At 66.0% G+C, this 54940-nt stretch carries 57 protein-coding genes and 1 pseudogene (1 of these 58 cut by a window edge); 26 read left to right on the forward strand and 32 right to left on the reverse strand.

What is annotated here, in order from left to right; all coding sequences use genetic code 11:
* Positions 1-143: 143 nt before the first annotated feature.
* The 7 genes from NCR40_RS21990 to merT form a co-directional block, all read right to left on the reverse strand.
* Positions 144-3059 (reverse strand): Tn3-like element IS1071 family transposase, encoded by a 2916-nt coding sequence (locus NCR40_RS21990; RefSeq protein ID WP_003049965.1) that lies wholly within the window; start codon positions 3057-3059, stop codon positions 144-146.
* A 98-nt stretch (positions 3060-3157) separates the two neighbouring features.
* The gene (locus tag NCR40_RS21995) at positions 3158-3739 is read right to left on the reverse strand and encodes an EAL domain-containing protein (RefSeq protein WP_441301351.1); all 582 of its coding nucleotides are present in this window, start codon (positions 3737-3739) and stop codon (positions 3158-3160) included.
* The gene (gene merE / locus NCR40_RS22000) at positions 3736-3972 is read right to left on the reverse strand and encodes a broad-spectrum mercury transporter MerE (RefSeq protein ID WP_003132004.1); all 237 of its coding nucleotides are present in this window, start codon (positions 3970-3972) and stop codon (positions 3736-3738) included. Before merE ends, NCR40_RS21995 begins: the two co-directional genes overlap by 4 nt.
* Complete coding sequence (gene merD, locus NCR40_RS22005) at positions 3969-4334, reverse strand: mercury resistance co-regulator MerD (protein ID WP_000995360.1); 366 nt, start codon at positions 4332-4334, stop codon at positions 3969-3971. The genes merE and merD overlap by 4 nt, the downstream gene beginning before the upstream one ends.
* Positions 4335-4351: 17 nt before the next feature.
* Positions 4352-6037: a mercury(II) reductase gene (merA, locus tag NCR40_RS22010; RefSeq protein ID WP_003158917.1), complete on the reverse strand. Its 1686-nt coding sequence runs from the start codon at positions 6035-6037 to the stop codon at positions 4352-4354.
* 71 nt (positions 6038-6108) lie between these two features.
* Entirely contained in the window at positions 6109-6384 is a 276-nt protein-coding gene (gene merP, locus NCR40_RS22015; RefSeq protein WP_003131987.1) for a mercury resistance system periplasmic binding protein MerP, read from the reverse strand.
* A gap of 12 nt (positions 6385-6396) precedes the next feature.
* A complete protein-coding gene (merT, locus tag NCR40_RS22020; RefSeq protein ID WP_003131974.1) occupies positions 6397-6747 on the reverse strand; it encodes a mercuric ion transporter MerT in 351 nt (116 codons plus the stop codon).
* A gap of 71 nt (positions 6748-6818) precedes the next feature.
* Between merT and merR the strand changes: the two genes are divergently transcribed.
* The gene (gene merR / locus NCR40_RS22025) at positions 6819-7253 is read left to right on the forward strand and encodes a mercury resistance transcriptional regulator MerR (protein WP_003131969.1); all 435 of its coding nucleotides are present in this window, start codon (positions 6819-6821) and stop codon (positions 7251-7253) included.
* Between the two features lie 112 nt (positions 7254-7365).
* Here merR and trfA read toward each other — a convergent pair whose 3' ends face one another.
* Both trfA and NCR40_RS22035 read right to left on the reverse strand, forming a co-directional pair.
* The gene (gene trfA, locus NCR40_RS22030) at positions 7366-8586 is read right to left on the reverse strand and encodes a plasmid replication initiator TrfA (RefSeq protein WP_011114072.1); all 1221 of its coding nucleotides are present in this window, start codon (positions 8584-8586) and stop codon (positions 7366-7368) included.
* 46 nt (positions 8587-8632) lie between these two features.
* Positions 8633-8974, reverse strand: a complete 342-nt coding sequence (locus NCR40_RS22035; protein WP_000019167.1) for a single-stranded DNA-binding protein — start codon at positions 8972-8974, stop codon at positions 8633-8635.
* Positions 8975-9087: 113 nt separating this feature from the next.
* On the opposite strand from NCR40_RS22035, the gene NCR40_RS22040 reads away from it, so the two are divergent.
* The 18 genes from NCR40_RS22040 to NCR40_RS22125 all read left to right on the forward strand — a co-directional run bounded on the left by NCR40_RS22040 (position 9088) and on the right by NCR40_RS22125 (position 23960).
* Positions 9088-9450, forward strand: coding sequence for a transcriptional regulator (locus tag NCR40_RS22040; RefSeq protein ID WP_011114045.1), 363 nt, complete (start codon positions 9088-9090; stop codon positions 9448-9450).
* A gap of 309 nt (positions 9451-9759) precedes the next feature.
* Positions 9760-10722, forward strand: a complete 963-nt coding sequence (trbB, locus tag NCR40_RS22045; RefSeq protein WP_000132020.1) for a P-type conjugative transfer ATPase TrbB — start codon at positions 9760-9762, stop codon at positions 10720-10722.
* A 16-nt stretch (positions 10723-10738) separates the two neighbouring features.
* On the forward strand, positions 10739-11203 hold the full coding sequence (trbC, locus tag NCR40_RS22050; RefSeq protein ID WP_011114046.1) for a conjugal transfer system pilin TrbC: 465 nt from the start codon (positions 10739-10741) through the stop codon (positions 11201-11203).
* 3 nt (positions 11204-11206) lie between these two features.
* Complete coding sequence (locus NCR40_RS22055; protein WP_001207961.1) at positions 11207-11518, forward strand: conjugal transfer protein TrbD; 312 nt, start codon at positions 11207-11209, stop codon at positions 11516-11518.
* Positions 11515-14073 carry a VirB4 family type IV secretion/conjugal transfer ATPase gene (locus NCR40_RS22060; protein WP_011114047.1) on the forward strand — a complete coding sequence of 853 codons (2559 nt, stop codon included), beginning with the start codon at positions 11515-11517 and terminating at the stop codon, positions 14071-14073. The genes NCR40_RS22055 and NCR40_RS22060 overlap by 4 nt, the downstream gene beginning before the upstream one ends.
* The gene (locus NCR40_RS22065; RefSeq protein ID WP_011114048.1) at positions 14070-14852 is read left to right on the forward strand and encodes a conjugal transfer protein TrbF; all 783 of its coding nucleotides are present in this window, start codon (positions 14070-14072) and stop codon (positions 14850-14852) included. The genes NCR40_RS22060 and NCR40_RS22065 overlap by 4 nt, the downstream gene beginning before the upstream one ends.
* Positions 14853-14869: 17 nt before the next feature.
* On the forward strand, positions 14870-15769 hold the full coding sequence (gene trbG / locus NCR40_RS22070; RefSeq protein ID WP_006122480.1) for a P-type conjugative transfer protein TrbG: 900 nt from the start codon (positions 14870-14872) through the stop codon (positions 15767-15769).
* A 2-nt stretch (positions 15770-15771) separates the two neighbouring features.
* On the forward strand, positions 15772-16260 hold the full coding sequence (locus NCR40_RS22075) for a conjugal transfer lipoprotein TrbH (protein ID WP_006122479.1): 489 nt from the start codon (positions 15772-15774) through the stop codon (positions 16258-16260).
* 4 nt (positions 16261-16264) lie between these two features.
* The gene (locus tag NCR40_RS22080) at positions 16265-17686 is read left to right on the forward strand and encodes a TrbI/VirB10 family protein (RefSeq protein WP_011114050.1); all 1422 of its coding nucleotides are present in this window, start codon (positions 16265-16267) and stop codon (positions 17684-17686) included.
* A gap of 20 nt (positions 17687-17706) precedes the next feature.
* Complete coding sequence (gene trbJ, locus NCR40_RS22085) at positions 17707-18471, forward strand: P-type conjugative transfer protein TrbJ (RefSeq protein ID WP_010890135.1); 765 nt, start codon at positions 17707-17709, stop codon at positions 18469-18471.
* A gap of 9 nt (positions 18472-18480) precedes the next feature.
* Positions 18481-18708 (forward strand): entry exclusion lipoprotein TrbK, encoded by a 228-nt coding sequence (gene trbK / locus NCR40_RS22090; protein WP_000644148.1) that lies wholly within the window; start codon positions 18481-18483, stop codon positions 18706-18708.
* Positions 18709-18724: 16 nt separating this feature from the next.
* Positions 18725-20437 (forward strand): P-type conjugative transfer protein TrbL, encoded by a 1713-nt coding sequence (gene trbL / locus NCR40_RS22095; protein ID WP_015586029.1) that lies wholly within the window; start codon positions 18725-18727, stop codon positions 20435-20437.
* 17 nt (positions 20438-20454) lie between these two features.
* Positions 20455-21042, forward strand: a complete 588-nt coding sequence (locus NCR40_RS22100) for a TrbM/KikA/MpfK family conjugal transfer protein (RefSeq protein WP_010890138.1) — start codon at positions 20455-20457, stop codon at positions 21040-21042.
* A gap of 13 nt (positions 21043-21055) precedes the next feature.
* Positions 21056-21691: a transglycosylase SLT domain-containing protein gene (locus NCR40_RS22105; protein WP_011114052.1), complete on the forward strand. Its 636-nt coding sequence runs from the start codon at positions 21056-21058 to the stop codon at positions 21689-21691.
* Positions 21692-21719: 28 nt separating this feature from the next.
* The gene (locus tag NCR40_RS22110; protein WP_010890140.1) at positions 21720-21986 is read left to right on the forward strand and encodes a hypothetical protein; all 267 of its coding nucleotides are present in this window, start codon (positions 21720-21722) and stop codon (positions 21984-21986) included.
* Entirely contained in the window at positions 21986-22684 is a 699-nt protein-coding gene (locus NCR40_RS22115) for a TraX family protein (protein WP_011114053.1), read from the forward strand. The genes NCR40_RS22110 and NCR40_RS22115 overlap by 1 nt, the downstream gene beginning before the upstream one ends.
* Before the next feature lie 15 nt (positions 22685-22699).
* Positions 22700-23131 (forward strand): OmpA family protein, encoded by a 432-nt coding sequence (locus tag NCR40_RS22120; RefSeq protein WP_001665065.1) that lies wholly within the window; start codon positions 22700-22702, stop codon positions 23129-23131.
* Between the two features lie 154 nt (positions 23132-23285).
* A complete protein-coding gene (locus NCR40_RS22125) occupies positions 23286-23960 on the forward strand; it encodes a DNA adenine methylase (protein ID WP_011178411.1) in 675 nt (224 codons plus the stop codon).
* 1 nt (position 23961) lies between these two features.
* Here the strand turns inward: NCR40_RS22125 and NCR40_RS22130 are convergent, their stop codons facing one another.
* The 8 genes from NCR40_RS22130 to traJ form a co-directional block, all read right to left on the reverse strand.
* Complete coding sequence (locus tag NCR40_RS22130) at positions 23962-24813, reverse strand: recombinase family protein (protein ID WP_011296189.1); 852 nt, start codon at positions 24811-24813, stop codon at positions 23962-23964.
* Positions 24814-25301: 488 nt separating this feature from the next.
* Positions 25302-29648, reverse strand: coding sequence for a zincin-like metallopeptidase domain-containing protein (locus tag NCR40_RS22135; protein WP_011114055.1), 4347 nt, complete (start codon positions 29646-29648; stop codon positions 25302-25304).
* A gap of 3 nt (positions 29649-29651) precedes the next feature.
* Positions 29652-30041, reverse strand: a complete 390-nt coding sequence (locus NCR40_RS22140; RefSeq protein ID WP_006122510.1) for a protein TraD — start codon at positions 30039-30041, stop codon at positions 29652-29654.
* Positions 30042-30062: 21 nt separating this feature from the next.
* The gene (locus tag NCR40_RS22145; RefSeq protein ID WP_011114056.1) at positions 30063-32126 is read right to left on the reverse strand and encodes a DNA topoisomerase III; all 2064 of its coding nucleotides are present in this window, start codon (positions 32124-32126) and stop codon (positions 30063-30065) included.
* Between the two features lie 11 nt (positions 32127-32137).
* A complete protein-coding gene (gene traF, locus NCR40_RS22150) occupies positions 32138-32674 on the reverse strand; it encodes a conjugative transfer signal peptidase TraF (RefSeq protein WP_006122512.1) in 537 nt (178 codons plus the stop codon).
* Positions 32671-34584: a type IV secretory system conjugative DNA transfer family protein gene (locus tag NCR40_RS22155; RefSeq protein ID WP_000694765.1), complete on the reverse strand. Its 1914-nt coding sequence runs from the start codon at positions 34582-34584 to the stop codon at positions 32671-32673. The genes traF and NCR40_RS22155 overlap by 4 nt, the downstream gene beginning before the upstream one ends.
* Complete coding sequence (gene traI, locus NCR40_RS22160; RefSeq protein ID WP_011114057.1) at positions 34581-36821, reverse strand: TraI/MobA(P) family conjugative relaxase; 2241 nt, start codon at positions 36819-36821, stop codon at positions 34581-34583. Before traI ends, NCR40_RS22155 begins: the two co-directional genes overlap by 4 nt.
* 34 nt (positions 36822-36855) lie before the next feature.
* Positions 36856-37230: a conjugal transfer transcriptional regulator TraJ gene (gene traJ, locus NCR40_RS22165; protein WP_000426567.1), complete on the reverse strand. Its 375-nt coding sequence runs from the start codon at positions 37228-37230 to the stop codon at positions 36856-36858.
* 373 nt (positions 37231-37603) lie between these two features.
* Here traJ and NCR40_RS22170 point away from each other — a divergent pair, with 373 nt between their 5' ends.
* The 3 genes from NCR40_RS22170 to NCR40_RS22180 are packed head-to-tail and all read left to right on the forward strand — an operon-like array spanning position 37604 to position 39167.
* A complete protein-coding gene (locus NCR40_RS22170; RefSeq protein WP_001127128.1) occupies positions 37604-38002 on the forward strand; it encodes a TraK family protein in 399 nt (132 codons plus the stop codon).
* The gene (locus tag NCR40_RS22175; RefSeq protein WP_011114058.1) at positions 38002-38727 is read left to right on the forward strand and encodes a PRK13886 family protein; all 726 of its coding nucleotides are present in this window, start codon (positions 38002-38004) and stop codon (positions 38725-38727) included. The genes NCR40_RS22170 and NCR40_RS22175 overlap by 1 nt, the downstream gene beginning before the upstream one ends.
* The gene (locus NCR40_RS22180) at positions 38727-39167 is read left to right on the forward strand and encodes a conjugal transfer protein TraM (RefSeq protein ID WP_000718516.1); all 441 of its coding nucleotides are present in this window, start codon (positions 38727-38729) and stop codon (positions 39165-39167) included. Before NCR40_RS22175 ends, NCR40_RS22180 begins: the two co-directional genes overlap by 1 nt.
* 202 nt (positions 39168-39369) lie before the next feature.
* Here NCR40_RS22180 and kfrC read toward each other — a convergent pair whose 3' ends face one another.
* The 13 genes from kfrC to NCR40_RS22245 all read right to left on the reverse strand — a co-directional run bounded on the left by kfrC (position 39370) and on the right by NCR40_RS22245 (position 47447).
* Entirely contained in the window at positions 39370-40023 is a 654-nt protein-coding gene (gene kfrC, locus NCR40_RS22185; RefSeq protein WP_000826922.1) for an IncP plasmid survival protein KfrC, read from the reverse strand.
* Positions 40024-40051: 28 nt separating this feature from the next.
* The gene (kfrB, locus tag NCR40_RS22190; RefSeq protein ID WP_000664557.1) at positions 40052-40399 is read right to left on the reverse strand and encodes an IncP plasmid survival protein KfrB; all 348 of its coding nucleotides are present in this window, start codon (positions 40397-40399) and stop codon (positions 40052-40054) included.
* A 170-nt stretch (positions 40400-40569) separates the two neighbouring features.
* A complete protein-coding gene (locus tag NCR40_RS22195; RefSeq protein WP_011114059.1) occupies positions 40570-41601 on the reverse strand; it encodes a DNA-binding protein in 1032 nt (343 codons plus the stop codon).
* 178 nt (positions 41602-41779) lie between these two features.
* Complete coding sequence (locus NCR40_RS22200) at positions 41780-42829, reverse strand: transcriptional repressor gene korB (RefSeq protein ID WP_011114060.1); 1050 nt, start codon at positions 42827-42829, stop codon at positions 41780-41782.
* Positions 42826-43590, reverse strand: coding sequence for a ParA family protein (locus tag NCR40_RS22205; protein WP_011114061.1), 765 nt, complete (start codon positions 43588-43590; stop codon positions 42826-42828). The genes NCR40_RS22200 and NCR40_RS22205 overlap by 4 nt, the downstream gene beginning before the upstream one ends.
* On the reverse strand, positions 43587-43895 hold the full coding sequence (locus NCR40_RS22210) for a transcriptional regulator KorA (protein ID WP_011114062.1): 309 nt from the start codon (positions 43893-43895) through the stop codon (positions 43587-43589). The genes NCR40_RS22205 and NCR40_RS22210 overlap by 4 nt, the downstream gene beginning before the upstream one ends.
* Before the next feature lie 106 nt (positions 43896-44001).
* The gene (locus tag NCR40_RS22215) at positions 44002-44331 is read right to left on the reverse strand and encodes a DUF2761 domain-containing protein (protein ID WP_011114064.1); all 330 of its coding nucleotides are present in this window, start codon (positions 44329-44331) and stop codon (positions 44002-44004) included.
* 1 nt (position 44332) lies between these two features.
* The gene (gene kleE, locus NCR40_RS22220) at positions 44333-44659 is read right to left on the reverse strand and encodes a KleE stable inheritance protein (RefSeq protein WP_011114065.1); all 327 of its coding nucleotides are present in this window, start codon (positions 44657-44659) and stop codon (positions 44333-44335) included.
* Between the two features lie 208 nt (positions 44660-44867).
* Positions 44868-45104, reverse strand: a complete 237-nt coding sequence (kleA, locus tag NCR40_RS22225) for a stable inheritance protein KleA (RefSeq protein ID WP_011114066.1) — start codon at positions 45102-45104, stop codon at positions 44868-44870.
* 157 nt (positions 45105-45261) lie between these two features.
* Entirely contained in the window at positions 45262-45519 is a 258-nt protein-coding gene (gene korC, locus NCR40_RS22230; RefSeq protein WP_011114067.1) for a transcriptional repressor KorC, read from the reverse strand.
* A 16-nt stretch (positions 45520-45535) separates the two neighbouring features.
* Entirely contained in the window at positions 45536-46744 is a 1209-nt protein-coding gene (locus NCR40_RS22235; protein WP_011114068.1) for a hypothetical protein, read from the reverse strand.
* A gap of 11 nt (positions 46745-46755) precedes the next feature.
* Entirely contained in the window at positions 46756-46974 is a 219-nt protein-coding gene (locus NCR40_RS22240) for a hypothetical protein (protein WP_012478187.1), read from the reverse strand.
* A 44-nt stretch (positions 46975-47018) separates the two neighbouring features.
* Positions 47019-47447 (reverse strand): antirestriction protein, encoded by a 429-nt coding sequence (locus NCR40_RS22245; protein WP_011114069.1) that lies wholly within the window; start codon positions 47445-47447, stop codon positions 47019-47021.
* Between the two features lie 172 nt (positions 47448-47619).
* On the opposite strand from NCR40_RS22245, the gene NCR40_RS22250 reads away from it, so the two are divergent.
* Positions 47620-47883 (forward strand): type II toxin-antitoxin system RelB/DinJ family antitoxin, encoded by a 264-nt coding sequence (locus NCR40_RS22250; RefSeq protein ID WP_011114070.1) that lies wholly within the window; start codon positions 47620-47622, stop codon positions 47881-47883.
* Complete coding sequence (locus tag NCR40_RS22255; protein WP_011114071.1) at positions 47870-48151, forward strand: type II toxin-antitoxin system YafQ family toxin; 282 nt, start codon at positions 47870-47872, stop codon at positions 48149-48151. Before NCR40_RS22250 ends, NCR40_RS22255 begins: the two co-directional genes overlap by 14 nt.
* A 1121-nt stretch (positions 48152-49272) precedes the next feature.
* On the opposite strand, the pseudogene NCR40_RS22260 reads toward NCR40_RS22255, so the two are convergent.
* Positions 49273-49944: pseudogene (locus tag NCR40_RS22260) on the reverse strand (Tn3 family transposase); the annotation flags it as partial.
* 67 nt (positions 49945-50011) lie between these two features.
* Here NCR40_RS22260 and NCR40_RS22265 point away from each other — a divergent pair.
* Together NCR40_RS22265 and NCR40_RS22270 are read left to right on the forward strand one after the other, a co-directional pair.
* Positions 50012-52216: a putative bifunctional diguanylate cyclase/phosphodiesterase gene (locus tag NCR40_RS22265; protein WP_047748384.1), complete on the forward strand. Its 2205-nt coding sequence runs from the start codon at positions 50012-50014 to the stop codon at positions 52214-52216.
* 75 nt (positions 52217-52291) lie between these two features.
* Entirely contained in the window at positions 52292-53617 is a 1326-nt protein-coding gene (locus tag NCR40_RS22270) for an NAD(P)/FAD-dependent oxidoreductase (protein ID WP_047748383.1), read from the forward strand.
* Between the two features lie 240 nt (positions 53618-53857).
* Here the strand turns inward: NCR40_RS22270 and NCR40_RS22275 are convergent, their stop codons facing one another.
* Positions 53858-54940, reverse strand: partial view of a phospholipase D family protein gene (locus NCR40_RS22275; RefSeq protein WP_186437271.1) — the 3' portion only. 270 nt of this gene lie beyond the right edge of the window; the window shows 1083 of its 1353 coding nt (coding positions 271-1353); its start codon lies off the right edge, out of view; the stop codon is at positions 53858-53860.

A 54940-nucleotide genomic window follows, 5' to 3' on the forward strand; every position in this document is an offset into this window, starting at 1 on the left:
GGGGTCTCCTCGTTTTCAGTGCAATAAGTGACGGTACGAAAAGCTAGCACTGGCGCGGAGGTGGTGTTGGTAGATCGTTGATTTCATTGACTTTCCTGTTCACTTTCAAATCTGCGATTCGTGGCGTCAAACCGTGGTCGGTTTCATCCATTGGTGCCAGTTATCGATGCATTTGGCCGCGAAGGCAGGATTTGGTCAGCATAGCGGTCAACCGGGAAGCGAAACACACCCCGCAAGTTGATGCTCTCCAGCCTGGTGGGCGCAATCTTCCCGATCAGTTCCGGTGGAATGACCTGGCGGCGGTTCGACCAGCGATCCAGGACCGCCTGCATCTGTGAGGTATTCCACGCCATCACGATGTTGGCCATCAGGCTCAACGCATCGGCCACAGCCTGCATTTCATCGACACGTTTGGCCTGCGCCGGGCTGATCCGGCCGGTATAAATGGCGCGCTTGAGGGCGTTAACAGCCTCGCCCCGATTGAGCACCCGGCGCAACTCGTTCCTGAAAGCGTCCTTGACAAAGTAGTCAGCCAAAAACGCCGTACGCAGCAACCGCCCCAATTGCACGCCAGCCTCATAGATTGGATCGCCCTGGGCGGCAGAACCGAACCGCGCAAGAGCTGCCACCGCACTGGCATGTCCGCTCATGACCGAGGCTGCCAGGTGCACCAGACTATCCCAATGCTTTTCGATCAAAGCGACGTCGACATTGGCTTCGCACACCGCAGCGATTTCTGCGGGCACTTTGGTGCCGCGTGGCACAAAGAGGTGGCGCTGTTTGAGTTCCTTCAACCGCGGGCAAAGATCAAAACCAAGCAAACGGGCATGTGACATGGCAAAGTCGGTGTAGCCATGGGTATCCACAGCAAGCTGGCTGGTCTCCAGCTTTTCTTGGCGGATGACACCTTCAATGGCCACGCCCGCCTGGCGCTCATTGAGCACAAAGGGCTGCGCATGGAAGATGCCCCACCGGTCTTTTACATGGGAGTAGATTCCAATGGAAGGTGTGTTGCGCCGAGGATCAAGCCGGGCTTGCCACACCCGTTTGGTGGTCTCCATGCTCATCATGTCAGAAGATGCCAAATCGGACCGCCCCCAGGTGGCGGCAATCGGGTGTCGCTGCATGAATTCCAGCACAGCCTGGCAGGCCTGGCTCAGACGCCGTTCGTCCCGCGCCCAGCGCATGGCCTGGCGAATGCTGGTGGCAGACAATTGCGGAATCATGCGCGCGCATTCGACCGCAGTCAGACTGGTGCCGTGGGCCATGATGCCGGCATAGACCATCAGCAGCTCGTCGGTAGAGCGCGGCTCACGTCCGAGCATGATCCAGCTAAAGCGCACCTGGGCGTCAACGGCCAGAATCACTTCCGGCAATTGAACCTCACCGATGCGGTGATCCAAAGCCGCGCGCAGCTTGGTCACTTCTGGGTCTTCGTCCTCTGCGGGCAATGGCGACAAATGGAGTTCATCATCCACGCGCAGTACGCCACTGCGGGCTGCAGCGGCCACCGCATCGACACCGGCAGTTACTCTGGCCAGCAAAGGCTTCAAGAAAGTGGCAGCCTTGCTGGGTAACGATAGACGGGCATAGTGTTTCTTGGACTCTGCCTGCCAACGCTCGTCCGTGAAGAACAAGCGCGCACGACCCCGAAAGCTCAGGCTGTGCTCAATCCAGACCGAGCCATTGCGCACCGCGCGGCGCAGGGCAAACAGGGTGGCCACCTCCAACGCCTGAAACGCCCGTTCCCGGTCTGGGCTGGAGATCGAAACCTGCCAGATCATTCCCAGACTTGGTGCCACCACTTCAACTGGCAGCTTTCTGGATCCTTTGAGATATAAAGCTTGCAGCTTGGCAAGGTACTCGATGGCAGGATGCTCGCCGGTGGCCTGCCAGGGCAGCTTTGCAATGGCGACGAGCAACGACCGCACGGGGCGAATTCCATCAATCAATCCCTCGCGGACCAGGGAGGCCCTGCTCGGTGGTTTGCGTTTCTGGGTTTCGGTGATCAAGGCTTCAAGACGGGCACGCAACTCAGCATCTGGCACCGCACCTTGCGCGCTCAAGGCAACAAGTTCGCCGAGCAGCGTTTTGTACATTGCGGCCCAATTGACGGTAGCGGGGACATCGGCGGCAGCCTGACGCCACAGATCGGCGATCCGGCGCTGCACCATAAGGATCAACTGGTCTGTGGTGGTGAACAGGCAATACCGAAGAAAGCATGCGACCTCCACGGTGCGCGCTGGCTCTTTGATCTTGGCTCCGGCTGAGGGCGGCCTGGAGACAAGTCGGCGCGCGTAGCGGCGCAAGATGAGATCGGGGATGTCTGCCAGGTGCTTATGAACGTCCAGCGTGTAAAGCAGGTCGATGCGCTCCAGTACCTCGCTGATTTGGCGGGTTGAGTGTTTCGCCGGTGCAGCCCATAGCCAACTCTGCTGGGTTTGTCCATCTGGGCGCAGCTCTGAAACTGAGGCTCGCCAGCGATCAAGTGTTGCTGGATCAACGCTGGCGGCGATGGCGGTGCCTGTTTCAACTTCAAGCTGGGCAAGTGCCGCCGCAATCAGTGTCCGAATTGCCCGCTCGTGCACGATCACCAGCTTGTTCTTGTACAGCCATTGACGCGCCCGCACGAGTAGCTGATCGCGGTCGGCGCAGCGCGCCACTTCGTCGCGCAGTTCACGTACCAGTGAGCGGCGCTGGTGCTCGCTCATCCACTGGAATCCAAGGACCGTGCAGGCTACTTGTTGGTGATCGAATAGCGTGCGCCCGCGTTCATACATGGCTCTCAGCGAGGCGACTTCTGGTGCTGCAATGCCAAGCTCGTTGCCAAGGTGGCGCCACAAGGCTACTGGAATTACCCGAAAGGCACCGAGCAAACGCCCACTCATGCGCAGGAAACCAATATGGAGCGCCAGACCAAGCTTGTGGGAATCACCTCGGCGTGCATTGATTGCGTCGCGCTCGGCACCATCGAAGGTGAAAAATGCCTTCATCTCGAAGTCGCTGATATCGCGGGGGAGCCCACGCATCCCCAAAAACGTTGTGTGCCAACCCTGCATCGTGAACCTCAAAAGTGGGAGGCCACCATACCCGTTTACAAAGCGAACAGGAAAGTCAATGAAATCAACGGTCTACCCAGACCACCCCCGCGCCAGTGCTAGCTTTGCGTACCGTCACTTATTGCACTGAAAACGAGGAGACCCCTAATCGGGCAGCACTTCAGGTGTTGCAGGCAGGAATAGCCGGTGCCGAAGTCATCGGCGGCGAAGCGCACACCGATCTGTCGCAAGGCTTCCAGGGCGGGGAAGATCGCCGGATTACCGAATGCGACCGATTCGGTCAGCTCGATTTCAAGAGACTCGGCGGGCAACTCGGCATCAGCCAGCATGTCCTTTACCCACCCGTCGAAACCCGGTCTCACTTGGCTCGCCGAAACATTGACGGCCAGCCGGAACGGTTGCCACGCCAGCTTCCGCCACTCGCGCATCTGGCGGCAGGCTGCGCCCAGCACCCAGGCACCGATTTCCGGCATCAGGCCGGACGATTCGACCACAGGCAGGAACTGGCCGGGCGGCAGCAGCCCGAGCGTCGGATGACGCCAGCGCAACAGGGCTTCCGCGCCGACAATCCCACCACTGCGCAGATCGACGACGGGCTGGTAGTGCAGTTCAAGCTGCCCGCGCTCGACCGCTTGGGCCAGTTCCGGCGTCGTCCATCCATCCGGCCGGAAAGCGCTCATTCTCTTTCCCTGAATGCCCGCAACGCCCGCGACAGGGACAGAAGGAACAGGCCGGTCAAACCGAGCGCCGCGATGACCCAATGCTCGCCGAGGAAAGCACCGGCGGTTGTGCCGGCCAGCACGACAGCGAGGATGGGCAGGTGGCAGGGGCAAGTCAGCACAGCCAGTCCGCCCCACAGGTAGCCGGTGATCGGTTTGTGCGTCTCGGACGGCAAGCGCTCGGGGTTGTTCATGGCAGACTCTCCGCGTGCTGTGCCGGCTCGGTCGGCAGGGTGGCCAACTGCACTTCCAGATCGGCCAACGCTTCGCGCCGACGCTCGACGAACTGACGCAGCAGGGCAAGCTGCGCGGCCGCTTCGTCGCCGTCCGCCGCATCCAGCGCCCGGCACAGCCGCGCCAGCGCGTCGAGGCCGATGCCCGCCTCGAAGGCCGCCCGCACGAAGCACAGCCGTTGCAAGGCGGCGTCATCGAACAAGCCGTAGCCGCCTGGTGTGCACGCCACCGGGCGCAGCAATCCGCGCAGCAGGTAGTCGCGCACGATATGCACGCTCACCCCGGCATCAAGAGCCAGCCGGGACACCGTGTAGGCGTTCATTGAACACCTCCTTTTTCTCACCCGGCGCAGCAGGAAAGCTGCTTCACATCCTTGTTGAAGGTCTGCGCCGCGAGCTTCAACCCCTCGACCATCGTCAGGTAGGGGAACAACTGGTCGGCCAGTTCCTGCACCGTCATGCGGTTGCGAATGGCCAGAGCCGCCGTCTGGATCAGTTCACCCGCTTCCGGCGCGACCGCCTGTACGCCGATCAGCCGATGGCTGCCTTCCTCGATAACCAACTTGATGAAGCCGCGTGTGTCGAAGTTGGCGAGCGCACGCGGCACGTTGTCCAAGGTCAAGGTGCGGCTGTCGGTCTCGATCCCGTCGTGGTGGGCTTCCGCCTCGCTGTAGCCCACGGTCGCCACTTGCGGATCGGTGAACACCACGGCCGGCATTGCGGTCAGGTCGAGCGCCGCATCGCCGCCGGTCATGTTGATCGCGGCACGGGTGCCGGCCGCTGCCGCCACATAGACGAACTGCGGCTGGTCGGTGCAGTCGCCGGCCGCGTAGATGTTCGGGTTGCTCGTGCGCATGCCTTGGTCGATGGCGATGGCACCTTGCGCATTGACAGTGACCCCCGCTGCGTCCAGCGCGAGGCTGCGCGTGTTCGGTGTCCGACCGGTGGCAACCAGCAGTTTGTCGGCGCGCAATTCACCGTGCGTGGTGGTCAGCACGAATTCACCGTCCATATGGGCGACCTGGCTGGCTTGCGTGTGCTCCAGCACCTCGATGCCCTCGGCACGGAAAGCGGCTGTCACCGCCTCGCCGATGGCCGGGTCTTCACGGAAGAACAAGGTATTGCGCGCCAGGACCGTGACCTTGCTGCCCAGCCGGGCAAAGGCTTGCGCCAGCTCCAGCGCCACCACCGACGAGCCGATTACGGCAAGGCGTTCGGGAATGGTGTCGCTCGCCAGGGCCTCGGTGGAAGTCCAGTAGGGTGACTCTTTCAAGCCCGGAATCGGCGGGACCGCCGGGCTGGCACCCGTGGCGACCAGGCAGCGGTCGAACATCACGACGCGCTCGCCACCCTCGTTCAAACGGACGGTAAGGCTCTGGTCGTCCTTGAAGCGCGCCTCACCGTGCACAACGGTGATGGCCGGATTACCGCCCAGGATGCCTTCGTACTTGGCGTGCCGCAGTTCGTCGACGCGGGCCTGCTGCTGGGCCAGCAGCTTACTGCGGTCAATCGTAGGCACAGTTGCCGCAATACCGCCATCGAACGGGCTTTCCCGGCGCAGATGGGCGATGTGGGCGGCGCGGATCATGATCTTGGACGGCACACAGCCGACATTGACGCAGGTGCCGCCGATGGTGCCGCGCTCGATCAGCGTGACCTGCGCGCCTTGCTCGACGGCTTTCAGCGCCGCCGCCATCGCGGCTCCACCGCTGCCAATGACCGCTACCTGCACCGGGGGCTCGTTGCCACTGTGCTTTTCGGCGGCGGCCATCCATCCCCGCACCTTGTCGAGCAGTCCGACGCGGTTGTCCGCCAGTGGCGCATCGGCTAGCGTTGCCTTGTAGCCCAGTCCGGCCACGGCGGCAGTCAGCGCGTCCGGCGATGTGCCCGGCACGATGGCGAGTTGCGCTGTGCCCTTCGGATAGGACACCAGCGCCGACTGCACGCCTGGCACTTTTTCCAGCGCTTCCTTGACGTGCGCCGCGCACGAGTCGCAAGTCATGCCGGTGATTTTTAGATGGGTCATGCAACAGATCCTTTATCGTTTGTGGCGCCAGACAATGACGTCCGTTGTGCTGCGGTGCCGTTTTCAGTGACTCACTGCTTGACGCTGGACGGATAGCCCGCGTCTGCGGTTGCCTTGGTCAGCTTCTGCACGCTGGTCTTGGCATCGTCGAAGGTGACGACCGCTTGGCGTGTCTCGAAAGTCACGTCAACTTTGCTGACGCCTTCGACCTTGGAAATCGCCTTCTTGACAGTGATCGGGCAGGCGGAGCAGGTCATGCCCGGTACGGACAGCGTGACGGTCTGGGTGGCGGCCCAGACGGGGGCAACAACGGCGGCGAGGGCGAGGGAGGCAAACAGTTTCTTCATGGTGAACTCCGATCAGTAGAAAAATGGCATGACGTAGGGAAATCCGAGCGCGACCAGAACCAGCGCGGCCACGATCCAGAAAATGAGCTTGTAAGTAGCTCGCACTTGGGGAATCGCGCAGACCTCACCCGGTTTGCAGGCCGCTGCCTGCCGGTAGATGCGCCGCCAGGCGAAGAACAACGCCACCAGCGCCACGCCGATAAAGATGGGGCGATAGGGTTCCAACACCGCCAAGTTGCCGATCCAAGCGCCGCTGAACCCCAAGGCGATCAGAACCAACGGCCCGAGGCAGCAAGCCGAGGCGAGGATGGCGGCAAGCCCTCCAGTGAAGAGCGCGCCGCGCCCGGTTTTTGGTTCAGACATGCGCTTGTCCTTTCGAATTGAAATTGGATAGCGTAACCTTACTTCCGTACTCATGTACGGAGTCAAGCGATATGGAAAACAATTTGGAGAACCTGACCATTGGCGTTTTCGCCAAGGCGGCCGGGGTCAATGTGGAGACCATCCGTTTCTATCAGCGCAAGGGCTTGTTGCTGGAGCCTGACAAGCCCTATGGCAGCATCCGCCGCTATGGCGAGGCGGATGTAACGCGGGTGCGCTTCGTGAAATCAGCCCAGCGGCTGGGCTTCAGCCTGGATGAGATCGCCGAGCTGCTGCGGCTGGAGGATGGCACCCATTGCGAGGAAGCCAGCAGTCTGGCCGAGCACAAGCTCAAGGACGTGCGCGAGAAAATGGCTGACCTGGCGCGCATGGAGGCCGTGCTGTCTGAGTTGGTGTGCGCCTGCCATGCGCGAAGGGGGAACGTTTCCTGCCCGCTGATCGCGTCACTACAGGGTGGAGCAAGCTTGGCAGGTTCGGCTATGCCTTAGCGTGCTTTATTTTCCGTTTTCTGAGACGACCCCTGCCTCGCCGGAAGTGGCGATGCTCGAGAAAAAAAGCCGCCTCGATCTCGGGCGGCTCCAGGGGAGGGCAGGGGGGCGATCACCGCTTGCAATGCACCAGGTCGTCGTTCACCCACGCACTTTCGACCAGGCCGTTTTCGCGCAGCTCGTCGCACGCTTCGCCTACCTGCTCGCGCCACTTCTTCGGCCGGGTGGAATCCGAGCCGCACATCAGCCGGAACGTCTCCAGCTTGAGCGGGTACGGCTCCTTGTGGGTGGCGAAGTAGTCGAACATGCGCCGCGCGGTGGGCGACAGCTTGCGGTACTTCTCCCACACGAATTTCGTGTAGTGGTCGCCGGCGAACAGCACCACGATTTCGGCGTCGATCTCGACCTGGCAGCGCGACGTGCGCTTGCCGCGATCCAGGACGCGGAAGCGCCGGATCAGCGACACCGATTCGAGCCGGCCGATGCGTTGGGATGAGAACTGCATGGCCGACGCCTGGAGCCGCGTCAGGCATTCCTCGGCCCTTGTGTAGTACCGACCGTTGATTGACCAGTCCAAGTCCTGGCAAAGCTCGTAGAACGTGAAGGAAACCGGCTCTCCGAGCGCGGTGCGCTTCGCGTACTCCAGCACCTGGGCGAATACCAGCTCGTCGTCGTCGGCGCGCAGCTCGATCCCGGTGTAGGTGATCTCCACGTCTTTGTTGACGTGGTAGATCGACTGGCCTTGCAGCGCGGCGCGCGGCACCTTCTTGTTGCGGACGGTGAAGATCGCCGACCGCCCGAAGTCGTTGGGCAGTGCCCGCATGTGATCCGGCCAGGGAGCCAGGTCGAACAGCGAGAGCTGCATGTCCTTGATCTGCTGCTTCGTGTGCTTGAGCAAGGCCGTCTGCTTGGCCTCGCTGACCTTCTCGGCCAGCTCACCGCCGGCCGTTCGCTTCTTGGTCGCCATCGCACTACTCCGTTTGTCCTGGGCCAGCGCGCCGATCTGCTCGGCCATCTTGTTCACGGCGGTGCGCGGTTCGGGCGGCAGGCCCATCGTGCGCGCAAGCTCGGCCGATTCCTGCGCCATGCGCTCGGATCGCTCGACGGCGGCACTTGCCGGCGTCGGTAGCTTCGGCGGCAAAGCCGCCTCGTTGTCGCCGGCCGTGGCCGGCAGCTCGAAGAGGGAACCGGCGGGGCGGAAGGCCCCGCCGGCGCTGCCCGAGTCCCTGCGAGCGGCGGCGGTACGGGCGGCAAGGTCGGTGGCGTCGGCTTCGCTAAGCCCGCCCTCGATGAGCTTGCGCCTGTATTCCTGCTCGTTGAACTCGTTCTGCATCTAATCTCCCTCCTAGCATACTGCCCGGCCGTGGCCGGGCCTGGCCTTACTGGCCGCCGCCTGGCGCTTTGGTGTCCAGGTATTCGATTTCCTCGGCGATGAAATCGAAGCCGTATTCGGTCTTGCCGTCCTTCTCGTACTTCGTCGGCTCGATGCGGCCCTGGACGAACACCTTGGAGCCTTTGCCCAGGTACTTGCCCGCGTTCTCGGCCAGGCCGCCGAACGACTTGATGCGGAAGAAGTCCGTCTGCTCCTGCTTCGCACCGGCTGCGTTGCGCCACACGCGATTGACAGCCAGGTCGAAAACGGCGCGGGCGCTGTTTTCGCTATGGCGAACGTCGGTATCGCGGGTAAGATTACCGATAAACTGGAACAGGTTGTGGCTCATTCGTCATGCTCCTTTCGCTAATGGAGTCGTCAGTTTAGCTAAACCTGCGTCCGTGGTCAAGAACTTTAGCGGCTAAAATTTTCTGCCGCCCGCACCGAGAAGGCATACGGGCCTTGTACAACTACATCTTCTTCACGAACGTGCTCCGGCTGCTCGATGAGCGGCACATGACGAAAAAGGAGCTATCGGACAGGTCGGGGGTTTCGATCTCCTTCCTGTCCGATCTCACTACTGGCAAAGCCAACCCCTCCCTAAAGGTGATGGAGGACATTGCGCAGGCCCTTGAAACTCCCCTGCCGCTCCTGCTTGAATCGACCGACCTGGACAAAGAAGCCCTTGACACCCTGGCCGGCGGCAAGGCACCCCGAAGCCTGCCGCCAGGCTTCGAGCGCGTGGCGGCCGTGCTGCCAGAACACCAGGCGTTCATCGTCAAGAAGTGGGGCGAAGCGACAAGGAAGAAACTTAGAGGGAGTTGACGCCAGGATGTGAGAAGGGAAGGGAAGCGGCGCGGAACTGAGCCACAAGAGCCAGCCAAGTTTTAGCCGCTAAAGCCCGCCGGGGTGGCTCAACCCCCGGACAACCCATAACGCAAACGCCACGGGTTCGGCGCGAGGGCGCACGGAGCATGCGCCGCGTTGTCGCCTCTTTCGCCCCTGCAATCCGCGATGCAACGTCGCGGCCGAAGTCACCCTTGTGCGCTTCGGTGTTGCGGTCGAAATTAGTTCGGTATATCGTATGAACCTGTGTAGAATGCGCGAAACGCAACGGCATACAGGGCATACGGAATGACCGACCAGAAACCAGAACACAACAGCATCAAGGAACGGGCGAAGAAGAAGCTCGAACGCGACATGGGGCCGGAGCTGCTGGCCGCCCTCAACGATCCCAAGACCGTTGAAATCATGCTCAACGCGGACGGCAAGCTCTGGCTCGAACGCCTGGGCGAGCCGATGAAGTGCATCGGCACGCTGCGCGTCGCGCAGGCGCAAGCCATCATCGAAACCATCGCGGGCTACCACGGCAAGGAAGTCACGCGCTCCAAGCCGATCCTGGAAGGCGAGCTGCCCCTTGATGGCAGTCGCTTCGCCGGCCAGCTCCCGCCGGTTGTGCCCGCACCCACCTTCGCCATTCGGAAGAAGGCCGTCGCCATCTTCACGCTCGATCAGTACGTCGAACGCGGAATCATGACCGCGCCGCAGCGCGAGGCATTGATTGCAGCGGTGCGCGCGCACCGGAACATCCTTGTGATCGGCGGCACCGGCTCGGGCAAGACCACGCTGGTGAACGCGATCATCAACGAGATGGTGATTCAAGACCCGACCGAGCGGGTTTTCATCATCGAGGACACCGGCGAAATCCAGTGCGCCGCCGAGAACTACGTCCAGTACCACACCAGCATCGACGTGAACATGACGGCGCTGCTGAAAACCACCCTCCGCATGCGCCCCGACCGAATCCTGGTCGGCGAGGTGCGCGGCCCCGAAGCCCTTGATCTGTTGATGGCCTGGAACACCGGGCACGAAGGAGGTGCTGCAACCCTGCACGCAAACAACGCCAAAGCTGGATTGGATCGGCTCGCCATGCTCATCAGCATGCACCCCGATTCCCCGAAACCCATTGAACCGCTTATCGGCGAGGCGGTTCACGTGGTTGTTCATATCGCCCGCGTCGAAGGCTCGCGGCGCATCCAGGAAATCTTGGAGGTTTCCGGGTTCGCCAACGGCCAGTACATCACCAAAACCCTCTGACTAGGAGTTACGACCAATGCAAGCAACCTTCCCGGCATTCCGCCTCAACCGCAACGCCCTGTTCTACATGGGCCTCTTCGCCCTCCTGGCGTTCTTCCTGCTGGCCCCCCAGCACGCATTCGCCTCCGAGGGCACCGGCGGCTCTCTGCCGTATGAGAGCTGGCTGACCAACCTCCGCAACTCCGTCACCGGCCCGGTGGCCTTCGCGCTGTCGATCATCGGCATCGTGGTCGCCGGCGGCATCCTGATCTTCGGCGGCGAACTCAACGGCTTCTTCCGCACGTTGATCTTCATCGTCCTGGTCATGGCCCTGCTGGTCGGCGCGCAGAACATGATGAGCACGTTCTTCGGCCGTGGCGCGGAAATCGCCGCCCTGACCGATGGCGCGCTGCACCAGGTCAAGGTCGCCGCGCTGGACGTGGCCGGCTTCCCCGGCGAAGCCGTCATGCGCTGGGCCGAGCGCGGCCACATCGCGGGGTAAGTCATGGCTCTGCGCGCGATCCCCATCCGTAGGGCCGGCAACCGAGAAAACCTGTTCATGGGCGGGGATCGTGAGCTGGTGATGTTCTCGGGCCTGCTGGCCGGCGCGCTGATTTTCAGCGCCCAAGAAGTGAGGGCAACGGTGTTCGGCATCGCCTTGTGGTTCGGCGCGCTCTTCGCGCTGCGCCTCATGGCGAAGGCCGATCCGAAGCTGCGACACGTGTACCTGCGGCACCGCCGGTACAAGCCGTACTACCCGGCTCGCAGCACGCCCTTCCGTGACAACACGCCGAGTCAAGGGAAGCAATACAAATGATCGAAGCAATCGCAATTGCCATTGCTGTGCTCGGTGCGGTTCTGTTGCTCATCCTCTTTGCCCGCATCCGGGCTGTCGATGCCGAGCTGAAGCTCAAGAAGCATCGCGCCAAGGATGCCGGCCTGGCCGATCTGCTCAATTACGCCGCCGTGGTCGATGACGGCGTGATCGTGGGCAAGAACGGCTCCTTTATGGCCGCCTGGCTGTACAAGGGTGATGACAACGCCAGCAGCACCGAGGAACAGCGGGAAATGGTGTCGTTCCGCATCAACCAGGCCCTGGCGGGCCTGGGGAACGGCTGGATGGTGCATGTCGATGCTGTGCGTCGGCCTGCGCCGAACTACTCGGAGCGGGGCGTGTCATCGTTCCCCGACTCCGTTTCCTTCGCCATTGACGAGGAACGCCGGCGCTTGTTCGAGGGCCTGGGCGCGATGTTCGAGGGCTACTTTGTCCTGACCGTCACGTGGTTCCCGCCAGTGCTGGCCCAGCGCAAGTTTGTCGAACTCATGTTCGATGACGATGCGGTGGCTCCCGACCATACGGCGCGCACTACGGGCCTGATTGCGCAGTTCAAGCGCGAGATCACCAGCCTGGAATCGCGCCTGTCCTCGGCGGTCAAGATGACGCGCCTGCGCGGCCAAAAAGTCGTGTCGGAAGAGGGCAGGGAAGTCACGCACGATGACTTCCTGAGCTGGTTGCAGTTCTGCGTGACGGGCCTCCATCACCCGGTCATGCTGCCCAGCAATCCGATGTACCTCGATGCGGTAATCGGCGGGCAAGAGCTGTGGGGCGGCGTCGTGCCCAAGATCGGGCGCAAGTTCATCCAGGTGGTCGCCATCGAAGGCTTCCCCTTGGAGTCAACGCCTGGGGTGCTCTCGGCCCTGGCCGAGCTGCCCAGCGAATACCGCTGGTCGAGCCGCTTCATCTTCATGGATCAGCACGAGTCCTTGAAGCACCTGGACAAGTTCCGCAAGAAGTGGAAGCAGAAGATTCGCGGCTTCTTCGATCAGGTGTTCAACACGAATACCGGCTCGATCAACCAGGACGCGGCCGCGATGGTCGGCGACGCCGAGGCGGCCATCGCCGAGGTCAACAGCGGCTTGGTGGCGGCCGGCTACTACACCAGCGTAGTCGTGCTGATGGACGAGGATCGGGAGCGCCTGGCGGCCTCCGCGCTCCTGGTCGAGAAGGCCGTCAACCGCCTGGCCTTCGCGGCCCGTATCGAGACGATCAACACGCTCGATGCGTACCTGGGCAGCTTGCCCGGCCACGGCGTCGAGAACGTGCGCCGGCCGCTCATCAACACGATGAACCTGGCCGACCTGCTGCCGACAAGCTCGATCTGGACGGGCAGCGCCACGGCTCCGTGCCCGATGTACCCGCCGCTGTCGCCGGCGCTCATGCACTGCGTGACGGTGGGCGCTACGCCGTTCCGCCTGAACCTGCACGTGCGCGACCTGGGCCACACCTTCATGTTCGGCCCGACCGGCGCAGGCAAATCGACGCACCTGGGCATCATCGCCGCGCAGCTCCGTCGCTACGCCGGCATGTCGATCTACGCCTTCGACAAGGGCATGTCGATGTACCCACTCGCGGCCGGCATCCGCGCGGCCACGAAGGGCAAGAGCGGCCTGCATTTCACGGTGGCCGCCGACGATGACCGCCTGGCGTTCTGCCCGCTCCAGTTCCTCGAAACGAAGGGGGATAGGGCCTGGGCGATGGAGTGGATCGACACCATCCTGGCGTTGAACGGCGTCAACACCACGCCGGCGCAGCGCAACGAGATCGGCAACGCGATCATGAGCATGCACGCCAGCGGCGCGCGCACGCTCTCCGAGTTCTCGGTGACGATTCAGGACGAGGCGATCCGCGAGGCCATCAAGCAGTACACGGTGGACGGCTCGATGGGCCACCTGCTCGACGCCGAAGAGGACGGCCTGTCGCTGTCCGACTTCACGGTGTTCGAGATCGAAGAGCTGATGAACCTGGGCGAGAAGTTCGCGCTGCCGGTGCTGCTCTACCTGTTCCGCCGCATCGAGCGCGCACTGAAAGGCCAGCCCTCCGTCATCATCCTGGACGAAGCCTGGTTGATGCTGGGCCACCCCGCGTTCCGCGCCAAGATCAGGGAATGGCTCAAGGTGCTGCGCAAGGCCAACTGCCTTGTGCTGATGGCGACGCAAAGCCTCTCCGACGCGGCCAACTCGGGCATCTTGGACGTGATCGTGGAATCGACCGCGACCAAGATTTTCCTGCCTAACGTCTACGCCAGGGATGAGGACACATCGGCGCTCTATCGCCGTATGGGCCTCAACGCGCGTCAGATCGAAATCCTGGCGACTGCCATTCCGAAGCGTCAGTACTACTACGTCTCGGAGAACGGCCGCCGTCTCTATGACCTTGCCCTGGGGCCGATGGCCCTGGCCTTCGTCGGTGCGTCCGACAAGGAATCGGTCGCCACCATCAAGAGCCTCGAAGCCAAGTTCGGCCACGAATGGGTGCATGAGTGGCTGGCCGGCCGTGGGCTGAATCTCAACGACTACCTGGAGGCCGCATGAGCATCGCCGACACCCTCAAGGGCTTGATCTTCAAGAAGCCCGCCAACTCCGCCGAGCCGCGCGATCCGCGCCGCTCGAAGGAACCGCTCGCCGGCGGCCGCCGTGCGGGCGAGGCCGAGAACCCCTACCTGGCCGCGCGCCGCACCTGGAACGATCACGTGGGCAGCGTCGTCTCGCAGCGCCAAACCTGGCAGGTGATAGGCATCCTGTCGCTGTTGATCGCGCTGGCCGGCGTGGGTGGCGTGATCCACATCGGCAGCCAGTCGAAGTTCATCCCCTACGTGGTCGAGGTGGACAAGCTGGGCCAGACGGTGGCCGCCGGCCCGGTGCAGGCCGCAGGGAAGGCCGATCCGCGTGTCATCCACGCCGCCGTTGCGGACTGGATGAGCTGCGCGCGCATGGTGTCGCCTGACGTGGCCTTGCAGCGCAAGTGCGTGTTCAAGGCGTACTCGATGCTCGCCCCCAACGATCCGGCGACGCCAAAGATGAACGAGTGGTTGAACGGCACGCCCGATTCCAGCCCGTTCAAGCGCGCCGAGAAGGAAATGGTCAGCGTCGAGATCAAGACCGTCATCCCGCAAACGCCCGACACCTGGCAAGTCGAGTGGGTGGAAACCACGCGCGACCGCCAAGGCACGCTGAAAGGTCAGCCCGTCACCTGGCGCGCGCTCGTGACTACCTACATCGCCGAGGTCACGCCCAACACCACCGATGAGCAACTGCGGAACAACCCGTTGAGCATCTACGTGCGTGATTACTCCTGGTCCCGCATCCAATGAATTCGAGGTCATCCACCATGAAGAAAACCCTCTCCGCTTTGATCGTGGGCGCTGCTGTGGCGGTGCCCTCCCTGGCTCTGGCCGCCCCTGGCGACGACATTGCCGACAAGTATTTCAACAAGACCAACCCGACGCTGACCGCTCAAGAGCGCGCGGCGCTCGCCATCGCCAAACGGTGGGAAGCGGGGTCGGCGACCGGCATCAAGCCGGTGGCCGGCTCGGGCGGTGCCATCAAGTTCGTGTACGGCGCGCAGCAGCCGAGCATCGTTTGCGCGGTGCTCCAGGTGTGCGACGTGGCCTTGCAGCCCGGCGAACAAGTGAACTCGATCAACCTGGGCGACACGGCCAGGTGGACGGTGGAACCGGCCATCACCGGCAGCGGCGCGACCGAGGTTCAGCACCTCATCATCAAGCCGATGGACGTGGGCCTCGAAACCAGCCTGGTTGTGACCACGAACCGCCGCAGCTACCACTTCCGCCTGCGCTCGCATCGCACCGAGTACATGCCGCAAGTCTCGTTCACGTACCCCGAGGAAGCGCAAGCCAAGTGGGACGCGATCCAGCGCCGCGAGAAGCAGGAACGCACCGACAACACCCTGCCGGCGACGGGCGAGTACCTGGGCGATCTCTCGTTCGACTATGAGCTGTCCGGGTCGGCGAGCTGGAAGCCTGTGCGCGTCTACAACGATGGCCGCAAGACCATCATCGAAATGCCCGGCACGATGCAGCAGACCGAAGCGCCGACGCTCCTGGTCGTGCGCAAAGAGGGCGGCTTGTTCACCGACGACGAAACGGTGCTGGTCAATTACCGCGTGCAGGGCAATCGCTACATCGTGGACACGGTGTTTGACCGCGCGATCCTGATTGCCGGTGTTGGCAGTAGCCAAGACCGCGTGACCATCAGCCGGAGGAAGTGACCATGCGCAAGATCGTCTCTCTCGCGCTGCTCGCCCTCGCCCTGGGCCTCGGCGGCTGCGCAACCACCAGCCAGTACGGCAACTTCGTCCAGTCGGCCGCGCTCGATCAGCAGAAGCTCGCCACCGACGCGGTGCAGCAGCTCGCCACGCTGTACGCGCCGGCGCGCACGCGCCTGGAGCTGCAACAGCCGACGCCCGATCCGTTCGGCCAGGCGCTCGTCAAGTCGCTGCGCGACAAGGGCTATGCCCTCCTGGAGTACGCCCCGGCCGGCGCTTCCACGCAGGCCCCGGCCTCGGCGGCATCGCAGGCGAGCGCACCGGCCACCACGGCCGCGTCGGGCGGCCTGCCGTTGCGCTACGTGCTCGACCAGGCTGGCGACTCGAACCTGTACCGCCTGACCTTGATGGTCGGCAATCAATCCATCACCCGCCCTTACCTGGCGCAAAACGGCACGTTCGCGCCGGCCGGGTACTGGGTGCGCAAGGAGTGACGCCATGACAGAAAACGCCGATCAGATGGCACCTGACGCTTCGCCTGGCGAAGTGTCCAAGAAGGCGGGCGTCCGTCGCGTCAACAACATGCCCATGTACATCCTCGGCGGCGTCCTGCTGTCGTTCGTGCTGGTCATGGCCCTGGTCGCGGCGGATCGCGCGGCCAAGCAGAACGCGCCGGCGGACGGCCCCAAGGAGAAGGCCGGCAACACGTCGATGTTCGCCAAGGAGATCGCAGGCGACAAGACCGGCGGCTTGATCGAGCCGGCAAGCCCGCTCAAGGTGCCCGACATGCCGACCGGCCCGGCGTCGGCTCCGCTGGAGATCGCGCGGCCGTCCAACCCGGACGCGCCGCCGGCCCCGCCGGCCAACCCCGGCAACCCGGGCCAGCCGGTGAACGACGACGAGGCCCAGCGCATCCGCATGGCGAAGATGCAGATGTTCGGCGAAGCCGTGAAGGCCAAGACCACCGTGCGCGTGGATGCCCCGCGTAGCAACGGCTCCGCGCCGGGTGGCCCGAGCACCTACACCGGCACGCCGCAGACGCGCGATGAAATGCTGAACCGCATCGCAGCGGTGCAGCAGCAAATCGACGCGCAGCGCAGCAACGATCCGACCGCCGCCTATCAAGCACGCCTGGCGCAGATTCGCGGCATGGGCGTCGGTGGTGGCGGCGCGGCTCCGGCCGCCGGCGGCATGGGCGCGGGCGGTGCGCCGCAGCTCCTGCAAACCTCGACCAGCGGCGGCGGGCGCAACAGCATGGCGCAGTTCGGCCAAGGTGGGCAGGGCGACCGCTGGAAGCTGGATTCGCAGCCGGAAGCGCCGCGCACACCGTTCGAGCTGCGCGCGGGCTTCGTCGTGCCGGCCACGCTCATTTCGGGCATCAACTCCGATCTGCCGGGCCAAATCATGGCCCAGGTCGCGCAGGACGTGTACGACACACCGACCGGCAAGCACCTGTTGATCCCGCAGGGATCGCGCCTCGTCGGCTCGTATTCGAGCGACGTGGCCTACGGCCAAGCGCGCGTGCTGGTTGCGTGGCAACGCATCGTGTTCCCCGATGGCAAGGCGATGGACATTGGCGCGATGCCAGGCGCGGACAGCGCGGGATACGCGGGCTTCCACGACCAGGTGAACAACCACTATGTGCGCCTGTTCGGCTCGGCCTTCCTCATGTCCGGCGTGACAGCAGGCATCACCTACAGCCAACGCCAGAACCAGGCCACAAACACCTATGGCGCACCGAGCGCCAGCAGTGCCCTAAGCGAAGCCCTCGGCCAGCAGCTCGGCCAGGTTACGGCGCAACTCATCGCCAAGAACCTGAGCATTTCGCCGACGCTGGAAATTCGGCCGGGGTATCGCTTCAACGTCGTGGTCACGAAGGACATGACGTTTTCCAAGCCGTACCGTTCCTTCGATTACTAACGCCATAGGAGAAAAGCACCATGAAGCCGAAGTTTTTAGCCGCTAAATTGGCCCTCGTCATTGCTGTTTCGAGCACGCTGGCGGTCACACCTGTGCAGGCTGGCATCCCCGTCATCGACGGCACCAACCTGTCGCAGAACATCATGACGGCCATCGAATCGGTGGCCCAGACGCTCAAGCAAATTGAGCAGTACAGCACCCAGCTCCAGCAGTATCAAAACCAACTCCAGAACACGATGGCCCCGGCCGCGTATATCTGGGATCAGGCGCAATCGACCATCAACGGGTTGATGAACGCGGTCAACACGCTGGATTACTACAAGACCCAACTCGGCAGCCTGGACAGCTACATCGGCAAGTTCCAGGACGTGAACTACTACAAGAACTCGCCGTGCTTTACGGCGGCAGGGTGCTCCGACGCGGAACGCGCAGCACTTCGGAATGTGGCCCAGCTCGCGAGCGAGTCGCAGAAGAAGGCCAACGATGCCTTGTTCAAGGGCCTCGATAGGCAGCAAACGAATCTCACGGCCGATGCAGCGACGTTGCAGCGTCTTCAATCGGCAGCGCAGGGCGCGCAGGGCCAAATGCAGGCCATCGGCTACGCCAACCAGCTCGCCAGCCAGCAGGCCAACCAGCTCTTGCAGATTCGTGGCCTGCTGATCGCGCAGCAGAACGCGATGGCAACCAAGATGCAGGCCGACGCCGACAAGGAAGCCCAGCAGGCGGCAGCGGCCGCACAACTGCGCCAGGGCAGCTACCGGGCCAGCCCGGCGCGCACCTGGTAAGGGGGATTCATGAAAGCAATCAAGGCTCTGTCCTTGGCCTCGGCCGCCCTCGTGGCGGCCTTGGTCGCCGGCTGCGACAACAAGCCGGCCACGGCCCCCATGCCGGAAGTGAACGACGAGAACTGCAAGCCCGAGAACATCGCCAAGATCGAGGACAAGGGCGTCCAGCAGGCTTTTTCGTCGCTGTGCTTGCGTCGTGGTGGGGATTTCAAGCCCAGCCCGAAACGCGAATGGTGAGGTGCTGACGATGAGAATGCCAGCCAATCTAAAAACCCTCGCCCTGCCGCTGTTCGTCTGGCTGGCGTTCTTCGCGGTCGATGCCCACGCGGCCATCGACAACGCCGGCGTGTTCGATAGCGTGCTGGATCGCTACCAGGCCGCCGCGAGCGGCTGGGCCGGTGTCATCACCACGGCCGCAACCTGGCTCTTCTGGACGCTGGTTGTGATCTCGATGGTCTGGACGTTCGGCATGATGGCCTTGCGCAAGGCCGACATTGGCGAGTTCTTCGCGGAGTTCGTCCGCTTCACGATCTTTACCGGCTTCTTCTGGTGGGCGCTAACCAACGGCCCTAACTTCGCCTCGTCCATCTATGCGTCGTTGCGGCAGCTCGCCGGCAACGCGACGGGCCTGGGCAATGCTCTGTCGCCCTCGGGCATCGTGGACGTGGGCTTTGCGATCTTCGACAAGGTGATGGATCAGTCCTCGGTGTGGTCGCCGGTGGACAGCATGGCCGGCATCCTCATGGCCGTGGCGATCCTGGTCATCCTGGCCCTGGTCGGTGTGAATATGCTTCTGCTGCTCGCGTCGGGCTGGGTGCTCGCCTACGGCGGCGTGTTCTTCCTCGGCTTCGGTGGTTCGCGCTGGACTTCCGACATGGCGATCAACTACTACAAGGTCGTCCTGGGCGTGGCCGCGCAGCTCTTCGCAATGGTGCTCCTGGTGGGCATCGGCAAGACCTTCCTCGATGACTACTACTCGCGCATGAGCGCCGGCATCAGCCTCAAGGAAATGGGCGTGATGCTGATCGTCGTCATCATCCTCTTGGCGTTGGTCAACAAGATTCCGCCGCTCATCGCCGGGATCATCACCGGCGCGAGCGTGGGCGGTGCCGGCATCGGCCAGTTCGGTGCAGGTGCTGCGTTGGGTGCCGCAGGCATGGCAGCAGCAGCGGCCGCGACCGGCGGCGCCGCTCTGGCCGCCGGCGCAGCCTCGGCCGCCGGTGGTGCCTCTGCCGTCATGGCCGCCTTCTCGAAGGCCAATGAGAACGTGTCGGCAGGCACGGACGTTATGTCGGCCTTCTCGGGCGGCGGCAGCTCGGGCGGCGGTGCGGGCGGCGGCGGCGACGCCGGCACCGGCAGCACGCCCTTCGCTCAGGCTGCGGGCTTTAGCGGCAGCTCCGGCGGTGGCTCTTCGTCGGGTGGCGGCAGCCCCTCGACCGGCAGCAGCTCGGGCAGCTCGAAGGGCGGCGATAAGGGCGGCGGCAAAGCCGACGCCGGCGGCCAGGGCAGCAGCTCGACGGCCAGCACCGGCAGCAGTGCCGACAAGGCCGCCAAGAACGAACCCAAGCCCGCCGGCGGGGCAGGGCAAGGGCAGCAGGCCGCACCGGGCAGCACCGGCCCCGGCTTGCTCGCATCGGCCGCATCGGCCCTCGGCACGGCCGGCCGCATCGCCGCCGACGCCGGCGCGAACTTGGCGAAGGGAACCGCCGATGTTGCCAAGGCCAAAGCCGCGAGCCTGCGCGAAGCCGCAGCCGAGCGGATCGCCGACACCACTGGCGGAAAGATCGCCGCCGCGATCAAGGCGCAAGGAAGCGGCACGGCCGAGAACATCGACGTGCCCGACCAGCAGCCCGCGCCGAGCTTCGGCGACAACAGCCTGGCAGGCGGCCCTGCCGATGCCGATCCCGAGTCCGAAGTAGCTGCGTTCGCCAACCGCGAGCAAGGCCGCGACGGCACAACTGCGTAACCAAGGAGAGTCCAACCATGAAGAAGAAACTGTTTGCCCTGGCCGCCCTCGTGGCAGCCCTCGGATCGACCGCCGGCACGGCCAGCGCGCAAGACGTGCTGACCGGCGACACGCGCCTGGCCTGCGAGGCGATCCTGTGCCTGTCGTCGGGCACGCGCCCGAGCGAATGCACGCCGTCGCTGTCGCGGTACTTCAACATCACGAAGCGCAAGCTGTCGGACACGATCCGCGCCCGCCTGAACTTCCTCCAGCTTTGCCCGGTGGCGAGCCAGACGCCGGAAATGCAGTCGCTCGTGTCGGCGATCTCGCGCGGCGCTGGCCGGTGCGACGCGCAGTCGCTGAACTCGACGTTGGTGATGTGGACGGGCGGCTACGACGATGGGCGCACGTACATCAGCAACCAGTTGCCTGACTACTGCGGGGCCTACACCGGCCACGCCTACACCGACTTCGCCAGCAGCGGCACGCTGCCGCGCTATGTCGGGACGCCAGAGCGGGGCGGGTATTGGGTCGAAGCGCGCGACTATGACCGCGCCTTGGCCGAGTACAACGAACGCATCCGGCGCGAGGACGAAGAGCGCCGCCGTCAGTCCTGGCTGAACTGAGGGAGGGGAGGGCATGCCGTTCTTCGCCGATCTGCCGCCGCAGCTCCAGGAGCGCGTCGTCTGCTCGATCTCGGCCGCCGTCAAGTACGAGGTGCCGGTCAACATCGTGTTGGCCGTCGCCGAGAAAGAGGGCGGCAAGCCGGGCCAGTGGGTGCGCAACTCGAATGGCACGCATGACGTTGGCCCGATGCAGTTCAACACCGCGTACCTGGGCGACCTGGCCCGATACGGCATCACGGCGAACGATGTGGCGGCTGCCGGCTGCTACTCGTTCGACCTGGCCGCCTGGCGGCTGCGGATGCACATCCGCAACGACAAGGGCGACCTCTGGACGAAGGCGGCGAACTACCACTCGCGCACGCCGCAGTACAACGCGGTGTACCGGGCCGACTTGATGCGCAAGGCGTCGAAGTGGGCCGATTGGCTCGAAGCTCGGTTCGTCACGCTTGACGTGACGAAGGCCGGGGCCACGCCCTCGACGCCCAGCCAGCCCGCGACGGTGGCCCAGCGGGCGACGCCGGCGGCCAGGCCGGCACCAGCACCCCAGCAGGCCGCCCCAGCGGCCGCAGCAGCTCGCAGCGTGTCGGTGGCCGGCTACGTGCCCCGCACGGTGTCTTTCAACACTTCACGCGAGGGGTCGGCCGAGTAGGCCGGCTCTTCCGATTTAGCGGCTAAACATGGACAAATTCCACGCCTTCATGATGCGGTACACGCTGGGCGTCGGCCGGTTGCTTCAAGCCTATTGCAAGTGGGCGGAAGGGCAGGCCAAGAACCAGCTCGATTTGCTTCTGCTGGGCCTCGGCCCGATCTTCGCCTTGGGCCTTCTGCTGTGGGCGCTGCCGGCGTGGATCGGCAAGCCCATCGCCTTCGTGCTCTCACTGCCAGCGCTCTACATCATCTTCCTGGTGCTGCGCGCCTACGCGATTCGCGGGGGCCGGCGCTGATGAAGGCCCTGCGGATTCCTGATGGAACCGTCGAAGCGTTGAAGTGGCTCGCACTGGTTCTCATGACCGGCGATCACGTCAACAAGTACCTGTTCAACGCGACGCTGCCGGTGCTGTTCGAGGCCGGCCGCGTGGCGCTCCCCCTTTTCGTGTTCGTCCTGGCCTACAACCTGGCCCGGCCGGGCACGCTCGAACGCGGCGTGTACGGCCGCACCATGTCGCGCCTGGCGATGTTCGGCGCGCTGGCCTCCGTGCCCTTCGTGGCCCTCGGCGGCCTGTACGCCGGTTGGTGGCCGCTCAACGTGATGTTCACGCTGCTGGTCGTCACGGCCACGGCTTACCTGGTCGAACGTGGCGGCAAGCTGCACCTGGCGGCCGCCGGCGTGGTGTTCCTGGTCGGCGGCAGCTCGGTCGAATATTGGTGGCCGGCCGTGGCTTTCGGCCTGGCGGTGTGGTCGTACACGCGCCGGCCGAGCTGGGCCGCCGCGGCGGTCGCGGTGCTGGCCTGCGCGGCCCTGTGGTTCGTCAATCGCAACCTGTGGGCCTTGGCAGCCCTGCCGGTGCTCTTCCTGGCCTCGCGGGTGGATGTGCGCGTGCCGCGCCTGCGCTGGGCCTTCTACGCCTATTACCCGCTGCACCTGGCCTCGCTCTGGTTGATCCGCATCCCCATGAGCAAGGCCGGCTACCTGTTCTTCTGATTGGAGTCCTGCCCCATGCGAAAACCCGTTCTTCTGGCCCTCTCTCTGGCGTTCCTGGTCAGCGCGCAAAGCGCACTGGCCGCCGGCGACGCCGGCAACTTCGGCACGCCGATCAAGTCCGGCGTATCGGTGTCCTTCCCCGACAGCAGCGCGACATTCCAGCCGACGCCAGAGGCCCTGGAGCTGCTGGCCGACGCTAGGAATGCGGCGATCATCTACATCAGCGGGCGCACCAGCACACTACGGCCCAGCGCGGCCGATGAGGCCCTTGCACTACGCCGTGCGCTCTCGGCCAGGTCGTACTTGGTGGCGCGCGGCGTCTCGCCGCTCAAGATCATGGTGAACTTCGCATCGGCCGCCGATTTCGTGGCAGACAACTCGACGGCCGAGGGCCGGCGCGAGAACCAGCGCGTGGACATTGAGGTGGTCTACATCCCCACCTACTGAGCGATCCGGCATCGCCATTCCTGGCGGTGCTGCAGGTCGCTCCAGCAGCTTCGCATCGTCGGCTCTGACGATGCAGGCCCGGCCGGCTTCCCTTGACAGCATCGCCATTTCTGACGATGCTGGCCAAGTCCCGATTTACTCCAGGAAGAAGGCCATGAGATACCCCGGCGGCAAGGGCGGTGCCGGCGTCTACCAGACGATCATCAACAACATCCCGCCTCACGACACGTACATCGAAACGCACCTGGGCGGCGGCAACATCCTGGAGCGCAAGCGGCCCGCTGCCCGCAGCGTCGGCATCGACGTTGATCCCGAGGTGATCGAGGTCTGGCAGCAGCTCGACGTGCCCGGCCTGGAGCTGCACCACGGCGACGCCGTGGCCTGGCTGGAGTCCCACCAGTTCACCGGCTCCGAGTTCGTCTACGCCGATCCGCCCTACGTGATGGACAGCCGGCGCGGCGGCAAGCTATACCGCCACGAATACGACGACGCCGACCACGTGCGGCTGCTCGACGTGCTGGCCGGCTTGCCGTGCGCGGTGATGGTGTCGGGCTACAGCTCAACGATCTATGACAGCTCTCCCTTGGCGTCATGGAGAACCATCGACTTCAACGCGATGACGCGCGGCGGCATCGCTATCGAACGGCTGTGGATGAACTACCCCGAGCCGGCCGAGCTGCACGATCTGCGCTACCTCGGCAGCAACTTCCGCGAGCGCGAGCGCATCAAGCGGAAGAAAGCCCGCTGGCAAGCGAAGCTCGCCAAGCTCGATCCGCTGGAGCGGGCGGCGATCATGGAATGCCTGCGCGAGCTGGAGGCGGCCGAGTAGGTCACGCCTGCGCCTGGTTGTGCAGCGCCCATACGCGCTTGACCTGGCTTTCACTGCACCCGGCCAGCCTGGCCGTCTCTGGAATGCTGTGGCCTGCGCTGCGCAGCGCCACGATGCGTTCATGCACCTTTGTGTTGGCCTTGCGGCCGGTGTAGCGGCCGGCGTCCTTCGCCAGCTCGACGCCCTGCCGCTGCCGCTCGCGGCGATCCTCGTAGTCGTCGCGGGCCATCTGCAACGCCAGCTTCAAAAGCATGTCCTGGATCGACTCCAGCACCACCTTTGCCACGCCCTTCGCCTCGGCGGCCAGGTCGGATAGATCGACCACGCCAGGGACAGCCAGGCGCGCGCCCTGGGCGCGGATCGAGGCCACGAGGCGTTCGGCCTCGGGCAGCGGCAGGCGGCTGATGCGGTCGATCTTCTCCGCAACGACGACTTCACCGGGTTGCAGGTCGCCGATCATGCGCAGCAGCTCGGCGCGATCGGCGCGAGCGCCCGAAGCCTTCTCGCGGTAGATGCCGGCGACGTAGAAGCCGGCGGCCCTGGTGCTCTCCACGATGGCGGCCTGCCTGGTCAAGTCCTGCTCGTCGGTGCTGACGCGCAAGTAGATGCGCGCGACCTTGAAAGCGACGCCGGCGGCCTGGTGCTCGGTCGGCGTCCGCATGATGCGGTCGGCACCTTCGACCAGGCCATCGCCGCCGACGCGCAGCGGTGGCGTCTTGGCGAGCGCCTGGCGCGCTGCGCGTGACTGGCGCGGCATGGCCGCAATCTGTGTTTCCTGGGCGGTGCGCGGCGTGATGATCGCGCTGCGCTTCGCCTTGGTCTTGCCTGGGAAGTAGCCGTTGCGGCTGGTCATGGGTTCCTCCGGTCATTTTGGGTATACGCAAAGTGTCCGGTCATGCTACCCCCGGCCAAAAAGGCCGTCATGCGATTTATCTTGGCCGGGTCGTTATTGGCGGGTCTAAATGGCCGCTCCGTGGATCTCATCGCCAGAAATGGCGATGCGAGATCCAGGGCAGGGCGGCCGCCATCGTCAGACCTGGCGATGGTCGACGCCGGCGCGCATCGTCGGATGTGGCGATGCGAGCTCGAGGTCGGTGGCCACCGCCGGCGACCTGGTGCCATCGTCGGCAATGGCGATGCTGCAGCTCGACGTGCGCGGCCTGGTCGTCTCGGCATCGTCGGATGCGGCGATGCTCGAGCGAGGCGAAAAAAAACCGCCTCGGGGTGTCCGAGGCGGCAAGTCTGCATGCGGTTCAGGGAGGAAGAAACCGCGCCGGCGATCAGGGAGGAAAACCGCGCGGCCTGATGTGCAGCTCGGCCACTTTAGCCGGATTTTTCGACTTATCCGATGCGAGCGGCCCGCCGTGGGCGCTGCTCGATCTGCTGTTGCTTTTTCTCGACGTGCTTCTGCTCCTGGTGCTGCTGCTCGTCGCGCTGCACCTGGCTGATGGCCGCGCCGATCTGCCGCTTCACGCCCTCGATGCCCAGCTCGCTCTTGTGCGCCAAGTCGTTGAAGTCGGTGTGCTGCTTCATCGTGGACAGCGCCGCGATCTGCGCGCCGCTCAACATCGACGCCTTGAGCTTGGCCGCCTCGTCGCCGGCCAGCTCGACCTTGCCGGCGGCGGCGTCGGCAAGGCGCTGCTCGGCGCGCAGGTGGGTCTTGAAGCTGTCGGGCGTGATGGCGGGCAAGTCGCGCGGGTAGGTGTTCTCGGCCGGCGCGAAGATCGGGAAGATCGCCTTGCCGCCCACGGCCTGGGCGGCCGCCTCGGCCTTCTCCCGGCCGGGGTTGTTGCCGTGGGTCATGACCAGGTGCCGGTCGTCGTCGCCGGCGATGATGATCGGCTTGTCCGGGAACTTGGCGTGCAGCGCCTTCGCCACGGCCTCAAGGTTGCCGCTGTCGAAGGCGGCGACCGTGGCGTGGCCCACGGCCTCGGCCACCTGGGCCGCCGTGGCGTAGCCCTCCGAGATCACCAGCGCCGGCGCGGCCGCCAGGGCGTCCATGCCGCCGACCGGGTGGAAGCATCCTTCCTTCTTCGAGTCCTTGGCGAACCGCTTAGTGCCGTCCTCCTGGATGTATTGCATCGTCCATTGCTTGCCCTCTGCGTCGAAGGCCGGGATGTAGGTCTTCTGGCCTTCGCGGTCGGTCATCACGCCGGCCTGCGCCTGGATGCCTTTGGCTTGCAGGTAGGGCGTCGGCTGCTCGATGGGCACGAGGTCGGCCATCTGCCGACCGACGCGCTGCGCGGTGGCCTCCTGGGCCTTGTCCTGCTCGACGGCTCGCTGTGCCAGCTTCTCGGCCGCCTCGGCCTGGAGCTTGGCCTTCTCCTGGTCGCTCAAGGCGTAGCCCTTGCTCTTCCAGGTAATGTCCGTGCCGGTCTTGTTGTTGATGATCCGCCCGGCCGGGTGCCCGTCCAGGTGGCCCACGTAGAAGCCATCGAGCGCGCCCTTCTTGCCGCCCTCGACCGGCACGCGGTGCCGCTTGCCATCCATGATCGGGTGATCGCCCTGGGCGTTGCTGCCGGTGAACAGGCCGGCGCTGCGCATGGCCTCGGCGAACTCTTCCCTTGGCGTCATCGCTGGCCCTTGCTGGGCCTGCACGTTCTCGGGCTTCCAGCGTTCGAGCTTCGCCGCGTCGGCGCGCGGGCCGACATACCAGGACTTCGCGGCCTTGTCCCAAAGCGCGCCGGCGGCCTTGGCCGCGTTGCGCTGCTCGTAGGGCACGGCCAGGTACTGGCGGGCCTGCTGGGCCTGCTGCGCGGGCTTCTGCGCCTCGCCCTGGGCTTCGGGTGCCGGCTGGGCCGAACGCGGCTCTACGGCCGCTGTAGCGGCTCCCTGCGCCCATTTGGCGAAGGGAGCGGCATCGGTGCCCGGCGGCACGTACCAGGACTGTTGCTGCCGATCCCAACGCGCCCCGAGGCTCTTGGCCTCGTCCTTCTCCTTGTACGGCACGTTGATGTACTGCCGTTCGGGCTTCTCGGCCTGCGGCTGCGCCTGCTGCCGCTCGCGTTCCTGGCGCTCCAGCTCGGCCGCGCGGCGCTGCGCGTCGCTGTCGTTGAGCATGGCCGACGCCTCGGCGGTCTTGCGTGCCTCTTTAGCGGCTGAAATGTCCTCTTCGGTCGCGTTGGGGTCGCGCCGTACACGCTCTTCCTGCACGCGGGCCAGCTTGGCGGCGCGCTCGTGCTGGTTGTCGGTGCCCAGCGCATCGACCAGGTGCAGGCGCTCGGTCAGAGCCTCGGCCTGGCCCTCGGTGCGGGTGCCGGCGACGAAGGCAAAGGCGTCCTCGCCGAACTGCGCATCGGCCTTGCGCGCGTAGACCTGGAACGCCTGCGGCTCGATGCCGGCCTGGGCGGCATCGACGGTCTGGCCGTCCTGCTCGGCCACGCCGACGATGCGCAGCTCTCCGCTCCAGTCGGGCGGCAGCTCAACGCCAAGGTGTTGACGGGTCGCGTCGGCGAACGCCTGGCCGTCGATCTCGCCGGCGGCGAGCTGCCGGCGCGCGGCGGCGGCCTGCTCGATGCCCTGCACCGCGTCGGCAGGATGGGCGGCCAGCAGGGCGGCCGCCTGGTCGTTGGTCGGTGGGGTCATGTTCGCCTCCTGGTCTGCGACGGCCGCTTGCTGCTGGGTCAGCGCCGGCAGGGCCATCAACTGGTCGGGCGCGTAGTTGTTCAGCTCGTCCAGGCTGCGAACCTGGTGGGGTTCACCGTCCTGGTCGTGGAACGCAAAGATGCGCTGGCCGTCGCTCCACCTGGCTTCGGCGTCGATGCTCGACACGATCTGTTCGCCGTGCTGCTGGAGCTGCTGCGCGAGGTGGAGCTGTTCGGCCATGTTGGCGAACTCTTGCGCCAAGCCCTTGCGCTCCAGGTAGGCGTTGTCGGTGTCGGTGTGGCTCGGGTCGATGCCGAACACCGGCGACAGCCGGTCATGCGCGACCGCGTAGAACTGCTCGGGATCGGTGCCGGTGATGCTGCCCACGGTTTCGAGGCCACGGCTGCGCAAGGCGTCTTCCAGGGTGTCGCCCTGGAATGCCTGGTAGTGGCTGAAAGACACGTCCGGGTTGTCCAGGACTTCGGCAATGTCCACGGCCAGGGCCTGGGCCACGGCTTCGTCCTGGGCCTGGCTCTGCTGCTGGTCTTGCTCCTGAACCTGCTTCTGCTCGAAGGCCAGCACGTAGTCGTGAATCTTCTCGGCATCGGCGGCCGCGCGGAACACCTCCAGCGGCTCGTCTTGCAGCGCCTTGATCCACGAACCCACATAGGCGGCGTGCTGGCCCGGATCGTGGCCGATGCCCAGCTCGTCGCCGACGATCATGGAAGCGATTTCGGCGCGCAGCTCTTCCTTGGCGTACCCCTCGCTCCCGAACGGGTGCGCCAGGTCGCGGTCAAGGCGCGAAGCGTGGCCCGTCCAGTGGCCCAGCTCGTGCAGCGCGGTCGCGTAGTAGCGGTCGGAGCTGGGGAACTGGCCGCGCTCCGGCAGGGTGATGCTGTCGGTCGAAGGGCGGTAGAACGCCCGATCACCGGCGGCGTGGGTGATCGTCGCGCCCGAGGCTTTCAGGATGTGCTCGGCGCGCTCGACGGCGTTCCAAGTCTGTTCCTTCTTCGGCTGGAGCGGCGGCAGGCCGTCGATCTGCTCGCCGTTGAACACGGTCGCAAAGAACACGCGCGGCCGCTCCAGCATGACGGTTTCCTTGACCGGCTGGCCCTTCGCATCGAGGACGGGCCGGCCGCTGTCGTCCAGCTTGTCTTGCTCTTCGCTGAACTTCCAGTATTGAACCGGCGTGCCTTTCTCGCCCTTGCGAACCTGCGCGCCCACGGCGGCGGCCTGCTTGTAGGTCATCCAGCGCGCATCGCTGCGGCCCTGGGCCATCAGGTGGATGGCGTTGATCCCTTTGTACCGCTTGCCGGTGGTCGGGTTCATCGGCAGGTAGGCGTTGGGTTCGCCCGGCTCCCACGGCTTTTGCCACGGTGCGGTGCCGGCCTTGAGCTGCTCGATCAGCTTTTCGGCCACGACTTCGTGAAACGGCTTCTTCGGCTCCATGTTCTCGTCCCTTCGGAATAGCTCGTTGAACTGAGGGAAGTTCTGCTGTGTCCGGGAACGGTCGCGCAGGCCCTGGGCGACCATGCACACGATGTTGTGCAGGTCGTCGGCCTGCATGGGCCGCACGCGGGCGATGCAGGTTTCCGTGAATGACTGTTGGCCGCGCTGCTGCACCTGGTCGGCGACCTGGTGCTGGCTCGGCTCGATGCCCTCGCAGTGCAGGGCAAACACTTCCTCGGCGCGCACGTCCAGGGACTGGCCGGCATAGCGCCGGTTCACGTCATCCCATAGCGGCTTGAGGGTGGGTTCGTTGCGGGCGGCCGCCAGGCCGTCCAGCAAGGCGCGCTTCTCGCCCGGCGCGAAGGTGTTGGCCCCGTAGTGGCCTAGCACCTCGTGCCGCAGCGTCATCAGTAGGTCGCCGGCGCTCTCGACGTTCTGCAAGGGCACGTCCACGCGGCCACGGTAGGCGCGGCCGGCGTGCAGCGTCTCCTTGGGCACGTAGCCGCCCTTCATGTCGGCCGGCACCTCGGCCGCTCGCGGCCCGTACAGCTCGGCCGCGTCCTCGCGGAACTTGTAGGCCAGCTCCAGCGCGCCGGGGTAGTCGCGGACGAAAGCCCGCGTCACCCCTTGCGCCTCGGCTTTCGTGATCGGCATGGGTCAGCCCTCCGACGCCTTGCGCGCGGCGGCCTGGGCAACCGTCTCGCCGGGCCGCAGGTCGTACAGCTCGCGGGCGTTCGTGGTGGTGATGAACGGCGGGATGTCGGCGCTCGGGCCTTCGTCGTCCAGGAATGCCGGCTCCAGCGCGCCATCGACTTCCACCAGGTCGTCGCCGCTCGCGGCGGCGTCCTGCTCGGACAGCGCGTCCTCCACGAACGCGCCCACGCGCTCGGCTTCGTCGGGGTCGAACTCGACCTGGAAGCCGGGCGTCAGCGCGTCGGCCATCTTCTCGCGCACGGCCTCGCGGCCGGCGGCGTCGTCGTCAACCGGCGGCAGGACGGCCAGCGGCTCGTCGTGGGCGGCGGTGTTGGTGGTGGTTTGCTCGTTCATGGTCGATCTCCTTCGCTGTGGTCATTCGGATGCCGGGCCGTTGCGGCCCTTGCTGTAGTCGGGCCGACCCTTGAGGTCGGGGTAGGTCTGCTTGCATGTGGGGAAGTTGCTGCAACCCCACCAGAATTGCCCCTTCTTCTTGCTCGGCCGGCGCGACAAGCCGCTGCCGCAGGCCATGCACTTGTGAAGGGATGACACCGGCGCGGCTTCCTTGCCGCCGGCGATGGTCACGGCTCCGCTGTTGGCCTTCGCCACCTGGTCGCGGATGAACGTCTCTTGCTTCGTGATGAAGGCGTCCAGGGCGGCCGTGCCCTGCTCGACGCCTTTCAGCATCCGCTCGTAGAGCGCGGTCAGCACCGGGCTTTTCACAACCTCGGGCAGCGCGTCGATGACGCTGCGGCCGAGGGTCGTGCTGATGATCTGCTTGCCTTTGACGGCCAGGAACTCGCGCCGCTTCAACTCGGAAATGATCGACGCACGGGTGGCCGACGTGCCGATGCCGTCGCCCTCGCGCAGCATCTTCTTGTGCTCGGCATCGCTGACGAACTTGTGGATGTTCTCCATCGCGCGGATCAGCGTGCCCTCGGTAAAGCGCGCTGGCGGCTTCGTCTTGGCGTCCTTGCGGGTGGCGTCCGTGCAGGTCACGGCGTCGCCCTGGGCCATCGACGGCAGGGCCTGCGTGCCGCTGTCGTCGTCCTCGTCCTTCTCGCCTTCCTCGTCGGCCTGGCTGTACACGTCACGCCAGCCGTTGCGCGTGACTACCTTGCCGCTCGCGGCGAAGTTCTCGCCCGCGATCTCGACGCCCACGGTGGTCTGCATGTACTCGTGCAGCGGGTAGAACTGCGCCAGGTAGGCGCGCACGATCAGGTCGTAGATGTTGCGCTCGCGCTCGCTGAGGGCGGCCTTGCTGCCCTTCTGCATGGTCGGCACGATGCCGTGGTGCGCGGTGATCTTCGAGTCGTCCCACGTCTTGGACTTGATACGCGGATCGGCACCATCGACCAGGCCGGCCAGTTCGGGGTTGACGTGCTTGATCGCCTCCAGCACGCGCGGCGCGTCGGCGTGCTGCGACTCCGGCAGGTAGGCGCAGTCGGTGCGCGGGTACGAGGTCAGCTTGTGCGTCTCGTAGAGCGCCTGGCAGGTGTTCAGCACGTCCTCGGCGCTGTAGCCGAACTTGGCCGAGGCCAGTGCCGTAATGTCGGACAGGGCGAAGGCCAGCGGCTGGTTCTGCTTCTTGGCCTCCTGTTTGTACGCGGCGATGGTGCCCGGCTGGCCCTTGACGGCGGCCACCAGGGCGTCGGCGACGGCGGTATCGACAAGGCGGCCTTCGCTGTCCAGACCGGCTTGATCCTCCTTCGCCTTCCATGCGGCGGCGAAGCTGCCGCCGGCGTGCTGCACCACCGCCCGGATGGTGTGGTACGGCACGGCCTTGAATGCCTCGATCTCGCGGTCGCGGGCGACCACGAGGGCCAGCGTCGGCGTCTGCACGCGGCCCACGGTCAGCAGGGCGCGCGAGCCGCCGCGCTGCGCGCGCAGCGTGTACGCGCGGCTGAGGTTCATGCCGATCAGCCAGTCGGCGCGCTGCCGCCCGCGTGCAGCGTCGGCCCAGCCTGCATAGGTGGTGTTCTCCTTCAACGCGGCCAGGCCGCGCTTGACGGAAACGGAGTCCTGCGCGCTCACCCAAAAGCGGCGCACCGGCTTGCTGTTGCGGAAGTGCTCCAGCACTTCGTCAACCAGCAACTGGCCTTCGCGGTCGGGGTCGCCGGCGTTGACGATCTCCTTGGCCTCCTTGAGCAGCTTGCCGATCACGGCGAGCTGCTTCTTCGCGTCGTCCTTGGGCTTGAGAATCCAGCTCTCGGGGATGATGGGCAGCTCATCGACGCGCCAGACCTTCTTGCCGGACTGGCCGCGCGGCACGTCATCGGGCGTGTACTCGTCGGGGTCGGCCTGTTCGAGCATGTGCCCGAAGCACCAGGTCACTTTGTCGGTGCCGCACTCGATGAAGCCGTCGCCCTTGCCGGTCGCGCCCAGCTCGCCGGCGATGGCCTTGGCGACGGACGGCTTTTCTGCGATGAAAAGGCGCATGGTGTGTCTCCCTACCAGGTGATGACCGGACGGATCACGGTCTTGATTTGCGAACGATTGATCGGGCCGAAGTAGCGGCCGTCGAAGGATGTGGCGCTCACGTCCGACATAAGCAGCACCTCGGAATTGCCGAGCGTGTAGCTGTTGGACTGATAGCGCGGCAGCGGCCGACCGGCCTTGTCGGCCTTGATCGGCGCGCTGAGGGGCAGCAGCTCGCCGTTGACGCGCACGCCGTCATCGGCGACGGCGACGGCATCGTCTTTAGCGGCTAAAACGCGCTTCATCATGTAGCCGTAGCCGCCCTGGCAGAAGCCGGCCCCGATGTAGCCCCTCTCCTTGGCGTCATCGAACACGCCGAGCTGCGGCGGGCAGAAGAGGACGTAGGCCCCCTTCTCCACCGGCGCGCTGCTCGTCCAGTACAGGCCGACCGGAATGCTCTTGGTGGTGTTCACGCGGGCACCGGCGGCATAGCCGCCGGCGGCCAGCAGCAGGGCGGCCACGCCCGCGATGACGACGCCTGCCGCGATGCGTTTCAGGATGCGGCTCATATCGTGATGCCCTCCCCTTCCGTCTCGGCCTGTGCGACGGCGCGCAGGCGGTCGCTGACCTTGGGCGCAGGGATCGCGGCGCGTGCCGAGAACACTGGGTCTTTGAAGTACAGGGGTTGCTTGCCGTAGATCGCCGGGTAGCCCGCGACGTAGATCACCATGTCGCCGGCTTCTTCGATCTCGCCCTGGGCGTTCTTCTTTGGCCCCGGCATGCGCAGGCATTCGTCGGGCGTCAGCAAGGGCCGCTGCACTTCCTGGTAAGTGCGCGACACCTGGCCCAGCATCGCCGCCGTGCGGCGGCCGCTGGTCGTGATCTGCTCCTTCACCACGGTGGTCTGCCCGGTGAGGCGGGACAGGTGTTCGGCCGTCTCGACGCGGTTGGGCGGGTAGGCGTTCTGCACGTGGCAGTTCGACGTGATGCTTTCGTCGTGGCCGTAGCCCGTCTCGCGGCTCTTGAGCTGGTTAATGTCCTGGCAGATGAGGTAGCACTTGATGCCGTAGCCGGCCACGAAGGCCAGCGACTCTTGCATGATCTCCAGCTTCCCGAGGCTCGGGAACTCGTCCAGCATCATCAAGAGCCGGTGCTTGTAGTGCGCCACCGGCCGGCCGCCCTCGAAGTCCATCTTGTCGGCCAGCAGGCGCACGATCATGTTCACCATGACGCGCACCAGCGGCCGCAGGCGGGCCTTATCGTTGGGCTGGGTGACAATGTAGAGGCTTACCGGGTCGTCCTCGTGCATCAACTGCTTGATGCGGAAGTCCGACCGGCTGACGTTGCGGGCCACCACGGGGTCGCGGTACAGGGCCAGGTACGACTTGGCCGTGGACAGCACCGATCCGGCTTCTTCCTCGGGCCGATCCATCATGTCGCGGGCCGCCGAGCCGATGGCGTGATGGTTCTGGCCGTCTACGTGCCCGTAGGTCGCCATTTCCATCCAAAGCTCGCCAATGTCCCGGTTCGGGTCGGCCAGCATCGCATCGACGGACGGCAGCGTGGCGGTGCCGCCATCGTCCTTGGCCTTGTACAGCGCGTGCAGGATCACGCCGACCAGGAGCGCGAAGGCGGTCTTCTGCCAGTGCGAGTCCAGGCCCTTGCCGTCCGGGTCAACGATCAGCGTGGCAAGGTTCTGCACGTCACCCACCTCGTATTCGGTGCCGAGGCGGATTTCGTCCAGCGGATTCCAGCAGACGCCGCCCGAGGTGCTGGCCGGCTCGAAGCGCAGCACCTTGTTCTTGGCGTGCTTCTGCCGCCAGCCGGCGGTCAAGGCCCACAACTCGCCCTTCAAGTCGGTGATGACGCTGCTCGCGCCCCACGACAGCAGCGTGGGCACCACCAGGCCGACGCCCTTGCCCGAGCGCGTGGGCGCGTAGGTCAGCACGTGCTCGGGGCCGCTGTGCCGCAGGTAGAAGAAATTGCCGTCCTTGTCCTGCCAGCCGCCCACGTACACGCCGGTAGCCGTGGGTGCGGCCTTGCCGGTGACGATCTCCAGGACGTTGCGCTCGCGTGGCAGCAGGCCGGCCGCCTGAATGTCCTTCTTCTCGGCCCAGCGGGCCGAGCCGTGCAGGTACTCGTTCGCCTTCGAGCTGTTGGACGTGACGACCTTCGCCACGGCCACGCCCAGCAGGCCCACGGTCGAAACCAGCATCCCCATGCTGCCGGCCTTCATGATCTCGTCCGGGTACTGGCTGTACCACTTGTACGTCCAGTGCAGGATCGACCAGGGCGCGTACACGTGGCCCACGTTGGGGCCGAGGGTCGCGTGATAGGCGAACGTGTGGGCGAAGAACTGCGTCGCGGCCTGGAGGCCGCCGACCATCGAGGCCGCGCCCAGCACCGGCAGCAGCTTGCTCGGCTTCGGTTTGGCGGTTCGGACTTGCGGCCCTACCGCGTTGTTCATCTTGATCTTCATCTACTCCTTCCTTTCGACGTTTTGATGGAGCCTTTCGCGGTGATCGAGACGGCATCGCCGACCGCGATGCGCGTCAAGCGCCGGGCCGTGGCCTGGTCGATGGGCATAACCATGACCTCATCACCTCGTTTCAAGAGGGCCAGCGCCTGGCCCTCGATAGTCCTGGTGCCCTGGAACGTGAGCGCACCATCACCGGCAGTATATCGGGAATGCTTCGGTATATCGAAACCTTTTAGGCGCTTTGCCTCGCGTTCGGCGATGTACTTGTCGGCGGCGGCGACGCCCGGCGGCGTCTGGCCTACTCCTGTTCCTGGCCGAGAAATTCCCCGTCGCAGTGCGTGATCTGGTTGGGTTCCTTGCTGCTCCACGTGACGAGGAACATCACGCGGCAATAGCACTTCACTTCCGCCGGCGATGCGAACCACACCGAGTTCGGACAGTGCTCGCAAACGGTGCTGGCTTTGGGGCGGCGGTTTTCTTCCAAGGCGTCCAACGTCGGGCTTCCGGTGGACGGTGGCGGCGTGAAGGCCGGCGTCGGCGCGGTCGCCTCGGCCGGCGGCTGGCCGGCCGTCGCCTGCTCGGGCGACGGCTGCGGCTCCGGTAGCGTGCTGGTCGGCAGCGGGCCGCTGTCCAGGGCCGCCAGCGCCGCGTCCAGTTCGTCCTCGATGCTCTGGTCTTTCGGTTCGCTCATGGGTGTTCTCCTTGTTCAAAAGCGCCTGCCGCCGGCTCTCAAGAGCCGGATCGGTGAAGGTGATGGGTAGCTGGGAATCGACGGCGGCGCGGATCATCTGCGCCTTGAACTCCACCGTGCCGTTGACGGTGATGCGGTTGCCGTAGCGTTGCATCGCCAGGCGCAGGGCTTCTTGCAGCCCTTCGCGCGTGGCCTCGCGGGAGACTTGCAGGCGGTCACCGTCATCGCGCACGGCGCTCATGCCGGCGCGGAAGATGATCGTCCCCTTCTTCGTGATGTTGTCCACCGCCGGCGCGTGGCCGGGCTTCGCCTGGCCCTCGCCCCGGATGGTGTTGCCCTTGAGGCCCTGGGCCGCCTCGCGGGCGCGCAGGGCGGCCAGGGCGTCGGCGCCGCCGTGCTGCGCCTCCTTCTTGAGCCAGTCGGCCCACGTGCGCCGGCTGTGCTCGGCGTAGAGGGCCGTGCGCTCCTGCTGGAACTGCTTGTTGATCGCCTGGAGTTCGCTGCGCAGGGCCTTGCTCGCCTGGGCGTACAGCAGCTTCTTGTTCGCGCGGCCCTCGCCGACCACCTTAATCGTGGCGCGGCGCAGGCGGTTCGACCTCTTGGCCGCCTCGATCAGCCGATCCTTGCGATGCCGGGCGCGCTCCAGGGCCTGGGCGCGCGCCGTGGTCAAGCTCTGCTGCTCGGCCTTGTACTTCGCGTACAGCTCCACGGTGTTGACGCGAAGGCGGATGGGGTCTTTGCGGTACTGCCGCTTCGCGGTGGTTTGCGCCTGCCGTTCGGGCGAAGCCTCGAACGGGCCAAGCCGCGCCTCCAGGCTCGGCTTGGAAAGGTCGCGGGCTACTGTGCTCGCCTTCACCATCGTTCCGTCGCCGGCCTCGAACACGAGGCCATTGGCGCGGACGCGCAGCTCCATTCCGTTGTCCCGCATGACCTGGTGCAGTTCCTGCCAGGACTGCGCGCCCTTGATCTCGTCCAGGCACTCGCGCTTGATCCAGCCGACCAGGCTTTCAACGCCGGCATGCCGCTCCATGTCGGCGGCCCGGCCCTCCGCGCCGCGCTTGCGCGGCTCGTGGTTGTCGCGCTCCAGGCCGTAGTCGCGCTCCAGGGCCGTGCAGAGTTCCGCCAGCGCCCGGTGCGGGTAGTACGGCTCGTGCATCGTGTGCCGCGTCGGGTGAATCTTGTTGATGGCGATGTGGATGTGCAGGTTGTCGGTGTCGTTGTGGACGGCACTGATTCGCTGATGCTCGCCATAACCCAGCCCGACGCAGATGCGTTCCTCAATCGCGCGCAAGGTGTCGGCGCTGGGCTGCTCGCCGGCCCGGAAGCTGACGATCAGGTGGTAGGTCTTGTCGCCCTTCGCGCGGGTGTTCGTGTGCTGGGTCGCCAGCACCTCCGTGATGGCGTCCTGGATGGAACCGGCTTCGCAGTTCGTCGCCTGCACGTGGCCCAGCCGGTGGTCTTTGCTTTGGGCGTCGGTGATGTAGTTCGCCAGGCCCGCGAAGTCGCTCTTGCCAAGCGAGCGCATCGGCACGTGCTTGGCGATCATGGCCGCCCCTCCGGCTTTTTAGCCGCTAAAGAAGTCAAGGCTCGGCCCTCGGCTGAACCACGGCCTTCATGATCCGGCTCATTTCGTCCTGGGTGGCCTCGATCCGGCCCAGCAGGGCCAGGATGGTCGCCTCGCCGAACTGGAGCGTTCGCACGTCATCGGTCAGCCAGAGCTTGAGCAGGCCGCCAAGGCGGCCAAGGTCGCCGTTGACGCGCACCAGCTCGCGCACGTGCTGGTAGTCCATGACGCCCTTGATCTGGTAGCCCTGGCCCACGTCGCGCAGATAGCGCGCCACGCTGACGCCCGCCCTCTTGGCGTTCGCCTCGATCTCGTCTTTCTCTTCGGGGAACACCGGCACCCGCAGGTGCTGCCGCCGCCGGCGGCCGTGTTCCTTTTCGTCGTTCTCCATGCCTCGCCTCGTCTCTCATGCCGGCGGTAGCCGGCTGCCTCGCAGAGCAGGATGACCCGTTGAGCGCCCCCGGCGCGAATAAGGGACAGTGAAGATAGATAACCGGCTCGCCGGTTAGCTAACTTCACACATCCTGCCCGCCTTACGGCGTTAATAACACCAAGGAAAGTCTACACCAGCCATTACGATTTATCCGCAACTATCGCGCTATCAGGCCGCAAAAGCAGCAACGGATATAGCGAAAACCGCCACAATGGCCCATAATGCCGCTATCGAAGCGTGCCAATGCACGCCGATAGCGGACTTTTTGCGTTTCCGTAGCGCCGCTTAGTAGCGTTACATTTGCGATGAGAGGATTAGATGGACGAACACGATGCCAAAGACCTACCCCGAAGAGCTGGCTGAATGGGTGAAGGGACGGGAAGCCAAGAAGCCGCGCCAGGACAAGCACGTGGTCGCGTTCCTGGCCGTCAAGAGCGACGTTCAAGCGGCGCTCGATGCGGGCTATGCGATGAAAACGATCTGGGAGCACATGAAGGAAACCGGCCGGCTGCGCTGTCGGTACGAAACCTTCACCCAGCACGTGAAGCGGTACATCAAGGCCGCGCCGGTAGCTTCCCCGCCGCCTCCCGCCACTCCCCCGGACAGCCAGCCCAAGGGCGCGAAGCCCGAGCCGAAGGCCGCCCCGCCGGCCTCGGAATCCAAGAGTGAGCCGCCCAAGATCGGCGGCTTCACGTTTGATGCGACTCCAAAGAAAGAGGATTTACTGTAATGGCGAAAATTCACATGGTTCTGCAAGGCAAGGGCGGCGTCGGCAAGTCGATGATCGCGGCCACCATCGCGCAGTACAAAGCCGGCAAGGGACAGAAGCCGCTTTGCATCGACACCGATCCGGTGAACGCGACGTTCGAGGGCTACAAAGCCCTCAACGTGCGCCGGCTCAACATCATGGACGGCGACGAGATCAACACCCGGAATTTCGACGCCCTGGTCGAGATGATCGCGTCGGCCGAGGGCGACGTCATCATCGACAACGGGGCCAGCTCGTTCGTGCCGCTGTCGCACTACCTCATCAGCAACCAGGTGCCGGCGCTGCTCCAGGACATGGGCCACGAACTCGTGGTGCATACGGTCGTCACCGGCGGCCAGGCCCTGGTGGACACGGTGAGCGGCTTCGCCCAGCTCGCCAGCCAGTTCCCGGCCGAATGCCTGTTCGTGGTCTGGCTGAACCCGTATTGGGGGCCAATCGAGCACGAGGGCAAGGGGTTCGAGCAGTTGAAGGCGTACACGACCAACAAGGGCCGTGTGTCCGCCATCATCCAGATTCCGGCGCTGAAAGAGGAAACCTACGGCCGCGACTTCGCCGAAATGCTCCAGGATCGGCGCACCTTCGATGAGGCCCTGGCCGATTCGGCGCTCACGATCATGACGCGGCAGCGGCTCAAGATCGTGAAAACCCAGCTCTTCGCCCAGCTCGAAAACGCGGCGGTGCTCTGATGGCGGCCGACGACAAGATCGAGGAGCTGATACGGGAGATCGCGGCCAAGCACGGCATCGCCGTGGGCCGCGACGATCCGATCTTGATCCTCCAGACCATCAACATGAAGCTGATGCAGGACAGCGCATCGGCCCAGCAGGAAATCTTGGACGCCTTCAAGTCGGAACTGGAGTCCATCGCCCACCGATGGGGTGATGACGCCAAGGGAAAGGCGGAAAGGACGCTCAACGCGGCGTTGGCGGCCAGCAAGGACGCCATGACGCGGGGAATGCAGGAGGGCGCGAAGGCGGCCGCCGAGGCCGTGCGGCGTGAGGTTGAGGCGGTGACGGCGCAGCTCGTCGCGCCGATCCGCGAGGCGCGGCGCGTCGCCATGATGAACATGGTCGCGGCCGGCATGGCGGTCGTGGCCGCCGGCCTGGCCCTGTGGGCCTCGCTGTAGATGGCGATGCGGGATCTCATCGTCAGAACTGGCGATGGTCGACCGCGCCGGCGGCATCGCCAGGTTCGGCGATGCTGGCCAGCTCCCGGCATCGTCGCTTGTGACGATGCTGCAGGATGATTCCACCAGGCCCTCGGCGGGCCTCCCTCGCCAGAAATGGCGATGCTCGAGAAAAAAGCCCGGCGACCGCCGGGCTTCGTTTTTATGCGGGCCTGGCTGACAGGCCCAAGGACTGCGATCTCCCTGGCCGCTCCTGGGCCTGGGATTGCTTGCGCTCCTGCTCCTGCTTGCGCATCAGCAGCTCATGCCGGCGGGCGGCCTCGCGCATGGCATCCCAATCGGAAGCCAGCTCGGGGTTCTCGGCGCGCATCTTGCGCGTCGCCAGCTCTTCGATCTTCGGCGAGTGCAGGCCCATGCCTTCCTTGATCTCGCGGACGGCCTCCAGGCGCGCGTGAAGCGTCTGCAAGCGGGCCTGCTGCTGCGCCTGCTGGTTCTGCCAGGCTCGCTTAGAGCCGGGCAAGGAAAGCCGGCCAGGCGCGGACGCCTGGGTCTGCTGCAAACGGGCCTGCTGCCGGTCGATCAGGTTTTCTAGCCTGTCCTCGATGTGCTCCACCTGGTCGTGCTTGGCCTGCACGTAGAGCGCCAGGGTTTCGGGGTAGGACTGCTCGACCGGGGCCGCCTCTAGGGTGGCCTGCTGCTCGATCTCGGCCGCCTGGGCGGCCTCCAGCAAGTCGGCTCCGGTGTCCTCGCGCGAAGCGCCGAAGGCGGCACCGCCGAGGGTGGCCGGCGCGCTGACGCGGGCCGGCTTGGTGGCGCGGCTCTCGGTGCCGCTGCCGGGGATGGTGAGTCGTTTCAAGGGCGTGCCTCCTTTTTAGCCGCTAAAGCTACATGGAGCGCCCCCGCGTCAGTTTCGGGGCCTCTGCGGCGACTGCCGCCTTGCCCTGGGCGTTGTAGCTGATGCTCTTTGCGCTCCCAATTTCAGGTACTTTATCGAAATCTGACCGAGCGTGCATGACAAAGTTCTTGCCGATCTGCTGGTACACGTTGGTGGCGTCGGCATGAACGATCACGCCGGCGTGGGTCTGCTTCTTGTCGGCCGCTTGGGCCGTGTACAGGTTGTAGATGCCGGGCTTCAACGCGCCCGCCTTGTCTACTTTCTGATTCGTCCAAGCGCCGTCCTTTTCGGCCTGAACGATGCGTTGACCGTTCATGACCAAGAGGCGTTCTTTCATCGGGCACTCCTATGGTTGCCGTAGTTCTCAAAAGGGTGATGGTGGCCCCATGCAAGCCGCGCTCCAACAAAAAAGCCGACCTCGGCAAAGCGAGGCCGGCTCTTCCCAGCGGCCGGGTTGTGCGTTTTGTCAGGGTTCCAGGGTAATTTTAAGGAAAACCAACCGATTTATCAGGTCTTTTTGCGTCCGCCGCTGGTCGGATCGGCCGCCCGGCCTTGCGCCATGACGGTTTCCAGGGCCTCCAGCCGGCCGCGAAGCCCGGCCGCTTCCTCGCGGGCCTGGGCAGCGTCGCGCTTCGCCTGGTCGCGCTCGCCCTGGGCGGCGGTCAGCCGCTCGGCCTGGCGGTGTGCCTCGGCCGCCATCGCCTTGCGCTGCTCCTGGTGGGCCTGCTCGGCCGCCTCGGCCTTGGCCTGCACCTTCACCAGCTCCGCGCGCACCTGGTCGCGCTCGGCGGCGGCCGCCTCGGTGGCCTTCCGCTGCTCGGCCTGAGCGGCGCGCGCCTGGTCGGTCGCCTGGTTCGCCCGCTCCAGGTCGGCACGCAGCTCGCCGGCGCGGCGCTCGATCTCGGCGGTACGGCTGTTCGCGGCCGCGAGGTCGGCCCGCAGGGCCTCCACCTGGTCGGCGCTGGCCGTGGCCCTCTCCTGGGCCTTGTCGCGCTCTGCGCGCGCCTGGCGGGCTTCCTGATGGGCGTGATCCAGCTCCGTGCGCAGCTCGCCGGCCCTGGCCTCGGCCGTGGCCGCGCGCTCGCTGGTCGCCGCGAGCTTGCCGCGCAGCTCGTCGGCCTCGCCCTTGGCGGCCGCCTCGACGGCCTCCAGGGCCGCGATGCGGGCCTTGGCCTCGTCCAGCTCGCCGGTGAGCTGGTCGGCCAGCTCTGCGGCTTCCTGGCGCGCTGCTTCCGTCTCCTGGCGCACGGCCTCCAGCGCCTCGCGCTCGGCGGCCAGGCGGTTGTTCGCCATTTCCAGCGCCACGGCCCACAAGTCGCCGCCCAGCTCGGCCAGCTTGTCAGTGATCGCCTGCGGTGCCGGCTCGCGGATCGGGGCGGCCTGGCTGGCCTTGCGTGCGCGCCACTCGTTCATCGCCTCGCTGATGGTGGTGAAGCTGCCGCTGCCGAGCTGCTTGCGCACGTTCGCCAGCGTGGGGTTCTGGCCGGCCGCGTCCAGTTCGTCGGCCACCGCAAATATCTGCTCCTTCGAGATCGCCATGTCGGGCCTCCTTTGGCCGGTTGTATGTTGTAGCGTGAAGCATACTACAACATACAACACTACGCAAGCGGTTTAGCTGAACTTTTTTTAGCGGCTAAAACGCGGGCAAAAAAAGCCCCGCTCGATGGCGGGGCGATGGGTGGGGGTCGGTGGTCGGCGATGCCCGGCGCTGGGCGTGTCAGCCCTCCAGCAGCGCGACAAGCTGCACGGTGCCAAGGTCGGCCTCGAACTCCTGGCCGTCATCCTCGTATTTGAGCCAGGCCCAGCCCTCGGCCGGGGGCCGGCGGTTGAGGATCAGCCGTGCCGGCCGGTCGTCGTGCTTGACCTGGATGATGGCCTTCTTGAGCTTGTCGGGGTCGGCCTCCTTCGGCTCCTTCTTCCCCTTGGCGTCATCATCCTGCGGCCCCTGCTCGCCGTCGCCGGCCTCGGCGTCGGTCTTGCCGGTCAGCGCATCGACGGTGTTGGGATCACGGTCGCCGTCCTCGTGACTGCGCTTGTCCTCCAGGAACTCGCGCAGCAGCTTCACCGAGCCGCGCGTCAGCTCCTGGCTGTCGTCGGCCAGCCAGGCGGCCACCTCGTCGGGGTTCTTCTTGTAGGCCGTCACCAGCTCGTTGATGACAGTCACGTCCTTGCCCCGGCCGCTATTGAACGCCTCGGCAATGGGTTCGGGCAAGTCCAGCAGCGTGACGTGCTGCGTGACGAAGGCCGGCGACTTGCCGATCTCCTTGGCGATCTCGCCCTTCTTCTTGCCCTTCGCCAGCTCGCGGCCGATGAAGTCGGCGATCTCACGCGCCGTCAGCTCGTTGCGTTGCAGGTTCTCGATAACCTGGTCGGCCTCGTTGTAGTCGTTGTCGATGAAGGCCGGGATCGTGGTCTTGTGCGCCCACTTCGAGCCGCGATAGCGCCGCGCGCCGTGGTTGATGAGGTAGCGCCCCGGTGCGTCCGGGTTCTCGCGCACGCTGATGGGCGACTTCACGCCGCGCGCTTTGATCGTCTCGCCGATCTCCGCGATGCTCTCCGGCGAGAAGCCGGGGTTGTCGGCCGTGCGCGGCTGGTGCGGGTCTTCGTCGATCAGGTCAAGCGGCAGCTCCTGCGGGCCTGCGCCGCCGGCGTTGGCCGCCGGCTGCTCGTTCAGCAGGCCGGCCAGGTCGCCCAGCCCGTCCAGGCCCAGCCCGGACGATTGCGGCTTGTCCTGCTCCTTCTTCTTGGCGTTGGTCTTGGCGCTCATTGCGCGATCTCCATCTTCGTGAACACGTAATCCGCCAGCGCACGCACCTCCTGGGTGGCCTTCCGCGCGGCGGTCTTCTTGATCTTCCACACCGGCATCTGCTCGCCCAGCGCCTCGGCGATGCTGTCACGCGCGCCGATGCTGAACGGCAAGATGAGCTGCGGGTATGCCTGCTGCAACGTCGCCAGGTTGTTGACGTGGCGCGGCTTCCGCGCGTCCACCTTGTTCGGCACCATGCCGAGGAAGCGCAGCTTGGGGTTCTGCTTGCGCAGGTTGCTGATGACCGCGACCATCTTCTTCATGCCCTGCAAGCTGTACGCCTCCATTTCGATGGGCGACAGCATGTAGTCGGCCGTCAGCACGGCCGCCGTCATGGCGACGCCAAGGGAGGGGGCCGTGTCGATCAGGCACACGTCGAAGAACTCGCCCAGCGCGGCCACACTGGCCCGCAGCGCGGCGGCCGCCTGGGAAAGCTCCATCTTGTCCAGGTTCGCCAGGTTGGCGTCTGCCGCGATCAGCGCCAGGCCGTCATCCTCCCGGTCAGCGAACCAGGCGCGCAGCTCGTCGCCGCCGGCGGTGAACATGCGACTGGCGGGATAGCCCGAGTCGTGGCCGGCCAGCGTCCAGCTCGCATTGCCCTGGGTGTCCAGGTCGATCACTGCAACCCGAAGGCCGCGCTCCTGGAAGTCGAACGCCAGGTGGCAGGTTGCGAACGTCTTGCCTTGACCGCCTTTCTGAATTGCCGTGACCAGTGTTTTCATGAGTTGGGTTCCTGTTTCCTCTTTCCCTTGGCGTCGGCTTCCCAACGCTTGACGATGAACGCTTGATGCTCCGGCAGTACCGCCGTCACCCGCTCGAAGCCCTGCGGGAGCACTTCCCCCGCCACTGCCCACACGCGGCTGACCGCTTGCGATACCGCCCCCTTGGTCAGCCCCAGCGAGGCCACAAACTCGGCCTGGGGCCTTCCATCGACCAGCACGCCGCGCGCTATGTCGATGGTCTGTTGCCCGATCTCCAGGCCCTTGATCGCCGCCTGGAATTGGGCTTCGGTTAGCCGTTTCTTCATGGAGAACACCCATATAAACTCCACACCCGGTTGTTGAACAAAAGGCGGTGCCAGCCGCCGACCATGTGCAGAAGTTTAGCTAAACTCGCCGCCCGCGTCAAGCGTTTTAGCGGCTAAAAATGGGCGCGTGATCTTCTTTCTTGGCGTTCAACCTGGCCGCGTCAGCGGCACTCATGAAGAACGTCATCAGCGGGCCGACCGTGCGGCTCGAACCGTTGGCAAAGCACACGTCGAACTGACCGCCGGCGGTGTGCGGATCGACGCCTTCCACCAGTCGCCAGGGGTCAAGGCCCCATTCCTCGGATTGCGCGCTGTACCAATAGGCCGGCGCATCGCCGTTCAAGTCGCTGGCCGCGTACTCGCGCACCAGGACGGCCACCCGGCCGGTGTTCGGCTCCACGAATCCCGGCGGGTAGGGTAGGGTCTGTTTTTTCATGTCAAAGCCCCTTCGGCTTGTAGATCGAAACGAAGTAGGTGATCGCGGTCAGCACCGCGAAGTACGCCAGGAACGACCAACCGGCATACACGCCAGGCGTGTTCCAGTGGTAGAGCATCCGCACGAACTGGAAGAAGGTGGCAATCGACAGCACCCACTTGAGGATCGGCCAGACCAGCACGGTCGCCACCCATACGAACTTGACCAGGCCGGCCAGCAGGCCAGCACCGGGGGCCTTGTTGGGGGCAGCAGACGCGGCGGCAGGCTCCACCGGCGCGGGCGCGGCGGGCTGCTCGATCTCCTTGGGGAACTTGATGATGTTGGACATAGCTTGACCCTCCACGCGCTTACGTGTTGAATGCTGGGTGCTCCCACTCGGAAGCATGGTTACGGTGTGCCAGCACCAGGCCAAGCGCCCCGGATCACTCCGGGGCGTTCCTCCACCTGGGGCCGCCCTTGATCTTGCCTCGGCTCACGCAATACTCCTTCTTGGCGTCCTCGATAGGCCCGGCCGTTGCCGACCGGGCCATGTGCTCTTACCAGCCGGCCCGGCGCTTGGCCTGCTCGACGGCTTCCATCGACCAATGGCCCTTGGCCTGCCCCTCCAGGGAGCATCCGGCGAAGTACGCCTTGCCGCGCAGTTCCTCGGCTTTGCACACCAGCTCGGCCGCCTCGGCCATCATGGCCGCGATCTCGTCACGGCGGGCCGGGAAGTCGGTCGCTGCCGCGCCCTCCAGCTCGTCAATCCAGGGCATAATCTTGTTGTCGCTCATCGGACTTTCTCCGGTAGTTGACCTGGGCAATGTGCCCGGCCTTCAAGTGCTATATTAGGGCAAAATGCCCTAACCTGTCAAGCACTTTAGCTAAACTTTTTTCGCTTTACCGGAATCCGAAGGCTAAACTTTAGCCGCTAAAACCTTTCCCTTGGCGTCAATCCTCTTTCCAGATCACGCCCAGCCCGGCCTGGTCGCACAGGATCGCCCATGCCGCATAGGGAATCGGGGTGTCCTCGCCGATCCAGCGGCGGATCGTGCGGTCGCCCTTCGCGCCCAGCCCCAGCGCCTTCGCGGCCTTGCTGCCGCTGAACCCGGCCAGGCGCAGCACCTCTCGGACTTCCTCGCCGGTCGGTTGCGCCCAGCGTTCGGCCGGCTTCAAGCACTCCAGCCGGATATTGGCGTCGTTCGTCATTCGTTCGTTCTCCTGGTCAAGTGATAAGCCGCAACTGGTCGAAGCCGTAGATCGACTGGATGCAGCTCGGGTCTGAATCGACCACGCGCCGGCCTGCGCGATTGGTCTTGTACGTTACCGGCCTGTCGTCGTGCGCCCACACCTGGCGGGTGTCGGGATGCACCTTCACGATGATGATGCGCTTGCCGATGTAGCGGTCGAAAACCGGGTGATGGACGCTCACGATCTCGCACCGCTGGCCGGGCTTGAACTCCACCAGGTCGGCCGGGCCTCCATCGCCATTCCTGGCGATGCTGCAGGTTGCCGCGCTCGCTCGCGGCATCGTTGTTTCCGGCGATACAGGCCCGCCCTCGCCCGGCTCGGCATCGTCGGCTTTGACGATGCTGCAGGTCATCGTCGTTTCTGGCGATGCGGGATCTCGCTCCGGGCCTGCGCCGGTGATTTTTCCCTTGGCGTCCAACCCGGCGGCCCTGGCCGCCTTGATCCTGGTCGCGGCCTCGGCCGCCCAGCGCCTGGCGATGAAGGCCCGATGCGAGGGCAGCACCACATCGACCAGGACGAACCCCGGCGGCACCAGGACGGTCGCCGGTGCGCGCCGCGCCGGCGGCTCCAAGCCGGCCAGCCAAGCGGGCAGGGGAGCATCGGCCAGGCGGTCGCGGTAGCTGGCCTCGACCATCACCGGGCGCTTCTTCTCGGCTCGCTGCGCAGCCAGGATGCCGCGCGCAACCTCGTCCACCGTCATGCAGCCCTGCGCCGTGTCGAAGTGCGAGCGGTAGCCCGTTTCGGAGATAAACGGCCTGTCCAGGTCGATGACGTGGAACTGGAAGTGGGCACCCAGCGGCCCGCCGTAGCCGGCCTCGTACTCCACCAGGGCGCGCATGTCGCCATCCGCGACCAGGAACTGGCCGCGCTGGCCCCACAAGGGCACGTCGCCAGGCACCGCCGCGCAATGGCGCTCGATGACCTGGCCGGGCGCGTCGTGGTCGGCCATGCTGCCCACGTGCGTTCCGCCGTTCATCTTCCAGATGACGGCCTCGTATCGGTCGCTGGCCGCCTCGGCGGCCGCACCGTCACCGCGCATGATCGCCGCGTCGATCTCCACCACGGCCGCCACGGCGGCGGCCAGCAGCTCGTCGCGGTCGGTGGGCAGCTCGGCCAGCAGCTCGGCCGCCGGCGCGTTCCAGTCCTGGCCCGGCTGGGCCGGCGTCTTGCGTTTCTTCGCCATCGGCCGGCCCCTCAAGTGTCAGCACGCCGCCACGCGATCACGTCGCGGGCTTCGTAGCCGTGGCGCTTGCAGTCGTCGCAGAATCCCGAGCTGAACCCCTTGTGGTTCGTGCCGATCCATGCGGCCGGCTTGCCGCATTCGTGGCCGTAGGTGCCCGGCTCGGCGTTGTGGCACTTGCCGTCCGTCGCGTAGCTGTTCGTCGGTGCCTGGGGAGCGTTGTTCCTGGTCATGGTCGCCTCCTGGAAGCCCCGGCCGAAGCCGGGGCCGCCCCTCATCAGTCAATAGCCCGGTAGATCGCGGCCGCCTCGGCGTGGCTGGCTGCGAAGCCGCGCAGGAAGTGATAGCGGTCGATCAGGGCATCGCCGGCGTCCGTGTCGGCGGCCTCGGCCGCGAGCTGACCCAGCGCGAACAGGGTTGCGACAATGCCGGCGGCGTCGGCCGACAACTCGCCTCGGAAGCCGTTGCCGTCCACCTCGATCTCCAGGCGGTCGGCCAGGTCGGGGGCCATGTAAAAACCGCCGTCCGACAAGGTGTAGTAGTGCCAATACGCGCCGCTGTAGCGTTCGCAGAGCCGGCGAAGCCAGGCATACACCAGGGCCTCGCCGCGCATCATCAGACGCGGGCCGAAGTAGGCGGGCAGGAAGTCGAGGCGCTGGGCCTCGGCGACCAGGGAAGCGGTAACGGGTTGCTCTTGGGTGTTCATCGGACTTTCTCCGGTAGTTGACCTGGGCGAAATGCCCGGCCTTCAAGTGCTATATTAGGGCAAAATGTCCTAATCGTCAAGCACTTTAGCTAAACGTTTTAGCCGCTAAACCTTGCCCTTTCCCTTGGCGTGCATTACAATGTAATTCACGAACCCAACCGGAGAACCAATCATGGCTGCAAACCAGCTCGTACAAACGCGCATCGACGGCGCGATCAAGGAAGAAGCGGCGGCCGTCCTGGCCGCGATGGGCCTTACCGTGTCCGACGCGGTGCGGCTGCTGCTCACGAAGGTGGCCCAGGACAAGGCGCTGCCCTTCGAGCCGCTGATTCCGAACGCCACCACCATCGAGGCGATGAAGGAAGCCCGCAAGGGCAAGCTGCCGCGCTTCGCCACCGTCAACGATCTGATGGCCGATCTGCATGCGGCAGATTGAGCGCACCGGCCAGTTCAAGCGCGACTACAAGCGCGAGGCGAAAGGGCAGCACCGGGCCACGCTCGACGCCGACCTGGTGCCCGTCCTGGTCGCGCTCGCCGACGACCAGCCGCTGGAACCTCGGCACCGCGACCACGCGCTGACCGGGGACTGGAAGGATCACCGGGATTGCCACGTCAAGCCCGACCTGGTGCTGATCTACCAGAAGCCCGACGCCGACACGCTGCGCCTGGTGCGCCTCGGCTCTCACTCCGAACTCGGCTTGTGATCGGCGCGGGCCTGGCCCCGCGTCTCACGTTTCATTGACACTTGAGGGGCGCTTTCCGCGCCACCGGCCGAGCTGGCCGACCCCCTTCCTTGGCGTAAAACCTGCGGCGGTGGAGCTGCTGCGATGCTTGAGGATCGCGCGGCCGGTCGAACCGCGGCGACCTGGTTGGGGAGTGTGAGGGGGCTTTGCCCCCTCGCAAGCTCTCGAACTTACTGCCTTCCGCCAGGCGCTTGCGCCTGGCTCTCCTAAGCCGTAGCGCCGAAGGCGCTCCATTGTGGGGTGAGGCCGCAAGGCGGCCGAGGGGCGTAGCCCCTGGGGGGATGGGAGGCCGCTTGCGGCCGGGTGGGATCGAGAAGGGGGGTTTCCCCCCTTCGGCGGCCGGTCATGCTGCGCGGTAGCTTGGGCCGTGTTGCCGTTTTTTTCGCCAGCCTCTGGTTAAAACTACCTGGTTATATAAAAAGGTTATAAAGACGGTTAAAAACCTGGTTAGCATGACCGAAAAACGCGCGTAAACCGTTGTCACGCCAAGGAAAAGCGCGAAGAGGCCGCCCCTCAAGTGTCAATGGATAAGCCCCCCATGTGTCAATACGCTGCCCCTCAAGTGTCAAGAACCGCGCCCCTCAAGTGTCAGTAGGGCCGCCCCTCAAGTGTCAATACCGGGGCAGGGTTCCTAACAGGGTTATCCACAACTTCGGTGGATAACTCCATGCCGATCAGGCACTTAGGCCGCCTCGGCGGCCGCCTGGACGGCTCGACCAGGCCGAAATCGGCCGCTGCCCCCCAAGTGTCAACATCGCGCCGGCCCCGCTGCCCCTCAAGTGTCAACGTCAGGGCTGCGCCGGCCGGCCTCGGCCGACTTGTCCCGAAACTGTCCACAACGGCCGCGCCGGTGGGGCAGGGCAGGGAAGGCCCCGGAAACGGGCCAGGAAGGCCCGTCAGGGCCGCAAAGCCCAGCGGCGAGGGCCACCGGCCCGGTGAGGGGTCTCCTCGTTTTCAGTGCAATAAGTGACGGTACGAAAAGCTAGCACTGGCGCGGAGGTGGTGTTGGTAGATCGTTGATTTCATTGACTTTCCTGTTCACTTTCAAATCTGCGATTCGTGGCGTCAAACCGTGGTCGGTTTCATCCATTGGTGCCAGTTATCGATGCATTTGGCCGCGAAGGCAGGATTTGGTCAGCATAGCGGTCAACCGGGAAGCGAAACACACCCCGCAAGTTGATGCTCTCCAGCCTGGTGGGCGCAATCTTCCCGATCAGTTCCGGTGGAATGACCTGGCGGCGGTTCGACCAGCGATCCAGGACCGCCTGCATCTGTGAGGTATTCCACGCCATCACGATGTTGGCCATCAGGCTCAACGCATCGGCCACAGCCTGCATTTCATCGACACGTTTGGCCTGCGCCGGGCTGATCCGGCCGGTATAAATGGCGCGCTTGAGGGCGTTAACAGCCTCGCCCCGATTGAGCACCCGGCGCAACTCGTTCCTGAAAGCGTCCTTGACAAAGTAGTCAGCCAAAAACGCCGTACGCAGCAACCGCCCCAATTGCACGCCAGCCTCATAGATTGGATCGCCCTGGGCGGCAGAACCGAACCGCGCAAGAGCTGCCACCGCACTGGCATGTCCGCTCATGACCGAGGCTGCCAGGTGCACCAGACTATCCCAATGCTTTTCGATCAAAGCGACGTCGACATTGGCTTCGCACACCGCAGCGATTTCTGCGGGCACTTTGGTGCCGCGTGGCACAAAGAGGTGGCGCTGTTTGAGTTCCTTCAACCGCGGGCAAAGATGCTGGCCGACGAAGCCCTGTACGCCGCCAAGCGCGGAGGACGCAACCGCGTGGCACATGCCGGCAACGACCTGCATGTGCAGCCAGGCTGAGCGGGCGGGCGCCGACCGCGGCACGGAGCAGTCGCCGGCCTGGCGCGTGCTGGTGGCCGACCACGACCTGCAGGTGCATGCAGCGGCCCGTGCTGCCGTGCAGGGACTGGTACTGTTCGGGCGGCCCGTGGTCGTGCTGCATGCACAGGATGCGGCACGGGCCCGCCACCTGTTGCTGCAGGAGGACGATCTCGCGGTGCTGCTGCTGGACGCCTTGCTGGGCGGCGCCGCGTCCGGCGGCCTGGCCGGCTTCGCGCGACAGCAGGCCGGCCGCGTGAACATGCGCATCGTGCTGCGCACCGAGGCCCGCTCGCTCGCGCTGCCGATGCTGGCCCGCCACGACATCGGCGACCACCGCCGCAAGGCGGAGCTGTCGCCGCAGCGTCTGCGCGCGGTGCTGGCCGGCGCGGTGCGTGCCTACGTGCAGCACTGCCGCATCGATGCGAACCGGCGCAGCCTGGCGCGCATCGTGCAATCGGGCGCGGCGCTGATGGAGCAGACCGACCTGCGCGGCTTCGCGGCGGCCGTGATCACCCAGCTGGCCGGCCTGCTGGGCGTGGCGCCGCAGGGCCTGGTCTGCGTGCGCGAGACGGGCGCCGCCAGCGGCTGCCGTGTTCTGGCCGCGACCGGCGACTTCGCCGCGCGTCGGCGCCGCCTGCAGACCTCCAACGCCGCCTTGCTGCTGCACCGCGCGCTGGTGCAAGGCCTGCCCGCCCACGGTGGTGCGTCGGGCGGTCTGGCCCTGCCCATGGGGCAGCACGCCGGCCAGGCCATGGCGGTCTACGTGCACGCGCCCGCGCTGCGCGAGGCGCCGGAGCCGCGCCTGCTGGAGGTGTTCTGCGCCCACCTGCGCACGCTGCGGCACAACCGCAGCCTGCTCGAGCGCCTGCACCAGTCCGCCTACCACGACGCGCTGGTGTCCCTGCCCAACCGCGCGCACTTCACCGAGCAGGTGGACGCATGCGCGCGCCGCGGCGCGCGCGACCACATCCTGGCCCTGCTGGACATCGACGACTTCAGCGCCACCAACGACGTGATGGGCCACCGCTTCGGCGACCGGCTGCTGCGCGCGGTGGCGCAGCAACTGGCCCAGGCCCTGCCGCCGGGCGTGCTGCTGGCGCGCGTGGGGTCGGACACCTTCGGCGTGCTGGGCAGCCGCGCGCAGGTGCTGCCCCAGCGCCTGCTGGCCTGTGTGCGCCAGCCGCTGCTGCTGGACGGCGTGCCGCACAAGGTCTCGCTGACCTGCGGCTACGTGCTGCTGGCCGACGCGGGCCAGACCGGTGTGGACCTGTTCAAGGACGCGACCATCGCGCTGCAGCGCGCCAAGCGCGAGCACCGTGGCCAGGAGCTGCGCTACGCCGAGCAGATGGGGGCCGAGGCGCGCGAGCGCGCGCTGCTGCTGTCCGAGCTGCGCGCGGCCATCGACCAGGCACGCCTGTACCTGGTCTACCAGCCGCAGCGCGACCTGCGCACGCAGGCGCTCGTGGGCCTGGAAGCGCTGCTGCGCTGGCGCACCGCCGACGGACGGCTGGTGCCGCCGGACCGTTTCATCCCGGTGGCCGAACACTCCGGCCTGATCGTGCCGCTGGGCCAGTGGGTGCTGGCCACGGCCTGCGCCACCATGCGCGCCATGCTGGACCAGGGCTGCGCGCCGCGGCGCATGGCGGTCAACGTGGCCGTGGCCCAGCTGCGCGACCCGGCCTTCCTCGCGACCGTGCGCGGCGCGCTGGCCGAGCACGGCCTGCAGGGCCGGCACCTGGAGCTGGAGATCACCGAGTCGGCCGCCGTGCTGCCCACGCAGCTGCTGGAGTCCACGCTGACGGCGCTGCGTGCCGAGGGCATCAGCATCGCGGTCGACGACTTCGGCACCGGCTACTCCTCGCTGAGCTACCTGGAGCGGCTGCCGCTGGACCGCATCAAGATCGACCGTGGCTTCGTGCGCCAGCTGCGCCAGGCCCGCAGCGCCCGCATCGCCGAGACGGTGGCCCAGCTGGGCCGCCGGCTGGGCCTGCAGGTGCTGGCCGAGGGCATCGAGGATGCGGACACGCTGCAGGCCCTGGTGGACATGGGTTGCCACGAGGGCCAGGGCTACCACATCGCGCAGCCGATGGAGCGCGAGGCTTTGCAGGCGTGGTTGTTGCGCGAGGCCGTGGCGCAAGCGGGTGCGGCGCACGCCGTAGCGGCGTAGGACGGCGCCGCAGCAATCCCCTGCGGCGTGCGCGCCTGCAGGCCCTGGCGCCGTGGCCGGTGCTGTAATGGTCCGATGAACACGACCGCATTCGGCACACCCGACACACCCGGCGCCCGCGTTCTGGTCGTGGGCGGCGGCATCGCCGGCCTGGAGATCGCCACGTCGCTGGGCCGGCGCTGGCGTGCCCGGCCGGGCGCGCCCACCGTCACGCTGCTGGACCGCGATGCCGCCCATGTCTGGAAGCCGATGTTGCACACCATCGCGGCCGGCACGCGCGACATCGCCCAGCAGCAGACCACCTTCGTGGCCCAGGCGCGCGACGCGGGCTTCGTCTACCAGCCCGGTGCGCTGAGTGGCCTGGACCGGCCGCAGCGCCTGGTCCAGGTCGCGCCGCTGCATGCCGAGGACGGCCGCCTGCTCGTGCCTGCGCGCAGGCTGCCCTACGACGTTCTGGTGCTGGCCCTGGGCAGCCAGGCCAACGACTTCGGCACGCCGGGCGTGGCGGAGCACTGCCATGCCATCGATTCGCGGCTGCAGGCCGATGCCTTCAGCCGCGAAGTGCGGCTGCGCATGCTGCAGTGCGTGGCCATGGGGCAGCCGCTGTCCATCGCCATCGTCGGCGGTGGCGCCACGGGCGTGGAGCTGGCGGCCGAACTCGTGCAGCTGACCGAGACCGCCGAGGCCTATGGCGCCACGGGTCTCGGCGAGCGGCTCACGATCACACTGGTGGAGGCCGGGCCGCGGCTGCTGGCCTCGTTCCCGCAGGACATCTCCGAGGCCGCGCTGCGGCGTCTGCGCGCGCTCGGGGTGCGCGTGCGCACGGACACGCAGGTCAAAGCGGCGCTGGCCGAGGGCTTCGAGCTGGCCGACGGCAGCCTGCTGCGGGCCTCGCTCAAGGTCTGGGCCGCCGGCGTGAAGGCGCCGGCGGTGCTGGCCGACCTGGACGGCCTGGAGACCAACCGCAACCACCAGCTGCTGGTGCATCCTTCGCTGCAGACCACGCGCGACGCTTCCATCTACGCCGTCGGCGACTGCGCCAGCCTGACGCTGCCCGGCAGCGAGCGGCCCTTGCCGCCCACGGCCCAGGTGGCCCACCAGCAGGCCCAGCACCTGGTGCGCCACCTGCCGCAGGTGCTGGCGGCCGGGGCCACGGTACCGCCGTTCCGCTTTCGCGACTTCGGCGCGCTGGTGTCGCTGGCCGACTACGATGCGTTCGGATCGCTGGGCCAGTTCGGCTTCTTCGACGGCGGCATCATCCGCGGGCGCCTGGCGCAGCTGAGCCATGCCATGCTGTACCGCAGCCACCAGGCACGGCTGCACGGCTTCTGGCGCGGCGGCCTGTTGTGGCTGGCCGACCGCATCCAGGCGCGCGTGCGGCCACCGATCCGGCTGGATTGAGTTGCCCTAGATTCGGCAGTTGACCGCTCGCCACCTTCAGAAACACCGCATGGACACTGAAGCGAGCGTCTTCGATGGCTCTCACCTTCGAGGTGAGGACGCTATGCACCCGCCGGCACCGCGCTCGCCGCGCCATGCCGCGTTGCTCCTCCTTGCGCACAGAAGTGCGCCGCGTCGTCGCGCCTTGCCTGGCACGCCGATCACGGCGCCATCGGGCGCATCCAACTGCCGAATCTAGGGTTACAGCAGCCAGTCGATCGGCAACCAGGACAGCAGGCGCAGGCCCAGCCGCAGCCACAGCGGCGCGCCGGGTTCGCGTTCCAGCAGCTGCGGCGGCTCGCTGCGGCCGTCGCGCCATTGCAGTCGGCCATGCGGGCTCAACTGCAGCTGGTAGCCGCGCGCGCTGGCCTTCTCGCGCAGCTGGGTGTCCAGCTGCGCGGCCAGCGCCGGGCTGTCGATGACGAAGCCCAGTTCGGTGTTGAGCCGGGCCGAGCGCGGATCGAAGTTGAACGATCCCACGAACAACTGGCGCTGGTCGACCACGAAGGTCTTGGCGTGCAGGCTCTCTGCCGAACTGCTGCCCAGGCGCAGCTTGGCGTCCGGCGCCTGCGTGTCGGCTTCGCGCCGCATCTCGTACAGCTGCACACCGGCGCGCAGCAGCGGCACGCGCCAAGGCATGTAGCCGGCGTGCACCACGGCCACGTCCGTGGCCTCCAGCGCATTGGTGAGGATGGCCACGTCCACGCCGCGGGCCGCCAGCTTCTCGAACAGCGCCGTGCCGCGCGCCGTGGGCACGAAGTAGGGCGATACCAGCTTCAGGCTGTGCGCAGGCGTGTCGACCAGCCGGGCCGTGCGCGCGAACATCAGGTCGGCATCGTCCGCCTGTCCGAGTCCCTTGGCCGGATCGTCGCTGACGAATTCGACCGGCGCCCAGTGCAGCGGCAGCCGCCCTGCCAGCAGCTCGGCCACGAAGGACGAGCGCGCCACGGCGTCCAGGTACTGGCGCGTGCGGTCGGGCAGGTTCTGCAGGTCCTTGGGCGGCGGCGGCGTGGCGTCGGCCGCGTCCAGCAGCAAGGCCAGCGGATAGGACGAGCCGCTCGCCCAGTAGCGGTCGAAATCCTCGGAGACGGCCTGCACCACGGGCCCGATGGCCAGCACGTCCAGGTCCACGAACAGCGTGTCGACCTCGGCGCCGAAGTATTCGTCGCCCACGTTGCGGCCGCCGACCACGGTGGCCTGGTTGTCGGCCGTGAACGACTTGTTGTGCATGCGCCGGTTGGCGCGCCCGAAGTCGGTCACGAAGCCCAGCGGCTTGAAGCGCCG

It is taken from the genome of Caballeronia sp. GACF4 (genome assembly GCF_023631025.1).
Lineage (GTDB): Bacteria > Pseudomonadota > Gammaproteobacteria > Burkholderiales > Burkholderiaceae > Caballeronia.

Excerpts from the sequence above, each read along its gene's own strand:
- korC (WP_011114067.1), bottom strand. The coding sequence starts at position 45,519 with ATGACGAACGACGCCAATATCCGGCTGGAGTGCTTGAAGCCGGCCGAA.
- NCR40_RS22145 (WP_011114056.1), bottom strand. The coding sequence starts at position 32,126 with ATGCGCCTTTTCATCGCAGAAAAGCCGTCCGTCGCCAAGGCCATCGCC.
- NCR40_RS22130 (WP_011296189.1), bottom strand. The coding sequence starts at position 24,813 with ATGACCAGCCGCAACGGCTACTTCCCAGGCAAGACCAAGGCGAAGCGC.
- trbG (WP_006122480.1), top strand. The coding sequence starts at position 14,870 with ATGAAGAAAACCCTCTCCGCTTTGATCGTGGGCGCTGCTGTGGCGGTG.
- trbL (WP_015586029.1), top strand. The coding sequence starts at position 18,725 with ATGCCAGCCAATCTAAAAACCCTCGCCCTGCCGCTGTTCGTCTGGCTG.
- traJ (WP_000426567.1), bottom strand. The coding sequence starts at position 37,230 with ATGGAGAACGACGAAAAGGAACACGGCCGCCGGCGGCGGCAGCACCTG.
- merA (WP_003158917.1), bottom strand. The coding sequence starts at position 6,037 with ATGACCCATCTAAAAATCACCGGCATGACTTGCGACTCGTGCGCGGCG.
- NCR40_RS22080 (WP_011114050.1), top strand. The coding sequence starts at position 16,265 with ATGACAGAAAACGCCGATCAGATGGCACCTGACGCTTCGCCTGGCGAA.
- NCR40_RS22210 (WP_011114062.1), bottom strand. The coding sequence starts at position 43,895 with ATGAAGAAACGGCTAACCGAAGCCCAATTCCAGGCGGCGATCAAGGGC.
- NCR40_RS22180 (WP_000718516.1), top strand. The coding sequence starts at position 38,727 with ATGGCGGCCGACGACAAGATCGAGGAGCTGATACGGGAGATCGCGGCC.
- kleE (WP_011114065.1), bottom strand. The coding sequence starts at position 44,659 with ATGTCCAACATCATCAAGTTCCCCAAGGAGATCGAGCAGCCCGCCGCG.
- NCR40_RS22125 (WP_011178411.1), top strand. The coding sequence starts at position 23,286 with ATGAGATACCCCGGCGGCAAGGGCGGTGCCGGCGTCTACCAGACGATC.
- trfA (WP_011114072.1), bottom strand. The coding sequence starts at position 8,586 with ATGCAGAACGAGTTCAACGAGCAGGAATACAGGCGCAAGCTCATCGAG.
- kleA (WP_011114066.1), bottom strand. The coding sequence starts at position 45,104 with ATGAGCGACAACAAGATTATGCCCTGGATTGACGAGCTGGAGGGCGCG.
- NCR40_RS22270 (WP_047748383.1), top strand. The coding sequence starts at position 52,292 with ATGAACACGACCGCATTCGGCACACCCGACACACCCGGCGCCCGCGTT.
- NCR40_RS22075 (WP_006122479.1), top strand. The coding sequence starts at position 15,772 with ATGCGCAAGATCGTCTCTCTCGCGCTGCTCGCCCTCGCCCTGGGCCTC.
- NCR40_RS22140 (WP_006122510.1), bottom strand. The coding sequence starts at position 30,041 with ATGAACGAGCAAACCACCACCAACACCGCCGCCCACGACGAGCCGCTG.
- NCR40_RS21990 (WP_003049965.1), bottom strand. The coding sequence starts at position 3,059 with ATGCAGGGTTGGCACACAACGTTTTTGGGGATGCGTGGGCTCCCCCGC.
- NCR40_RS22110 (WP_010890140.1), top strand. The coding sequence starts at position 21,720 with ATGGACAAATTCCACGCCTTCATGATGCGGTACACGCTGGGCGTCGGC.
- NCR40_RS22060 (WP_011114047.1), top strand. The coding sequence starts at position 11,515 with ATGATCGAAGCAATCGCAATTGCCATTGCTGTGCTCGGTGCGGTTCTG.
- NCR40_RS22065 (WP_011114048.1), top strand. The coding sequence starts at position 14,070 with ATGAGCATCGCCGACACCCTCAAGGGCTTGATCTTCAAGAAGCCCGCC.
- NCR40_RS22100 (WP_010890138.1), top strand. The coding sequence starts at position 20,455 with ATGAAGAAGAAACTGTTTGCCCTGGCCGCCCTCGTGGCAGCCCTCGGA.
- trbC (WP_011114046.1), top strand. The coding sequence starts at position 10,739 with ATGCAAGCAACCTTCCCGGCATTCCGCCTCAACCGCAACGCCCTGTTC.
- trbK (WP_000644148.1), top strand. The coding sequence starts at position 18,481 with ATGAAAGCAATCAAGGCTCTGTCCTTGGCCTCGGCCGCCCTCGTGGCG.
- NCR40_RS22205 (WP_011114061.1), bottom strand. The coding sequence starts at position 43,590 with ATGAAAACACTGGTCACGGCAATTCAGAAAGGCGGTCAAGGCAAGACG.
- merD (WP_000995360.1), bottom strand. The coding sequence starts at position 4,334 with ATGAACGCCTACACGGTGTCCCGGCTGGCTCTTGATGCCGGGGTGAGC.
- trbJ (WP_010890135.1), top strand. The coding sequence starts at position 17,707 with ATGAAGCCGAAGTTTTTAGCCGCTAAATTGGCCCTCGTCATTGCTGTT.
- NCR40_RS22035 (WP_000019167.1), bottom strand. The coding sequence starts at position 8,974 with ATGAGCCACAACCTGTTCCAGTTTATCGGTAATCTTACCCGCGATACC.
- NCR40_RS22265 (WP_047748384.1), top strand. The coding sequence starts at position 50,012 with ATGTGCAGCCAGGCTGAGCGGGCGGGCGCCGACCGCGGCACGGAGCAG.
- merP (WP_003131987.1), bottom strand. The coding sequence starts at position 6,384 with ATGAAGAAACTGTTTGCCTCCCTCGCCCTCGCCGCCGTTGTTGCCCCC.
- NCR40_RS22055 (WP_001207961.1), top strand. The coding sequence starts at position 11,207 with ATGGCTCTGCGCGCGATCCCCATCCGTAGGGCCGGCAACCGAGAAAAC.
- NCR40_RS22175 (WP_011114058.1), top strand. The coding sequence starts at position 38,002 with ATGGCGAAAATTCACATGGTTCTGCAAGGCAAGGGCGGCGTCGGCAAG.
- NCR40_RS22115 (WP_011114053.1), top strand. The coding sequence starts at position 21,986 with ATGAAGGCCCTGCGGATTCCTGATGGAACCGTCGAAGCGTTGAAGTGG.
- NCR40_RS22215 (WP_011114064.1), bottom strand. The coding sequence starts at position 44,331 with ATGAAAAAACAGACCCTACCCTACCCGCCGGGATTCGTGGAGCCGAAC.
- traF (WP_006122512.1), bottom strand. The coding sequence starts at position 32,674 with ATGAGCCGCATCCTGAAACGCATCGCGGCAGGCGTCGTCATCGCGGGC.
- NCR40_RS22235 (WP_011114068.1), bottom strand. The coding sequence starts at position 46,744 with ATGGCGAAGAAACGCAAGACGCCGGCCCAGCCGGGCCAGGACTGGAAC.
- NCR40_RS22250 (WP_011114070.1), top strand. The coding sequence starts at position 47,620 with ATGGCTGCAAACCAGCTCGTACAAACGCGCATCGACGGCGCGATCAAG.
- merR (WP_003131969.1), top strand. The coding sequence starts at position 6,819 with ATGGAAAACAATTTGGAGAACCTGACCATTGGCGTTTTCGCCAAGGCG.
- NCR40_RS22195 (WP_011114059.1), bottom strand. The coding sequence starts at position 41,601 with ATGGCGATCTCGAAGGAGCAGATATTTGCGGTGGCCGACGAACTGGAC.
- traI (WP_011114057.1), bottom strand. The coding sequence starts at position 36,821 with ATGATCGCCAAGCACGTGCCGATGCGCTCGCTTGGCAAGAGCGACTTC.
- NCR40_RS21995 (WP_441301351.1), bottom strand. The coding sequence starts at position 3,739 with ATGAGCGCTTTCCGGCCGGATGGATGGACGACGCCGGAACTGGCCCAA.
- trbB (WP_000132020.1), top strand. The coding sequence starts at position 9,760 with ATGACCGACCAGAAACCAGAACACAACAGCATCAAGGAACGGGCGAAG.
- NCR40_RS22105 (WP_011114052.1), top strand. The coding sequence starts at position 21,056 with ATGCCGTTCTTCGCCGATCTGCCGCCGCAGCTCCAGGAGCGCGTCGTC.
- kfrB (WP_000664557.1), bottom strand. The coding sequence starts at position 40,399 with ATGAAAGAACGCCTCTTGGTCATGAACGGTCAACGCATCGTTCAGGCC.
- NCR40_RS22135 (WP_011114055.1), bottom strand. The coding sequence starts at position 29,648 with ATGCCGATCACGAAAGCCGAGGCGCAAGGGGTGACGCGGGCTTTCGTC.
- NCR40_RS22120 (WP_001665065.1), top strand. The coding sequence starts at position 22,700 with ATGCGAAAACCCGTTCTTCTGGCCCTCTCTCTGGCGTTCCTGGTCAGC.
- NCR40_RS22240 (WP_012478187.1), bottom strand. The coding sequence starts at position 46,974 with ATGACCAGGAACAACGCTCCCCAGGCACCGACGAACAGCTACGCGACG.
- NCR40_RS22170 (WP_001127128.1), top strand. The coding sequence starts at position 37,604 with ATGCCAAAGACCTACCCCGAAGAGCTGGCTGAATGGGTGAAGGGACGG.
- NCR40_RS22155 (WP_000694765.1), bottom strand. The coding sequence starts at position 34,584 with ATGAAGATCAAGATGAACAACGCGGTAGGGCCGCAAGTCCGAACCGCC.
- merT (WP_003131974.1), bottom strand. The coding sequence starts at position 6,747 with ATGTCTGAACCAAAAACCGGGCGCGGCGCGCTCTTCACTGGAGGGCTT.
- NCR40_RS22200 (WP_011114060.1), bottom strand. The coding sequence starts at position 42,829 with ATGAGCGCCAAGACCAACGCCAAGAAGAAGGAGCAGGACAAGCCGCAA.
- NCR40_RS22255 (WP_011114071.1), top strand. The coding sequence starts at position 47,870 with ATGCGGCAGATTGAGCGCACCGGCCAGTTCAAGCGCGACTACAAGCGC.
- NCR40_RS22245 (WP_011114069.1), bottom strand. The coding sequence starts at position 47,447 with ATGAACACCCAAGAGCAACCCGTTACCGCTTCCCTGGTCGCCGAGGCC.
- merE (WP_003132004.1), bottom strand. The coding sequence starts at position 3,972 with ATGAACAACCCCGAGCGCTTGCCGTCCGAGACGCACAAACCGATCACC.